45 protein-coding genes and 2 pseudogenes (2 of these 47 cut by a window edge) are annotated in these 57,671 nt (G+C 58.0%); 26 read left to right on the top strand and 21 right to left on the bottom strand.

All coding sequences use genetic code 11. The annotated features are described in order from the left end of the window. Both N7U68_RS00765 and N7U68_RS00760 read left to right on the top strand, forming a co-directional pair. A protein-coding gene (locus N7U68_RS00765) for an acylneuraminate cytidylyltransferase family protein (protein ID WP_263046634.1) crosses the window boundary here: on the top strand, positions 1 to 124 show its 3' end. The gene continues 584 nt to the left of window position 1, outside the view; 124 of the gene's 708 nt are visible here — the last part of the coding sequence; its start codon lies beyond the left edge, outside the window; its stop codon occupies positions 122 to 124. Further along, a complete protein-coding gene (locus tag N7U68_RS00760) occupies positions 121 to 960 on the top strand; it encodes an SDR family oxidoreductase (protein WP_165198335.1) in 840 nt (279 codons plus the stop codon). Before N7U68_RS00765 ends, N7U68_RS00760 begins: the two co-directional genes overlap by 4 nt. Positions 961 to 983: 23 nt before the next feature. Here the strand turns inward: N7U68_RS00760 and N7U68_RS00755 are convergent, their stop codons facing one another. Together N7U68_RS00755 and N7U68_RS00750 are read right to left on the bottom strand one after the other, a co-directional pair. Beyond that, positions 984 to 2,486, bottom strand: a complete 1,503-nt coding sequence (locus N7U68_RS00755; protein WP_165198334.1) for an oligosaccharide flippase family protein — start codon at positions 2,484 to 2,486, stop codon at positions 984 to 986. Positions 2,487 to 2,494: 8 nt separating this feature from the next. Next, positions 2,495 to 10,543 (bottom strand): non-ribosomal peptide synthetase, encoded by an 8,049-nt coding sequence (locus tag N7U68_RS00750; RefSeq protein WP_263046633.1) that lies wholly within the window; start codon positions 10,541 to 10,543, stop codon positions 2,495 to 2,497. Positions 10,544 to 10,805: 262 nt separating this feature from the next. On the opposite strand from N7U68_RS00750, the gene N7U68_RS00745 reads away from it, so the two are divergent. The 7 genes from N7U68_RS00745 (at position 10,806) to N7U68_RS00715 (ending at position 19,515) form a co-directional block, all read left to right on the top strand. Next, entirely contained in the window at positions 10,806 to 11,981 is a 1,176-nt protein-coding gene (locus N7U68_RS00745) for a HupE/UreJ family protein (RefSeq protein WP_263046632.1), read from the top strand. Between the two features lie 25 nt (positions 11,982 to 12,006). After that, positions 12,007 to 12,261, top strand: coding sequence for a phosphopantetheine-binding protein (locus N7U68_RS00740; protein ID WP_165198437.1), 255 nt, complete (start codon positions 12,007 to 12,009; stop codon positions 12,259 to 12,261). Positions 12,262 to 12,286: 25 nt separating this feature from the next. Next, positions 12,287 to 13,441: an acyl-CoA dehydrogenase family protein gene (locus tag N7U68_RS00735; protein ID WP_165198436.1), complete on the top strand. Its 1,155-nt coding sequence runs from the start codon at positions 12,287 to 12,289 to the stop codon at positions 13,439 to 13,441. Positions 13,442 to 13,444: 3 nt separating this feature from the next. Next, on the top strand, positions 13,445 to 14,557 hold the full coding sequence (locus N7U68_RS00730) for a methyltransferase domain-containing protein (protein ID WP_165198435.1): 1,113 nt from the start codon (positions 13,445 to 13,447) through the stop codon (positions 14,555 to 14,557). Between the two features lie 55 nt (positions 14,558 to 14,612). After that, positions 14,613 to 16,184 carry an amino acid adenylation domain-containing protein gene (locus N7U68_RS00725; RefSeq protein ID WP_165198434.1) on the top strand — a complete coding sequence of 524 codons (1,572 nt, stop codon included), beginning with the start codon at positions 14,613 to 14,615 and terminating at the stop codon, positions 16,182 to 16,184. A gap of 509 nt (positions 16,185 to 16,693) precedes the next feature. Continuing rightward, positions 16,694 to 18,814 carry a YjbH domain-containing protein gene (locus N7U68_RS00720; RefSeq protein ID WP_165198433.1) on the top strand — a complete coding sequence of 707 codons (2,121 nt, stop codon included), beginning with the start codon at positions 16,694 to 16,696 and terminating at the stop codon, positions 18,812 to 18,814. Next, entirely contained in the window at positions 18,811 to 19,515 is a 705-nt protein-coding gene (locus N7U68_RS00715; RefSeq protein ID WP_165198432.1) for a YjbF family lipoprotein, read from the top strand. Before N7U68_RS00720 ends, N7U68_RS00715 begins: the two co-directional genes overlap by 4 nt. A 210-nt stretch (positions 19,516 to 19,725) precedes the next feature. On the opposite strand, the gene N7U68_RS00710 is transcribed toward N7U68_RS00715, so the two are convergent. The 6 genes from N7U68_RS00710 to N7U68_RS00685 form a co-directional block, all read right to left on the bottom strand. After that, complete coding sequence (locus N7U68_RS00710) at positions 19,726 to 21,078, bottom strand: polysaccharide biosynthesis/export family protein (RefSeq protein ID WP_373322906.1); 1,353 nt, start codon at positions 21,076 to 21,078, stop codon at positions 19,726 to 19,728. Between the two features lie 325 nt (positions 21,079 to 21,403). Next, positions 21,404 to 22,660, bottom strand: a complete 1,257-nt coding sequence (locus tag N7U68_RS00705) for a UDP-glycosyltransferase (protein ID WP_165198430.1) — start codon at positions 22,658 to 22,660, stop codon at positions 21,404 to 21,406. Then, the gene (gene hisH, locus N7U68_RS00700) at positions 22,657 to 23,301 is read right to left on the bottom strand and encodes an imidazole glycerol phosphate synthase subunit HisH (protein WP_165198429.1); all 645 of its coding nucleotides are present in this window, start codon (positions 23,299 to 23,301) and stop codon (positions 22,657 to 22,659) included. The genes N7U68_RS00705 and hisH overlap by 4 nt, the downstream gene beginning before the upstream one ends. A gap of 20 nt (positions 23,302 to 23,321) precedes the next feature. Further along, positions 23,322 to 23,945: a NeuD/PglB/VioB family sugar acetyltransferase gene (locus N7U68_RS00695; RefSeq protein WP_165198428.1), complete on the bottom strand. Its 624-nt coding sequence runs from the start codon at positions 23,943 to 23,945 to the stop codon at positions 23,322 to 23,324. Between the two features lie 3 nt (positions 23,946 to 23,948). Continuing rightward, the gene (gene hisF / locus N7U68_RS00690; RefSeq protein ID WP_165198427.1) at positions 23,949 to 24,710 is read right to left on the bottom strand and encodes an imidazole glycerol phosphate synthase subunit HisF; all 762 of its coding nucleotides are present in this window, start codon (positions 24,708 to 24,710) and stop codon (positions 23,949 to 23,951) included. An 11-nt stretch (positions 24,711 to 24,721) separates the two neighbouring features. Further along, positions 24,722 to 26,044, bottom strand: a complete 1,323-nt coding sequence (locus N7U68_RS00685) for an N-acetyl sugar amidotransferase (RefSeq protein WP_165198426.1) — start codon at positions 26,042 to 26,044, stop codon at positions 24,722 to 24,724. 681 nt (positions 26,045 to 26,725) lie between these two features. Here N7U68_RS00685 and N7U68_RS00680 point away from each other — a divergent pair. The 4 genes from N7U68_RS00680 to N7U68_RS00665 are packed head-to-tail and all read left to right on the top strand — an operon-like array spanning position 26,726 to position 31,947. Continuing rightward, a complete protein-coding gene (locus N7U68_RS00680; protein WP_277425211.1) occupies positions 26,726 to 28,201 on the top strand; it encodes a DegT/DnrJ/EryC1/StrS family aminotransferase in 1,476 nt (491 codons plus the stop codon). 5 nt (positions 28,202 to 28,206) lie between these two features. Beyond that, positions 28,207 to 30,024, top strand: a complete 1,818-nt coding sequence (asnB, locus tag N7U68_RS00675) for an asparagine synthase (glutamine-hydrolyzing) (protein ID WP_165198425.1) — start codon at positions 28,207 to 28,209, stop codon at positions 30,022 to 30,024. Positions 30,025 to 30,042: 18 nt separating this feature from the next. Continuing rightward, entirely contained in the window at positions 30,043 to 30,864 is an 822-nt protein-coding gene (locus N7U68_RS00670; protein WP_165198424.1) for an aldolase/citrate lyase family protein, read from the top strand. A gap of 27 nt (positions 30,865 to 30,891) precedes the next feature. Next, positions 30,892 to 31,947 carry an N-acetylneuraminate synthase family protein gene (locus tag N7U68_RS00665; protein WP_165198423.1) on the top strand — a complete coding sequence of 352 codons (1,056 nt, stop codon included), beginning with the start codon at positions 30,892 to 30,894 and terminating at the stop codon, positions 31,945 to 31,947. A gap of 38 nt (positions 31,948 to 31,985) precedes the next feature. Here N7U68_RS00665 and N7U68_RS00660 read toward each other — a convergent pair whose 3' ends face one another. Genes N7U68_RS00660 through N7U68_RS00650 form a run of 3 tightly spaced genes read right to left on the bottom strand, consistent with a single transcriptional unit; the run spans position 31,986 to position 35,219 of the window. Continuing rightward, positions 31,986 to 32,648, bottom strand: coding sequence for a sugar transferase (locus N7U68_RS00660; protein WP_165198422.1), 663 nt, complete (start codon positions 32,646 to 32,648; stop codon positions 31,986 to 31,988). Positions 32,649 to 32,685: 37 nt separating this feature from the next. Continuing rightward, complete coding sequence (locus N7U68_RS00655) at positions 32,686 to 33,690, bottom strand: hypothetical protein (protein WP_165198421.1); 1,005 nt, start codon at positions 33,688 to 33,690, stop codon at positions 32,686 to 32,688. Positions 33,691 to 33,722: 32 nt separating this feature from the next. Then, a complete protein-coding gene (locus N7U68_RS00650; RefSeq protein WP_165198420.1) occupies positions 33,723 to 35,219 on the bottom strand; it encodes a lipid II flippase MurJ in 1,497 nt (498 codons plus the stop codon). Between the two features lie 133 nt (positions 35,220 to 35,352). On the opposite strand from N7U68_RS00650, the gene N7U68_RS00645 reads away from it, so the two are divergent. Both N7U68_RS00645 and neuC read left to right on the top strand, forming a co-directional pair. After that, positions 35,353 to 36,003: an acylneuraminate cytidylyltransferase family protein gene (locus N7U68_RS00645; RefSeq protein ID WP_263046631.1), complete on the top strand. Its 651-nt coding sequence runs from the start codon at positions 35,353 to 35,355 to the stop codon at positions 36,001 to 36,003. A 25-nt stretch (positions 36,004 to 36,028) separates the two neighbouring features. After that, positions 36,029 to 37,159 carry a UDP-N-acetylglucosamine 2-epimerase gene (gene neuC / locus N7U68_RS00640; RefSeq protein ID WP_165198418.1) on the top strand — a complete coding sequence of 377 codons (1,131 nt, stop codon included), beginning with the start codon at positions 36,029 to 36,031 and terminating at the stop codon, positions 37,157 to 37,159. Positions 37,160 to 37,284: 125 nt separating this feature from the next. On the opposite strand, the gene N7U68_RS00635 is transcribed toward neuC, so the two are convergent. Further along, positions 37,285 to 37,938, bottom strand: a complete 654-nt coding sequence (locus N7U68_RS00635; RefSeq protein ID WP_263046630.1) for a sugar transferase — start codon at positions 37,936 to 37,938, stop codon at positions 37,285 to 37,287. 493 nt (positions 37,939 to 38,431) lie between these two features. Between N7U68_RS00635 and N7U68_RS00630 the strand changes: the two genes are divergently transcribed. The 6 genes from N7U68_RS00630 (at position 38,432) to N7U68_RS00605 (ending at position 49,124) form a co-directional block, all read left to right on the top strand. Further along, entirely contained in the window at positions 38,432 to 40,555 is a 2,124-nt protein-coding gene (locus N7U68_RS00630) for a GumC family protein (RefSeq protein ID WP_263046629.1), read from the top strand. Positions 40,556 to 40,701: 146 nt separating this feature from the next. After that, entirely contained in the window at positions 40,702 to 42,459 is a 1,758-nt protein-coding gene (locus N7U68_RS00625) for a DUF2793 domain-containing protein (RefSeq protein ID WP_165198415.1), read from the top strand. An 888-nt stretch (positions 42,460 to 43,347) separates the two neighbouring features. Then, positions 43,348 to 44,580, top strand: a complete 1,233-nt coding sequence (locus N7U68_RS00620; RefSeq protein ID WP_165198414.1) for a CDP-glycerol glycerophosphotransferase family protein — start codon at positions 43,348 to 43,350, stop codon at positions 44,578 to 44,580. Positions 44,581 to 44,617: 37 nt separating this feature from the next. Then, positions 44,618 to 47,716, top strand: a complete 3,099-nt coding sequence (locus tag N7U68_RS00615) for a PEP/pyruvate-binding domain-containing protein (RefSeq protein WP_165198413.1) — start codon at positions 44,618 to 44,620, stop codon at positions 47,714 to 47,716. Continuing rightward, positions 47,716 to 48,327 carry a gamma-glutamyl-gamma-aminobutyrate hydrolase family protein gene (locus tag N7U68_RS00610; RefSeq protein ID WP_165198412.1) on the top strand — a complete coding sequence of 204 codons (612 nt, stop codon included), beginning with the start codon at positions 47,716 to 47,718 and terminating at the stop codon, positions 48,325 to 48,327. The genes N7U68_RS00615 and N7U68_RS00610 overlap by 1 nt, the downstream gene beginning before the upstream one ends. Further along, positions 48,324 to 49,124, top strand: coding sequence for a phosphocholine cytidylyltransferase family protein (locus N7U68_RS00605; RefSeq protein WP_263046775.1), 801 nt, complete (start codon positions 48,324 to 48,326; stop codon positions 49,122 to 49,124). Before N7U68_RS00610 ends, N7U68_RS00605 begins: the two co-directional genes overlap by 4 nt. Positions 49,125 to 49,172: 48 nt before the next feature. On the opposite strand, the gene N7U68_RS00600 is transcribed toward N7U68_RS00605, so the two are convergent. The 3 genes from N7U68_RS00600 to N7U68_RS00590 form a co-directional block, all read right to left on the bottom strand. Further along, on the bottom strand, positions 49,173 to 49,349 hold the full coding sequence (locus N7U68_RS00600; protein WP_165198410.1) for a hypothetical protein: 177 nt from the start codon (positions 49,347 to 49,349) through the stop codon (positions 49,173 to 49,175). 113 nt (positions 49,350 to 49,462) lie between these two features. After that, positions 49,463 to 49,639 (bottom strand): NAD(P)-binding domain-containing protein, encoded by a 177-nt coding sequence (locus N7U68_RS00595; protein ID WP_165198409.1) that lies wholly within the window; start codon positions 49,637 to 49,639, stop codon positions 49,463 to 49,465. Next, positions 49,639 to 49,776 (bottom strand): hypothetical protein, encoded by a 138-nt coding sequence (locus N7U68_RS00590; protein ID WP_165198408.1) that lies wholly within the window; start codon positions 49,774 to 49,776, stop codon positions 49,639 to 49,641. Before N7U68_RS00590 ends, N7U68_RS00595 begins: the two co-directional genes overlap by 1 nt. Positions 49,777 to 49,953: 177 nt before the next feature. Between N7U68_RS00590 and N7U68_RS00585 the strand changes: the two genes are divergently transcribed. Both N7U68_RS00585 and N7U68_RS00580 read left to right on the top strand, forming a co-directional pair. Beyond that, positions 49,954 to 50,499, top strand: coding sequence for a DNA-binding domain-containing protein (locus tag N7U68_RS00585; RefSeq protein WP_165198407.1), 546 nt, complete (start codon positions 49,954 to 49,956; stop codon positions 50,497 to 50,499). A 56-nt stretch (positions 50,500 to 50,555) separates the two neighbouring features. Next, positions 50,556 to 51,706: pseudogene (locus tag N7U68_RS00580) on the top strand (IS3 family transposase). Positions 51,707 to 51,744: 38 nt separating this feature from the next. Here the strand turns inward: N7U68_RS00580 and N7U68_RS00575 are convergent. From N7U68_RS00575 to istA, 3 genes and pseudogenes are all read right to left on the bottom strand, one after another. After that, positions 51,745 to 51,987 (bottom strand): annotated as a pseudogene (locus N7U68_RS00575) (IS6 family transposase); the annotation flags it as partial. A gap of 402 nt (positions 51,988 to 52,389) precedes the next feature. Beyond that, positions 52,390 to 53,181, bottom strand: a complete 792-nt coding sequence (gene istB, locus N7U68_RS00570; protein WP_263046774.1) for an IS21-like element helper ATPase IstB — start codon at positions 53,179 to 53,181, stop codon at positions 52,390 to 52,392. After that, positions 53,171 to 54,700, bottom strand: coding sequence for an IS21 family transposase (gene istA / locus N7U68_RS00565; RefSeq protein WP_263046779.1), 1,530 nt, complete (start codon positions 54,698 to 54,700; stop codon positions 53,171 to 53,173). The genes istB and istA overlap by 11 nt, the downstream gene beginning before the upstream one ends. Before the next feature lie 307 nt (positions 54,701 to 55,007). Between istA and N7U68_RS00560 the strand changes: the two genes are divergently transcribed. Further along, positions 55,008 to 55,757 carry a hypothetical protein gene (locus tag N7U68_RS00560; RefSeq protein ID WP_241188310.1) on the top strand — a complete coding sequence of 250 codons (750 nt, stop codon included), beginning with the start codon at positions 55,008 to 55,010 and terminating at the stop codon, positions 55,755 to 55,757. 106 nt (positions 55,758 to 55,863) lie between these two features. Here N7U68_RS00560 and N7U68_RS00555 read toward each other — a convergent pair whose 3' ends face one another. The 3 genes from N7U68_RS00555 to N7U68_RS00545 all read right to left on the bottom strand — a co-directional run bounded on the left by N7U68_RS00555 (position 55,864) and on the right by N7U68_RS00545 (position 56,904). Next, the gene (locus N7U68_RS00555; protein ID WP_165198406.1) at positions 55,864 to 56,103 is read right to left on the bottom strand and encodes a hypothetical protein; all 240 of its coding nucleotides are present in this window, start codon (positions 56,101 to 56,103) and stop codon (positions 55,864 to 55,866) included. Between the two features lie 167 nt (positions 56,104 to 56,270). Beyond that, on the bottom strand, positions 56,271 to 56,528 hold the full coding sequence (locus N7U68_RS00550; RefSeq protein WP_165198405.1) for a helix-turn-helix domain-containing protein: 258 nt from the start codon (positions 56,526 to 56,528) through the stop codon (positions 56,271 to 56,273). Positions 56,529 to 56,652: 124 nt separating this feature from the next. Continuing rightward, positions 56,653 to 56,904: a hypothetical protein gene (locus tag N7U68_RS00545; protein ID WP_165198453.1), complete on the bottom strand. Its 252-nt coding sequence runs from the start codon at positions 56,902 to 56,904 to the stop codon at positions 56,653 to 56,655. A gap of 211 nt (positions 56,905 to 57,115) precedes the next feature. Between N7U68_RS00545 and N7U68_RS00540 the strand changes: the two genes are divergently transcribed. Both N7U68_RS00540 and N7U68_RS00535 read left to right on the top strand, forming a co-directional pair. Continuing rightward, positions 57,116 to 57,469 (top strand): hypothetical protein, encoded by a 354-nt coding sequence (locus tag N7U68_RS00540; protein WP_165198404.1) that lies wholly within the window; start codon positions 57,116 to 57,118, stop codon positions 57,467 to 57,469. Between the two features lie 43 nt (positions 57,470 to 57,512). Beyond that, positions 57,513 to 57,671, top strand: partial view of a lytic transglycosylase domain-containing protein gene (locus tag N7U68_RS00535; RefSeq protein ID WP_263046773.1) — the 5' portion only. 456 nt of this gene lie beyond the right edge of the window; 159 of the gene's 615 nt are visible here — the first part of the coding sequence; it begins with the start codon at positions 57,513 to 57,515; its stop codon lies off the right edge, out of view.

Below are 57,671 nucleotides of genomic sequence, written 5' to 3'. Positions count from 1 at the left end.
GGTGTTCTACGACGACACCCGGTTTTTTGAGATGCCCTCAGCGCGATCCATCGATGTGGATACCGAAGTCGATTTCGAGTTGCTGGAGATTTTGATGCGCCGCCAGCTGGAGGAAAGCACATGACTTGGTCAGCCAACGGAAAGGGTGAGTACCGTCGGCTTTTCGACCTGTCGGATCGTGTCGCGGTGGTGACGGGTGGACTGGGCCTTCTGGGCCGACGGTTCTGCGCCGCGCTGGCGGATCATGGCGCGCATGTCGCGATCGTGGACCAAGACATTACGGATACCAAGAGCTTTGCCGATGAACTGGTGACGACTTATGGTGGGCGCGCTGCCGGTTTCAGCGCCGACATCTCCGACCCCGAGGCAATTGCGCCTCTTGCCAGCCAGATCGAGGCAGCGCTGGGGCCGATTGTAATCTTGCACAACAGCGCCGCCAGCAAGAGTCGGGTACTTGACCGTTTCTTCGATTCGGCGGAGACATTTGAGCCAGAAGTCTGGCGCGAAATCATGGCCACGAACCTTGACGGTGCTTTCTACGTGACCCGTGAGATTGGTGGGCGCATGGCACGCCGCCGTACCGGTTCGATTATCCATACGTCTTCGATCTATGGCGTCGCAGGACCAGACCCGAGGATCTACGAAGGATCGGAATACCGCGGCAGGCCGATCAATACCCCCGCCGCCTACAGTGCATCCAAGGCAGGGGTCATCGGTCTTACACAATATTTCGCGACCTACTGGGGTGACAAGGGCGTGCGCGTGAACACGCTGTCCCCTGGTGGGATTGCGGATGGCCAGAACGAAGTGTTCCAATCTCGTTACAGTGCCCGCGTGCCGATGGGTCGGATGGGAGCGGCGGACGAGGTGACTGGCGCGTTGATTTTTCTGGCCAGCAACGCATCAAGCTATATCACCGGCCAGAATCTGATTGTCGATGGCGGGTTGACTGCCTGGTAACGTCCAGTGCTGCCCCGAGGGCCTTATTTGTGCACCTTGCGGCGCGTGCCTAAAAACCCGAGCCGCGCAGCAATACCACCATCGGCCATGCGCGCTATACAGCGAAGGCTGTAGAGGCCGCACAGGATCGCTGCCAATACGCCCGGCACGATGGCTGCACCGGGCCAGAGCATGGCAAGAATGCGCAGCCCGGCGATGATCGCAAGCATCAGCGCCGCCAGTGTGGCCACCTTGCCCGACCATCGAAATCCGTAGTGTCGTCTGGCAATGACGGTCGCCAGCACAAGCAGGATTGCCGTCATTGCGATTTTGCCGAGCGCCAGTGAAGTCAGCCCGTAGCCTAGCCCGAGAAGCCCGGATACCGCCGCTGCAAAAGCCAGGTTCGCCAGAAACTGGGTCGTGAAATAGGCTTTGCTGTCTTGATGGGCGACCATCAAGAAACCGACGACCCACGCAGGAACCAGCAGCACGTCAGACAGAAGCCACCAGCCCATGAGAGGTGCTGCCGGTGTGAACTCGGCGGAAAAAAGCAGCGGAAGAATCCATTCTGCCGTTCCGGCCAACCCGATCAGCAACGGGCCACTGACCAGCAACCCCAGCCGAGCCTGCGCGTTTACCAGCGCGTTCGTTTCGGCAACGTTGGAGGCGCAATTCATCAACCGGGGGTAATAATCGGTCTGCATCGCGGCGATGAGAAAGCTGGTTGATAACCCCGAAATCGACAGCACCGCCTGCAACCGACCCACATCGGCGGTACCCCGATAGTATCCCGTAACTGCCAGAACAAAGGTCAGCGTTAGCAACGCGACGCTTGTCCCGGCCATGTGCGCGACCGAAACAGACACGGCTTCGCGCCATTGCTGGGGCAGAGCGCGCCAACGCGGCACCATGTCGGTCCCGGCGTTGCGCGCTACCAGAACCAGCCCAATCAGGAAATTGAGCGCAGGCGTCAGCAGAACCAGCGCAATGACCCCTCCAATGCGCCATTCCAACAAGATCACGGTGCCAATGACGGTCGCCAGCGTGATCTCGATTACGCTGAGCCATGCGAGCGGCTTGATGAAGCCGAGCGCCTGAAGCACCGCAGCCTGTGAGCCGGCCATCATCGTCAGCATGGCCCCGATGCCGATCAGCCCGCACTCCCACGCCCGCCCGGAGTCTTGAAATGTCAATTCCGCCAGCCATTCCCGCGCGAAAAATATCACCGGAACGGCGATCAGGCCAAGCAGCAGATTGCCGATGAACAGTGCTTGGCGGGCGCTTGTCAGCCGGGCAGGGTCATCTTTTGCCAGCGCCAATTGGCGCACGCCGCCGAAATTCAGTCCAAGGCCCGCAACCGACGCGATCGAGCCCTGAAGATTGGTGAAAAGCCCAAAGAGCCCGACACCGGTCGGCCCCAGCAGTGCCGCGATGATCTTGAGCCGTAAAATGCCGATCAGAATGCGCAACGCTGACGCACTACCGATGATCGTCAAGGCACGCACGGCCGCGCCCGATGCGCTGCGCGCTGGCGCTTCATTGTGCATCGGAGCGCTCAGCCTGCCGACTCTTGGGTGATGCCGTCCAATGCGGATTTAAAGCAATCGCTCACGCATTTGGCGGTTTTCGCCGTCATGCCGATGTCCCAATGCGTGTCCTCAGCGTAATGGATTGTGTGATCCGGCAGGATCGCCTGCAAGAATTCGGGGTTTCCTTCCAACGTTGCTCTGTGTTCTTCGGAGGCGATGATATCGACGCGGCCAGTGTAGGGTGTCAGGTCGTCATAGGCCCCGGCAGAGATCATCAGGCTACGCGCCCAGTAATCAAGGCTCAGATGTTCCGGCGCGCCGTTGAAGCGTCGCAGATAGCGCATTGATACGTAAATCCCATAGGCCCGCAGCGCCTTGGACCGCCGCCGGTCGCCCTGCAGATACCCATCGCCCAGCAGCAGCCGCGCATTGATTACCCGGTCACAGAGGTCAATCGCACGGCCGGCGAGCGTCTTGGCCCCACCGTTGTATGGCAGGCCCGCTTCCATGTGCATGCGCATGACCTGAAGACGCGGAATGTTCGGATCGAGCAGGGCCAGATGCGCAATCGGGCGACCCTTTGCCGCGAACTGGCGCGCGATTTCGGTGGCCACATAAGCCCCGATACAGAACGCGCCCAGCAGGATCGGCCCGGTCGGCCATCGCTTCTCGATCTGGCCAACGTAGATTTGCGCAAGCTCGGCCAGAGTCCAGATCGGCGGGGTGCCAGGGCGCATGCAGGGATGTTCCAGATACTCTGCCGGCCGATGTGCGGTCAGCGCCAGATGAAACGCGGGCGGAGGTGCCGAATAGCCAACATCGCACGGCACGATAAAAATCGGGGCTGCGTCAGTATCGCCATCGCCGGTCGCCAGATGGGCCGCAAGCGCGACAGGGCTTGGCGCCTCATAAAGCACCGTGGTCGAGAGCCGGACCCCGAACGTCTCTTCGATGGCCAATAGCAGACGGATTGCCGTCAGCGAGTTGCCACCATGATCGAAAAGAGAATCCTGCGGGCCGAAGGACGGGTTGCGCACCTCGTGCTGGAATAGTCCGGTCAGCTTTGCAACGATCGCGTCATTTGGTGCCGCCGCAGGGCGCGGCGGTGGATCGGCCGGTGCCTGTTCGATGATCGGCAGGTCGGCGGCGGCGGCGCGGTCCAGCTTGCCGTTGGGGGTGCGCGGCAGGCTGTCGTGAACGACATAGAGCGCCGGGCGCATGTGTGGTGGTAAATCCCGGGCAGCCGCCGCGCACAGCGCATTTGTATCGAGCGCTCCGCTGTGTTCGACATGCGCGACCAGCCGCAGATCGGGCTGCCCTTCACGTTGCAGGAACTGCGTCAATGCGGCCGTCGGGTCATTGCTTGCACCCGCCTCGCGCATCGCCGCGGCGACCGTTTCAGCAGGCAGCGAGCCAAGCAATTCCGGCAATGGCCGAACATCCGCAGCGGTGACAACCGCTGCCGAGATCATCCGTGTCCGCAGCAGCGTGTTTTCGATATCTCCGGGCTCGACCCGCGCACCGCCGACGTTGATCTGGTCGTCAGCCCTGCCAAGATAATTGAGCTGACGACCCGAGATGACGGCGCGATCTCCGGTTCGGAAATAGCGTGGTCCGGGCAACTCGGCAAAGGCCGGTTGATCCGCGCGGGTGCCAAATCGCTCTGCCGTCGCAGCGGGGTTGTCCGCATACCCATCCGCCACGCCTGCGCCGCCGATGATCAAGTCGCCCGGCATGCCGCTGGGCAGAATTTTGCCATCGGCATCGACTACGGCCACCCACGTCCCTGCGATCGGTTGCCCGGATGACACCAAATTGTCAGTCGGCTTGCATTGATACGCCGTCGCCCAGACGGTGGTCTCTGTCGGGCCGTATTCGTTGATCAGGGCCGATCCGGGCACTTCGTCGAAATGGCGCGTCAGTGTGGAACCGGGGCAGGCCTCTCCTGCGACGATGATATGTGTTGGCCACGCCTCTGCCGGGTCGCGCCGGTCCAGCATCGCGTTATAAAGCGTCGGGACGCAGAGCGTGTGGGTTGCGCCACTCAACAGGTGCGCGAGCGCGTCCACATCCCGCGCTTCCCGCTCGGTTGGAAATACGAGGGTACCACCTGTTGCAAGCGTCCAGAAAAGCCCCGCGACACTGCTGTCGAACGCAATGCTCGACAGCATCGCGAACCGGGTTGGTGGGGCATCATAGAAAATGTCGCGCGCATTGGTGCTGTCCGAAAGCTGCCGGTGGGTGATGCTGACTCCGCGCGGAGCGCCCGTCGATCCAGAGGTAAAGATCAGGTAGGCCGGATCGTCGGCCTTTGGGGCGGGAAAACGGGTCGTCGGGCCATTCCATCCACCACCATCAAGGCCATTTTCGGTGACGCCAAGGCAGGGAATGTCCATGGTCCCTTCTGCCGCCGCCGGGTCGTCGACGATGGCGAGGCGTGCTTTGGCGCCTGAGACAATCATGCGGACACGTTCGGGCGGATAGGTGGGATCAACCGGGACATAGACCCCACCCGCCCGAAGCACGCCCAGCATCGCGGCGATCAGATGCGCGGACCTGTCCTTGCAGACAATCACCCGGTCCCCGGAACCTATGCCCGATGCCCGCAGCCGCGTTGCGATTGCCTCCGACCACTGGCCCAGTTGCGCCCAGTTAATGCTCTGCCCGGCGCAGGTCACTGCGGTCGCATCCGGGTACTGCCGGACGTTCTCGGATATCCGATCCAGAATTAGCCGGGTATCTTTCAGGTCCGGCCCCACCAGCAGGCTCCGGTTTGCCGCCGCATCTCCGACGCGGCTTACAGTGTCGTCCGGCGACCGCACGGCACGGCACAGGGCATCTTCTGCGCGTTTGAGAATCGTATTGGCCACTTCTTGGCCGATTGTCTTGCCGGAATATTCGATACCAATATCGACAGTGTCCCTGCGCAACTCGACAAAAACTGAAAGGTCCGTCACTGCAAAGCCATTGAACGCGACCCTTTGCGTGACGATCCTGCCGTCCAGTTCGGTCGGGATCGCATCGTCGTAGGCGACCAGCACGCGCAGCGGCTCTGCCGCCAGCCCTGCGGCCCGGCGGTCCTGCAAGATTTGCGTGATAGGATAGGATCGGTGCGGCAACGCACGCCCGACAGCATTCCCCGCTTGTTGTGCAAGCTCAGAGAATTTGCTGTCCTGTGCGCAATCGAGCCTGAGTGGCAGCGGATTGAGAAGATATCCGAATAGCGGCTGTGCATCAGGGTGATCACGGGTAGAAGCGACAATGCCGATCTCCAGATCATTGCCTGTCGTGTACAGGCGCAGCGCTGCAGCGGTCGCCGCCAGAGCCAGCGAAACAGGTGTCTCTTTTGCCGCCCGCACCTCGTTCGGTGACAATGCGCTGCGGCAGGTCAGAAATCCGTCGGGCGCGTGCGTTACGGCAGGCGCGCAGAGCAGGGCGGATGGTGGCTCTTGCGATCCGCACTTGAGCCAGAAAGCACGATGCGCCGCCTGCTCTGTTTCAGCCTGCCAGTGACAAAAGGATGCATAATCGGTTTTCAACTCGGGCAGAGGATGACCCGCCAATGCGTCGATCAGCTGTGCCCAGAGGCGATCAAAGCTTTCGTGATCGCCGCTCACATGGTGGATTGCAAATGTGATGATGGTCGACCCGTCCCGTACGGGTTGAACCAGACACCGCAACAGCGGGCCCTGCGACAGGTCAAACGGAGCGGTCTGGAAATCTGAAATGGCGGCCGGGACGGCCTCGGGTGTGACCGGCTCGCGAGAGATCACGACTTTGATGGCGTCGTTTGGTTCGAGCTTGCGGCGCGGCGTTCCATAGCTCCATGACAGCGGTTGATGCTGCGGGACGACGGTCCGCAACGCGGTCTCGAACCGGGGGGCATCGACTGCGCCTGCCACGTGAAAAACCCGCGCGACATTGTACATCAGTGCCTCAGGGCGCGCCCGTTGGTCAAAGAGCAGTGTTTGCTCGCCCACCGATAGCGGCGGGGCTTCATCCGCGGGCAGCTGAGTGATGTCCGGCAGTTGCGCAGTAGGCCGGACCGCCCCCCCGGATGCCAGCAGCCGGTCGATCTCTTCGGCGAGCGCCCGCGGCGTGGTGTGGGTAAAGGCCAGATCCTCGCGGATGCGCGCGCCAAATTCGGCGCTCAGCCGCACGATCATCTCCAGCGCGGCCAGTGAATCGCCGCCAAGCGCAAAGAAACTGTCATCGACCCCGATGGGCTCGATCCGCAACTGCTTCTCCCACGCGGCGATGATCGTTTCCTCGGTGGTATTCGATGGCGCGGCGACCGGCTCCAGCGTATGGCGATGGACCCGTTCCGGCCCCGGCAGTGCCGCCATGTCAAGCTTGCCATTGCGGGTCAGTGAAAACTCCGGAACCGCCACGAACGCGGATGGCATCGCATGTGCTGGCAGGGTTTGCGCCAGAAAGGCGCGAAATTCGGCCGCCGAGGGCGCCTGCGTCACACCTTCGGTCAGTTTGATCCATGCGGTCAGAGTCTGACGTGGCGCGGGATCATAGCCGATCTCTGACAGCATTCGCGCCACATCATCCGCATCCAGATTGTCGTCCAGCTCCGCCATCGCCTCGTCGCGGGTCTTGTGCCCCAGACGCACATCCCAGGCATAGGGAACCGCGTAATTGTGATAGCCCTGCTCGATCTTGTGGGTGTGGATACCGGCGGCGTTGATCAGGCAGTTGGTTGATCGACCGGTATCCTCGGGCCGCAGCCAGGGGGTGCGCTTCGTCAGATAGTCCAGCATCGTCGTGAGATCGACATCAATGTAACGGTAGAAATCCAGATACTCGATCTGCTCGAACATCGCATCCTCCCGAAAGGCGCGGGTATCCAGCAACCGGTTGGCGACATCATCGATCCGGTGATAGCTGCGCCGCGCCCTCAGCACGGCCTGGTCGATGGCATCCGGGTCGAACCGGTCGAGCGCGAACTGTTGCGGGATCAGCCGCGTCTCAAACAGCTGTCCGCGCGACAGACCGGTGACAATCAGCGGGATGCCCAGTTTCAGCGCGCGGTTCGTGGCCAGCGTATAGATGGTCTTGAAACAACCGTTGCAGACGTTGGAATGCGTCGCCAGAGAATCGCGGAAAATGGCGTTCATCGCCGGGGTGGTCGCAAACTCATGGTCAATGCCCAACTCATCCACGATGCGGCGGATATTGTCTTTGGCCTGTTCCGAGATATAGCCGTTGTCGAGGGTCAGGGCATAGGGTGTGAACCCCAGATCGATCAGGCGATAGAGGGCATAGGTGGAATCTTTGCCGCCACTCAGCAGGTGCATGCAGTCATATTTGCCTGTTGCGTGCGCTCGGGCTACCGGCTGCCTGGCGGCCAGATCATCCTCGGTCCTGAACCAGCTACGTGCCACCGGTGCGACGCGGTCGTATTCGCGGCAGGTCTGGCAGATCCGGCCCTCATCGAACGCAACGCCTGGCACATCGTCCGGCAACCCGCAGCGCGCGCAATGCACGCGTATCGGTTTCAGCGATGGTGCCCAGCAGCCCGCTGCGACACTCGAGACCGACGGATGACACCTCAGCGCATGTTCGATTTCGGTCAGGTCGATTCGGATGCCGCCAACCTTGATCTGAGTGTCAAAGCGCCCGAGATATTCCAGTTCGCCATCATTTCGAAGCCGCACGATATCGCCCGACCGGTAGTAGCGTTTACCGTCCAGTCCCACGAACGGATCGTCACCCGTATCGCCCAGATAACCGGCCATCACGCCAGGATGGGAAATCAGCAATTCGCCCGCAACTCCCACAGGCACGCGCTGATCATAGCCGTCGACAACCCGCAGAGTTGTGCCGGGGGCCGGTTTGCCGATCAGCACATCGGTGCCGCTCAACTCCATGCCGAGGCGGTAGATCATGCAGCCGACCACGGCCTCGGTTGGGCCATATTCATTGAATATCTCAATATCGGGATTGGCGGCGCGTAAATCCTCGGCAATGCGCATGCCGAACGCTTCGCCGCCCACCACCAGCGTTTGCAGTGCGTGCCCGGACGGCATCAGCCGGGTCAGGAGCTTCAGGTGCGACGGCGTTGCCTTGCACCATGTGATCACGGGCGTGGCGGCGATCCTCGCCATCGCTTCGGCGCCGCTGCCAGAGCAGACAACCAGCCGCCCCCCGGCAAGGATCGGGGGAAAAACCGTCGTTAATGTCAGATCGAAAGTCAGCGAGCCGAACAGTGCCGCGATAGGTGGTTCCGGCGCGTCGAAAAAGGAGGCGAGCGCAAAGCGGATGTAGCGCGCCAACCCCAGATGGGTAATCGGCACGCCCTTCGGTTCCCCGGCAGAACCGGAGGTAAAGAGCAGGTAGGCTTCGTTATCGTCCTTGAGAGCCGGTAGCGGGGCGGTGGAATGGCCGCGCAGATCGTCGACCTGATCGGCAGAGGTGAACACTTGGGCAAGACCCGCCCGTTTGGCCAGCGTTTTGCGCCGCGCCTCGGGTTGGGACGGGTCGATGGGCACAAAGGACGCCCCGGCCAGCAAAATGCCGTAGATCGCGACCACCGCCTGAACCGACGGACCCAGCGCGACGCCAATACGTGTGCCCGGCCCGGATGCCTGGCCGATCGAGGCGGCCACCCCCCGCGCCCATTGCCACAACTCGTCCCCGGTCAGCGCGATGCCGTCCTGCTCGATCACGACCGCAGGGTTGTCGGCCAGCGCAGCCTTTAGCCGGTCGGGCAACAGCACCGCCGCGCCATCGATATCCGGGGCGCTTTCCCATTCGGCAATCCGCGCGTCATCCGCCGCGCTGCAGATCGACGCCGCACCTATGGGGCTTTCAGGGTCCTCCAGCATCGCATGCAAGATCACTTGCAGATGCTCCACGACCCGGCCGCGATAGTCGTCGCCCGCCGCGCCGTGCCCGATGTCCAGCACAAGGTCGAAACGCTCGGGCGTGCGCCCCTGCGCATCGGCATATCGCACCGAATGCAATCGCAGCGCCTGTCCCGCGTCCATCGCGCCACAATGCAACCACTGCACGCGGGCGGGGATGTCCCCGAACCGGTTTGGGGCGGTTTCGGGCGGCAGGACGTTGACCAGTGCCGCATAGTCTGGTGCCGGGCTGGTTCCGCGGATCGCGAATTTCAGAGTGTCGAGAACGGCCCCTGCGACCCGCCGGTGAATCGCGGCATGCGTGTCGCCTGCCGCAATCTCGATATCCACCGGGAACACCTCGACCAGGGCACCGATACAGCGGCGCGAGGTCGCGTTCGTCCGATGACTGACGGGCAGGCCAATGGAAAACGCGCATTCGCCGCTAACCCGGTGGATCAACAGGGCCAACGCGGTTGTCAACAGTACCGTATGCGACAGGTTGCCGACAGGTATGGCGTATGCGCCCTGCTCGTGCGTCTCGACCAGATTGCGCAGTCCGTCAGACAACGGAACGGCGACCTGCGACGCATAGGGGGTCGGCAGGTCGGAGGCCGGGTAAAAAGCACCGGGGCGCGGTGGCGCAATACGCTCCTTCCAATGTTGCAGCGCGCGTGCCGCCATCGGATCAGGCGCGCGCGGCAGTGCGGCCGCCCAATCATAGTAAGAATTCGGCCCGAGCAGGCTGCCATCGCCGTAGGCAGCGGCGGTCGCTTCGAACACCAGCGCGGAACTGGCCGCGTCGGTCAGTGTGTGATGGATGTTGAGATACCACGATGCGGTCTCGTCCTCGTGCTGCAGCAGGACGCTGTCATAACCACAGACGCCCATGTCGAGCGGTCGCGCAGAGCGCCGCCGCGCCCATTCCGCAACCTCGTCCCGTGCCAGCGTCATTACCTCGGCGGGACGTGGCGGATCAGCCAGAACCACGGCCGCTGCGCGTCCGTCGGACATCATTCGCGAGCGCAAGGCATCGGACGCCTGCACAACCGTACCGAAGGCCCGTACGAACCGGTTGCTGTCGATGGCGCCATTCAGATGCGCAAGCACAGCCATGTTCTGGACAGGCGCGTCCGGATGCCGTGTCTGAGACGCCCAGAGAACTCGCTGCATCGCAGATAGCTGCAACTCGCACTGGTTCGACGGTCCCGTTGCCGTCATGTCCGTCTTCTCAGAGCCATCCAACGAAGTGTTCCCCATATGCATGAATCACGATGTTAGACGACATCCAAGCTTGCGAGAAGGCTCGAATTCCAGCTGCGCGTCACTGAAGCAAATCGTTTCGCGCAGGCAAAAACGCCGGTGATGTCGCGATTGCCTTCGGAAATCGAAGCTTGATTGGAGGGAGTGATTGATTAAACTGATCGTCAGGTCCTCGGATGCATCCCGATGCTGTTTAGAGGTATTTGAAAAGGATTTTTCTATGCGCCTGAGGCCGCTGATTTTATTCGTCTTGGCTATTGTGATTGCCCCGACACTGGCAACGGCCCACAGGAAAGGCGAAAGTTATGTCTACCTGAATGTGGGCGAGGCATCGCTTTCCGGTCGGTTCGAGATTCTGCTCGACGATCTGGGGAACGCCATGGCGCTTGACGACAATGGGGATGGCACGGTTTCCGTGCAGGAATTCGAGGCGCATAGTGCAGACATCTATGCGCGGATGCAGCCGAACCTGACATTCTTCATAGGCGATCAGAGCTACCCCGTCGAAATCACCGGGCACGACTTTGTTCCCGTGGGTTTCGGTATCTTCGCCACGCTGAATTTCACCACCGCGGTCTCTCAGGCCATGCCTGACGCCATCGAAATCGAGCACCGGCCGTATTATGCGGGCGGCGGGCCGGAACAACCGGTGCTGCTGATTATCGAGAGCAACGCGCGCTCGGGTCTTGAGGGGAACGAAGCACGGCACCTGTTGGTCTTTGCATCCGAAACCGAACGCAGAAGCGTAGATCTGACGGCTGCATCCGCACTTGATATGTTCAAGAGCTTTGTCATCTACGGTGCCAAACACATCCTGATCGGTTACGACCACCTGTTTTTTCTGCTCGCTCTGCTCTTCCCTGCGGTTCTGGTCTATCGTGATCGACACTGGGATGCAGTGGAGGGGTTGCGTCCGGCATTGATGAATGTCGTTGCGGTCGTGACGTTGTTCACCATCGCACATTCTATCACCCTCAGCCTTGCCGCACTTGAAATCCTGAGGTTGCCCGAACGCTTGATCGAATCGCTGATCGCAGCGTCCATCGCCATCGCCGCCGCTGCAAACCTGATCGCGGCACCGCGTCGCCAGATATGGATCGTGATCTTTGGGTTTGGGCTGCTGCACGGGATGGGCTTTGCCAACGTTCTGGCCCCCTACGGCGTCGAGCCGACCAATATCGTCGTCACGCTGTTCGCCTTCAACGTCGGGGTGGAATTGGGACAGATCCTGTTCGTCGTGCTATGTGTCCCGCTGCTCTACATGCTGCGAAAGTCGCGGCTTTACGTGCCGGTTGTACTTTACGGCGGCTCATCGTTGTTGATCCTGATCGCGCTCTACTGGTTTGTCGAGCGAGCATTCGGAGTTAACATGTCTGTGTCCAGCCTGCTGCCTTGAGCACTGTCCAAAAAGGGGATGCCATATGACCGAAACCGAGGACGCGTCTGTGCGCGCAGACATCCGTGCGTATCTCGCCGGGTCACCACTCGCCGGGCATGAATTTCAAGACGGGGACGAACTGCTACTCAGCGGGTTGCTGGATTCGCTGTCGGTGATGCGCCTGGTGGCATTTCTGGAAATGGAGTTCGGGATCACCATCCCACCCGAAGACATCACTGTGACCAACTTGGCGAGCGTTGATGCGATGGCGGCATATCTCGCCCGCGAAAGGGTCTGAGCTGATGGTGGGTAGGGGAGAAGGAATGGATTTCGACCCAACCGATGAACAGCGCGCGCTATGTGCATCGGCACAGGAATTTGCGCAAAGCACCCTGAACACCGGACTGGCCGAGCGCGACAGGCGCGGCGCGGGCCAAGAGGACGGCTGGCGCGATTTGTGGCAGAAATGCGCGGACTATGGCCTATTCGGTCTTTGCATCCCGCAGGAATATGGTGGCGCAGGGCACAGCACCCTGACCACGATCATGGCGCTCGAGGCGATTGGCCGGGGTTGTGCCGACAATGGCCTGACCCTTGGGATCAATGGTCAGATCTGGGCGGTTCTGAAACCGATCATCAGTTTCGGAACGGACACGCAAAAGCGGAAATACGTGCCCGGCCTCATCGACGGGCGTCTGGTCGGTGCGCATGGGCTGACCGAGCTTGAAACAGGCTCTGACGCCATGAGCCTGAAAACCACTGCCGAGGCCCGCGATGGCGGGTATGTCCTGAACGGCACCAAGGCGTATATCGGCATGGGGCCGGACTGCGATCTGGCGCTGGTCTTTGCCAGCACGGCGCCGGATCACGGCGCATGGGGTGTTTCCGCCTTTCTGGTCGAAGCGGGCGACGTAGGGTTCGAGCGCGGCCAGCCCGAAGAGAAGATGGGCCTGCGGTCGGTGCCGCTAGGCGGGCTGCGCCTGACTGACTGCTGGGTGCCCGAGGATCGGCGGCTGGGGCCGGTCGGTGCGGGCATGAGCATTTTTCAGCACACGATGGAGTGGGAGCGCAGCTTTATCTTCAGCAGCCACGTGGGCGCGATGGCACGACAGTTGGACGAATGCGTGTCGTATTCCCGAAGCCGCGAAACCTTTGGCGCACCCATCGGTGACAACCAGTCGGTGTCGAACCGTCTGGCCGAGATGCGTCTGCGCCTCGAGACGTCGCGCCTGCTGCTTTATCGCGCCGCGTGGCTGAAGGACGTGGGTCGTCCTTCAGCATTGGAAGCCGCAATGGCCAAGCTGCACATTTCCGAAGCCTTTGCCGCGTCGAGCCTTGATGCGGTTCGGATTTTCGGCGGCCGGGGGTATCTTAGCGCCGACGGTATCGAGCGCGATCTGCGAGATGCGACCGGCGGGCTGATATATTCCGGAACGTCTGACATCCAGCGCCAGATCATCGCCCGGTTGTTAGGCTGACGGATGGCGGATCGGCCTGCGGGACCTTTTGCGCCGCTGTCAAAGGCCGAAGTGCAGGATCACCTGATCAAGGCAATCCATGACCATCGGCTGGAAAAGGAAGTAGAGATGCTGCTGGCCCTGCCGCCAGCCGCCATCGTAGACGATGCTCGGGCCAGTGCTTTGACAGTCGTCGCAACCCTGGCAATGATCGCTTCGGAAACCCAGCAGGCGCAGCAGGCGATTATTAGACACCTTGCCGCAATGGAGGTTTCGGCGCAGCCCGAACAGGCCGGATCTGCGCAATTCCAGATGTTCACCCAGCGGATTCCTGCAGACCGGATCGAAACGGCGCTACAGGCAGCGGCGGCAGAGGGGTATGCCGTTCCGAACGTATTCGGGCCTGCGGCACTTCGGGCGCTGCGATACACGCATGGCGAAATCGCTCTGATGAAACGCGATGCGGTCACGACACGGATGACGCTCCGGTGGGGCAGGGTGCTGCCGCGCGCCATGGCCCGTATCCGGCGCGGCCTGTCGCCGGGGCTTGCGGATTTCGCCGCCGCATCTCCGCCCGCATGGCTCTGGCCCACCTATTTTGCGATAAAACCGGTGCGGGTGGTCCGCGATATTATGCGCGGTGGGGGCAGACAGGCGGCGCGCGGTCGCTATGACCCCGGGATCAACCTGGGGACACCACTCCCCCTCGTCGCGCCACTGCTCAAAGTTGCTGGTGTCACCGAAGCTGACACGCTGTTCGATTTCGGATGTGGAGATGGCCGGATCGTGACCGAGGCCGCACAGAGCCGAAACTGCGCTGCGATCGGCGTTGAGCAGGATTCGAGCCTTGCGGAAATTTCGCGCGCAGCGGTGCAGGCCGCAGGCGTTTCGGATCGCGTCCGCATCATCACCGGCGATGCCGCAGCAGCAGACATCGCCGAGGCCACCGTCGTCTTTCTGTTTCACCCCATGACCGCGTTGAAACCCCTGCTTGACCGAGTGCGCACGGAATTGCGCCCCGGTGCCCGCATTCTGGTCCATGAACAATCGCCGCTGGCACCGGGGTTGCACCCTGATCTTTCTGTGCCAGTCTTTGCCGCAAATGCGCTGACGGTCGCACATATCTGGTACTGTTGACCGATCCACCACGCGGCGCTTTGCCGGGACGGCAAGAACACGGAGGATGAACGCAATGAGAGTGAACTTGCTGCACGAGATGATTGACCGATCGGCAGATCGAGACCCAGAACAGGAAGCATTCCGATTTCTGGGCAATAGCCTGACATATCAGGCGCTGGCGAGCCTCAGTTCCCGGCTTGCAGGTGTGTTGATGAATCACGGCGTGCGGCGGGGGGATCGCGTTGGCATCTACATGAACAAGGCGCTGGAAACACCGGTTGCGATCTTCGGTATCCTCAAGGCCGGCGCCGCCTATGTACCTATTGATCCAGGCGCGCCGGTCGAGAGAGTCGCGACCATGCTCCAGCATTGCGGTGTGCGCCATCTGATCACCGGCAACGACAAACGCACCCAGATACAGACGCTGCTGGACGGCAAGGCAGGGCTCGACTGTGTCATTGGCCTGTCCGACAGTCCCAAGGGAGGCGTGCAGAGCATTAGCTGGGACGCAATCCGGGACGCGCCGCCTGTCGCACCCGCAAAGGTCATCCCCGAAGATATCGCCTATATCATGTACACGTCCGGCTCGACCGGAAGGCCAAAGGGGATCACCCATACCCATTCCAGCGGGCTAAGCTATGCGCGGGCCATCGCCGATCTCTACGCCATCACAGCGTCCGACCGCTTCGGCAACCACTCGCCTCTGCATTTCGATATCTCGCTCTTTGACTATCTGTGTGCCCCGCTCTGCGGAGCAACGACAATTATCATACCCGAACCCTACACCAAACTGCCGGCGAGCCTGTCGGAGCTGATGGAGACAGAGCGCATGACGGTCTGGTTTTCCGCGCCCCACGCGTTGACCCTGCTATTGCTCCGCGGTGTGCTGGACAAGCGCGACCTGACCACCCTGCGATGGGTGATTTTTGGCGGAGAACCGTTTCCGCCGAAATACCTTGGGGCGTTGATGGCGCAATGGCCCCACGCGCGTTTCAGCAATTCCTACGGCCCGGCCGAGGTGAATATGTGCACCTATCATCATGTGGATGAGCCTGTGATCGAAGCCACCGAGACCATCCCCATCGGGCGCGCCTGGGGCATCGCCGAAGCGCTGATCGTGGACGAAAACGATCATCAGGTGGTCCCCGGTGCGCCAGGTGAATTATTGATCCGTTCCCCAACCCGGATGCGAAGCTATTGGCGGGCGCCCGCGCTGAACGCGGCTTGTTTCTATCGCCGCAACGTGACCGATGACATCGAGGACGTGTTCTATCGTACCGGTGATATCGTGGCTGAGGACAGCGTACATGGCATGCTATTTCTTGGGCGCAAGGACCGGCAAATCAAGATCCGCGGCTTTCGGATCGAGCTGGATGAGGTGGAAGCCGTACTCGCCGAACATGACAGTGTCGAAGAGGCCGGCAGCTACACCGCCCGCGACGGAACCGAGATCGAAGCAGCGGTCACGATACACAATCACAGTTCTGTTGCGGCCGATGATCTGCTGCGTCATTGCGCCGACCGGCTACCGCCCTATGCCATCCCACAGGCTGTGCACATCATAGACGCTTTTCCGCGCACGACTTCGCAGAAGATCGACAGGCGCGCGCTTGCGGCGCAGTTCGATGCCGAGGAGACTGATTGAGGAACGTTGCGCGATGCAGAGATGGACGGGACCGCAAGGGGGGTAAGATCAAGAGATGCATGAGAATTTCGATCCTTAAGACCTGCAGGAAACCCCCGAACTCAGTGCTGAGGCGAAAAGGCGAAGTCGAAAACTGCGCACACCAGGCCTTTCTCAAACTCGAAAAGATGCGACTGATTGCAGGTTGGAAACGGGCCAACCTCAAAGTATTTGGTAATGCGCTAATGGCGCGAGCAAAGTAGTCACCGCAGATATGCATTGGGTTTTCATCATGGCAGATCCCATGCTCAAAGGGATGGATCATGCAAGTCTGTGGCATGACAGATAGCATCTCCGTTGATTGCGGAGGATATACGAACTCCTACCGTGATGATCCTGCATCGCTTCGCAGTAAAACCAGTACCGTTAGTGTCGAATGGACCTAGGGTTTTGGATCGTGGTTGTTTATGGTCTGGAAGAATGGGCACCAAACACGAGGGTTCGAAGTGATAGGCAAGCATCCTGTTGTCATGGCTGCAGCAACGGCTCTGCTTGTCAGTGCACCGGTGTTGGGTGGCGCGGATAATCTACAGACGACCCAGACAAATATCTATGGGACACCCGGCGGGCTGATCGATATGCCGACCGCCGAAGTTGCGCCTGAGGGACAGCTTTCCACAACGCTATCGGCTTATGGCGCGGGCAATAATCTGACCACACGCACGACGCTCAGCTTTCAGATTCTGCCGCGATTGAGTGCCAGCTTTCGCTATTCGGGGGTAGGTGGCCTACTACCCGAGCCTGGGCGGCCCACGTTTGACACACTCTATGATCGTAGTTTCGACTTAAGCTATCGGCTAATCAACGAGGGGCGTGTTCGGCCCGCGTTGACCATCGGCCTCCGCGACCTTGCCGGGACTGGCGTGTATAGCGGCGAGTACCTCGTTGCCACAAAATCCATCGCTGACCGGTTTCGGCTTTCCGCTGGGGTGGGCTGGGGACGGCTGGGAACCTACGGCACCTTTAGCAGTACCGGCAATCGTCCCGCGGTGACGCTCGGCAAGGGCGGCATCCCCAGCTATGATCGCTGGTTTCGCGGCGATATGGCGGCTTTCGGGGGCTTATCTTGGCAAGTGACACAGAAGCTGAGCTTTGCAGCTGAATATTCCTCTGACGGATACCAGCGGGAGGTGCGTGCCAATGCCTTGGAACGCAAGATCCCTTGGAATTTTGGCGTAGGCTACAAGGTTAGCGATAGCCTGCGCCTGAATGCCTATTCTCTTTACGGCAGTGAATTCGGTGCCGGGCTGACACTCAGCCTCAATACACGAAAGACTGCGGTCAAGGGCGGGCTGGAAGGGGCGCCGCTGCCGGTGGCGCCACGCGCACCAGGCAGTGCCGCCGATCTGGGCTGGACCACCGACCAGACCCGTCAAGCCCAAGCGATCGGCTCGCTCAAGGGATTGTTGGATCGTGACGGGATCAAGTTGCACGGACTACAGATCGAACCGAGAAGTGCCCATATCCAGATTCGCAACACCCGCTTTGATATGCGCGCTCAGGCGGTGGGGCGCACTGCGCGGGCTATGTCCCGCTCTCTGCCCGCCTCGGTGGAGACTTTCACCATCACCCAGATGATTGAAGGCCAGCCGACCACTTCCGTCACCATGTCGCGAACTGATCTGGAACGGTTAGAGAACGCGCCCGCCACTCAGATACTAGCAGCCAGCAGGTTCCAGGATGGGGCAGTGACCGATAACGGTGTCACGCTGATGCCGGATGCCTATCCGCGTTTTGACTATAGTATTGGGCCTTATCTGCGTTTTTCGGTCTTTGATCCGGAAAACCCACTGCGCTACTCTGCCGGGATCAAGGCCAAGGCTGAATATCACATTGCACCGGGTTGGATTGCTGCGGGCTCGGTCTCGCAGAAGATTATCGGCAATCTCGGCGACATCACGTTGCCAGGGCCCTCGGGACTGCCGCGGGTGCGCTCGAACGTAGCCTTCTACAACCAAAGCGACGAGCCGACGATAGACTATCTGACGCTTGCCAAATACGGCCGCCCAGCCAAGAATTTCTACAGCCGCCTGACAGTGGGATACTTGGAGCGGATGTATGCCGGTGCCTCGGCCGAGTTGCTGTGGAAGCCGGTAGACAGTCGCTTTGCCTTGGGCGTAGAGGTCAACTATGTCCTGCCTCGCGCCTACGACCAGCAGTTTGGCACCCGCACAAGGGCTACCCCCACCGGTGTGATCCCTGAATGGAACGGGCATGTCTCGGCCTATTACGATGTCGGATACGGGTTCCATACGCAGCTCGATGTCGGGCAATATCTGGCCGGTGATTTTGGCGCGACCCTGTCGGTCGATAGGGTTTTTGCCAATGGCTGGAGCGTTGGTGCATACGCCACCAAAACCGATGTCAGCTCGGCCACTTTTGGCGAGGGTTCCTTCGACAAGGGTATCCGAATCGTGATCCCGTTCTCGTGGGGAACTGGCTCGCCGAGCCTCCAGAAATCCGAGACCGTGCTGAAATCGCTGTCGCGTGACGGTGGCGCACGCCTGGAGGTCGATGGCAGGCTCTACGACAAGGTCAAGGACACCCATCGTCCTCAGATGGCCAAGACTTGGGGGAAATTCTGGAGATGAGTCCTAAATCCATCCTGCGCGGCGGCACCCTCTTTGCTCTCGCCTGCCTGAGTCTTGCTGCCTGCAGCAACAGAGAGAGCAGCGACGTGACCGCGACCGATATGCTCAAGGGAACGTTCTCTGCCATCTTCAAACGGGGTGGGCCGAAAGCGCCAGACCCGAATCTGATCGCTCAGACCGCCGCTAAAATTCTTGCCACAACCTCCGGCCAGGTGATCTTCATTGCCATTCCATCCCGTGATGCGATGACCGTGATGCAAGAGATCGAACGCAACGGTCCCTATGTTACCTTTGGCAGTTCCGACCGGCGCAGCATCACCCTCAAGGGCGGTATCGTGACCGCCACGCGTGGCCTCGGCAACGACCTGATGTCATCAGATGTTGACGCAGTCGCAGCGATCATCCGCGCGCGACAGGACGGCGCAGCATCCCGGGTAAACCGCTATCTTGATGGTGAGAACTACACCGTCGCGCTTGATCCTTATTGCCAGATTAAATCCGAGGGCGGCGAGCAGGTGTCACTGGGCGAAGTGCATACATCCACCACCAGAATGCTGGAATCATGCATCGCAGATAAGGACGAGTTCCGCGACACAACGTTCCAGAACAGCTATCAGGTTACGCCCGGCGGGCGGATCGTACAGTCACGCCAGTGGATCAGTCCGTTGAACGGATATATCGTAATCCAGTCGCTGCGCTAACCGCAACAGACACCGTTTCTAATCGCATAGATGAGAGGGTCGCAAACCCGATGGCAGAGATGTGCCGTCAGGCCCGGCTCCGTTTGAGACCGTTACATCCAATAGCTCTCTCCAGAGTGTCCCTATTCTGAACGACCTGTCAGAAACACAAAAGGCCGGGCAATTCTGCCCGGCCTTTGCATCAGATAAGTCGTTCTCTGGCTCTGTTGCCTACTGCACCGCGAGCGCGCCACCCGTAGTGAGGATCGACGGTATGAACTGCTGCAACACGCGGTTCCAGCGGGTGATCGGTTGCTCGGCGATAAAGATCACGTCATTGGGACGCATCTGCATCTTGGTGGCCAACAGGAACTTGCTGGCATCAGAGCCATTGAGATGCCAGGCGGTGACCAAATCCGGCTTGCCCGGTTCCGGTGAGCCGCGCAGCACGTATAGTTGGCTGGGATTGGCTGTTTCATTGCGGAAACCATCGTTGTCGAACAATGCGTCCGCCAGCGATGCGGTCTGACCGAAAGGCAGCACGAACCGGCTGGGCTTGACCACTTCACCAGTCAGATAGACATAATCACGGTCCACCGCATCAAACTCGATTTGGGAGCGGAAGTTGTCACGCGATTCCTGCAATACGGCGCGGCGCAGGCTGACTTCGGAGTTCAACTCGTTCAAAGCCTGAATGCGGGCGGTCTGACGGAATTGGGCCAGTGTGATCTGTTCTCGGAAATAGGCTTGTGCCTTGTCCAGCTCATATTCGGTGTCGACAAAAACGCTGTCGCCATCCACCAGCCGGGCCTTTTGCACAGCCGGGCGGCGCAGATACTCGTTCAGCGGGATTTGATAGAGTGTGCCGTCGCGGTACAGCCGGATCGAGGCATAATCCAGATCCTTGGTATTGATCCCGCCAGCGGCGGCCAGCGCAGCATCAAGCGTGAGTGGCGTCAGTGTCACCGGTGCCACGGTCGGTTTGGCCACGGCCCCACCCAATGAAACGCGCTTGGAGTTGAACTCGGCAATCTCAAGGCTGAACGTCGGGTCGATCTGATTTTCGACAAGGCTCTGGAACAGCTGCGCCTCTGCCTCTTCCAGCGTAAGACCGGCGATCTGAACGCGCCCCACATCCGGGATAGCGATCGCGCCATCATCTTGCACGGTATAGCCTTGGCGGCTGTTCTGGGCTGCAAGAAGGCCGCTCAATTCCTCGACAGTGTTTCCCGGTGTCTTGGTTGCCAGTAACAGCACATCCCCAACACCGATCTCGTAAGGGCCGGGATTGACGTTGGGTGGCAGGCGCATCTCTAACGCGGCAGGCCGGTTCTGACGATCAAGCGACGCAGGTGGCGTTGCCCCTGCTCCACGCAGTCCGCCACCGCCACCGGCATTGGCAAAGAAGACGCTGGGCAATTCCTTGGGTCGGTAGGAAGAGCCGTTGGCGACCCGGACACTGTCGGCAGTCAGAGGTAACACTCGCACCTTGCCATCGGTTTCGGTGACACGCGGCGAGATATAGGCAACACCGCATCCAGTCAGCGTCACAAGACCAACAGCGAGTATAAAGTATCTCAACATCATGTTATCCCTTTGTGCGATCCGCGATTTTCACCGCTCTACCCTCGTTTGCACGAAATCCACTGCAAGCTGCAAGTCAAAGAACCCACCTAACTCTGATAAAAGTCCCCGCTTGTTACAGGAAGGCCGCATTGAGAGGTTTCGTGATGGGTCAGAAGCCATGCGTTTTCGTAAAATGCCTGAAAAATGCAGAATCTTCTCGAAATCATTGATCTGGCCCAAGGATAAATCGATCGCGACATAAGTCTGTGACAGACGATTCTGGACCTGATTTTCGCTTGGCGGTCTGAGCGGTGTTCCGCCCGATTAAGTCGGTGCGGGCAGCTTAATGCAGATAGTGTTCCACTTCGGCAAGAATTCTTGAAACGGCCGTTCTGGGACGTTGGCCCTCGACATCGCGCCTGCCGGTTCTGATTTCCTTCAGCGCCACGGCGATTGCATCAAAATCCTCTACGGCAGTGCTCATGCCGAAGTCGCCGAACGGAGCGTCTTTGCTGAAGACCGAGCATTCCACGCTCAGAACGGGCGTTCCGGCAAGATAGCCTTGCAAGCCAACGGTTGAGCCGATGACAATCACGACATCAGCGGCATGGACCAACGCATTAATATCATCCGACCGAGGACTGGCATAGACACGCTCACCGGTCGCGATGGCCTGATCTTCACTGGGGTGTCGGCGGATGATCAACTCGTATTGCGGATCAGCGTCGATCAATTCGCGCAGGTGATATTCCAAATCACGCGGCAGGGCGGGATTAGCCGGTTCACCGGTAAACGGGTGCTTTTCTGGCTCGGGCGAGCTGGCGTAGAGCAGGCTGATCCTGCCATCCTGACCCCAGCCCCGATCGTCGCGCAGGCGCTGTCCCGCCGCGATCGTGGCGGGATCATACAGGCTGTCGAATGCTGGATTCCCGGTCACGACGATATCCTCGGCAGGCCGTCCATGATTGATGAGCATTTGTCGGACGCTTTCATCGAAGACGAAAAGCTGTCGGCCAAAACCAGGTTTTTTGAGCCAAGCCACTTCTTGTAGTGCGAACATATCCACCAGACACAGCGCCGGTATTCCCACTGTTCCGGCCGCGTCGATGGCAGCCTGTTCCGATCGTGGAGAGTTCGTGGCCATGATCAGTCTGGGCGCCAGATTTTCCAGCACACGGATCATGGTGGGCAGCGGAAAGAAATGCTGCCGCCCGCCGTTTTCCCACGCCTGATCCGTCTCTTCGGGCCCCAGCCTGGCGACCATGTCCAGATAATTTATGCCCAGATAGGCTTGGGTTTCGGCGGCGGGAAGGACGTTGTTTGCAGGCATCTGTGCTGCCAGGCGTTGACCGGTGGCGATGACCGCCTGCTCGCGCGCTTGTGGTAGATCCGCATAGGTGAAATAGGGCAGGCCGGATTTCTCGACGACGGCGGCGGCAGTTGTCAGCGCGAAAATGCAGATATTTTTTCCCGCGTCATGCAAGGCCTGCGCTACGGGCAGAATTGCCTGAATATGCCCGCCCCCATAGCTAACGAAGAGAACATCCAGACTGCCAGACTGCGGGTAGCCGCGCGCTGTACTCGGTGTGGGTGATATCATAACGCCAGAAAACCGGCCAGAAAGGCTTGTCCGCCATTTGCAGAGCGTTCGGGATGGAACTGAACGCCTGTGATATTATCGCGCTGTATGGCGGCAGTCACATGGCCGGTACCCACGGGTACTGTCGCGGCGACATCGGCAGGATCAGAGGCATCCACTGAATAGCTGTGTACGAAATAATAATCCGTTTGCGGAGGCGTGGAGGCAAACGGCGTACCCTGCCAGCGGTCCTCTGTAGTGGGAACCGGCGTATTCCAACCAATCAGCGGCACGCGCAGTTTTTCGCCCGTCTCGTCGGCCAGATCAATACGCGTCACCTCACCCTTAAAGAACCCCAGTCCTTCATGTGTACCATATTCCTGCCCGCGCTCCATCAACACCTGCATGCCGACGCAGATCCCCAGAAAGGGGCGTTCCGTCGCGATGAATTCGCGCACGATGTTGTCGAGACCCATATCGCGCAGCGTATCCACCGCTTTGCCGAAGGCACCCACGCCGGGCAGGATGACCCGGTCGGCCGCCAGAATGATATCCCGGTCGGCACTTAGTTCCACGTTCGTTCCGAGCTGGCGCAGGGCCTGCATGACGGAAAAGACGTTTCCGATCCCATAATCGATCACAACACAAGAAGGCGATTGCATCAAAATGTCCTTTTGCTTTTCTATTCCACCTTGCGGGCCGGCAGACCGATATATGTGCCAGGCGCGCTTATATCACGGGTGACCACAGCGCCAGCGCCCACAGTCGTGCCATCGGCAATCGTGATCCCCTGCAACACGGTCGCATTGGCGCCGATCCAAACATCAGCCCCGACATGTGCGTCCCCGGCCACGACAGCGCCCGGCGCGATATGGCTGAAATCACCAATGTAACAGCCATGTTCCACGATCGCACCATTGTTGATGATCACGCCTTCTCCTATCCGGGTTTCGGCATTGACCACCGCCCCGCTGAGAACGACGGTGCCAAGCCCTGGTGGCGGTGAGAAATATTGCCCCGGATCAGCGATGAACGTGGTTAACCGACAGCCAAGTGCACAAGCCTCAACCTGATATTTGCGCCGCACATCTGCCGCCCCGATTGTGATCAGCAAATCATGCGCCGCGACATCGCGCAGATCAGTGAAATGCACATGAGCTTCGCCAATCATGGTCCCAACCGGCAGGCTGCCATCGGCAAAGACGGGCATCACACCGGTGATTTGCGCAATCTGCGCCGCGATCCCGCGCCCATGGCCGCCGGCACCGAATAAGCAGATAGCAAGAGAATCCGGGCTGCCTGTCATCGGTCAGGTCAGGCGGCGGACAAAGCAGTCATTGGCGTTCAGCGTGTCGCGCAGATCAGACATATTCAGCTTCTTCCAATGCAGCGCCTGCGCGACAGACGCCGCCGAAGCCTGAGTTTTGTCGATCAGATCGGACAGATGGTCGGTGGTTCCCAGACCGCCACCACTAACGATCGGAATTCTCACTTGTTCGGTCACCAGTCGGATCAGGTCCAGATCGTAACCGTGCCCCAAGCCCTCACGGTCAATGGAGGTGATGATCAATTCGCCCGCGCCGCGCTCTTCGGCTTCCTTGGCCCACTCGATGACGTTGCGCCCAGTGTGGTTACGCCCGTTATCTGTCATTGCCAGCCAGCTACCCTTGTCGCGGATCGCTTCTATCGAGACAACAGTAGCCTGTGCCCCAAAGCGGTTGGCGACATCGGTGATCAATTCGGGATTGCGCGTGGCCGCAGTGTTCAGCGCGACCTTGTCAGCCCCACAGGCCAGCATGGCGCTGACATCCTCAACTGTGCGGATGCCGCCGCCGACCGTCATCGGCACGAAGACTACTGAGGCGACCTTACTTACGATGTCATGCAAGCTGTTGCGCTCGTACAGGCTCGCAACGACGTCCATGAACAACAGTTCGTCAGCGCCGGCATCGGCATAGGCTTTGGCGTATTCCGCCGGGTCGCCGACCTTTCGCCAACCTTCCATCTGGACGCCCTTGATGAGCCATTCCATCTTGACGTCGAGCCGCGGAATGAGACGCAAATTACGCATGATTCCGCGCCTCAGATCTGTTCGATGCGGTGACGCAGCGACCAGTCGGTGCCGTCATGCTGCCACAGGTGAGGGGACCGGAACTTATTGGTAAGGGCTTCGAAATAGGCACGGTCCATGATGGGATGTTCGAACATCTTATGCGCTTCGGGGAAGCTTTTCTCGTCGATGCTCAGGTATTCGAATATTTCCTCGGCCCAGCGTTCGGGGAATTCGCCATCATATCGGCGGATCAGGGCCACGGCTTCTTCGCGGGCGATATCGCCAGAGCGGACTTCTTGGCTGGCGTCATAGGTGGCGCGGCCGATTCCGAATTTGATGTAAGTTGTATAGTAATGGAAATCGTCGATCTTATCGTCGATTGAATTGTATTTGGAATAGGTGCCAGCCGTCCGTTCCGGCGATGCTTTGAAGCCACCGTTCTCAACTGCAAAGTAATAGGCCGCTTGCGGGTGCCATTTTAGGTAGTATCCCAGATAATGTACCTCAGCGCCCAACTTGCGCAGCGGCTCAACATCCGAGGGCAGATAGGGGGTAAGGTCGGCCTGGCTCATCCCAAAATCGGCCTTTAAGCTGGCGACGCTTTCGCCGCCCAGGAACATATTCTCCTCGCCTGAGGAGGCGAAGTAGTCGTAGGACCGCTGTGCTTCGGCATTGTCGTCGATCGGATTGCCATACTCGGCCTCGTTCTCACCGTAGAAGACCAGCGGAATCTGGAACATCAGGGCCATCTTTGGCGCAAAGCATTTCTGACCAATGATGAACGGCTGGAACGCGTGAAATATGTTCTCAACCGCGAGTCGCGTGAGCAGACGCTTGGAGCGTCCGGAGGCCGTCATCAGGTAGTTGTCCATGCCTGAATGAATCCAGGCATCAAAATTATGCCGCCCCCAGTCTGTATAGATGTTAGGAGCCCAGGTCACGGTCAGCGGGTTCATGCCGTATTTGTATTTCAGCATCCACGACTGGTAAAAGCTGTCCTTGCCGCCGGACCCCGGCACCAGGCAGTCGTAAGACCCATTGCGGCTCCGGAAACGATCACAGAGTGCGACCAGCTTCGCCTCGCGTTCATCCCAGTCGATTTCGGCGGTTTTGCGCTCGGCCGTACGGCAGGCATCACAAACGCCGCTATCGTCGAAATTGATGGTCTTCTTTTCAGATTTCTCGGTGTGCTGAAACTCGACAGCCGAGTTCGGGCGTTGATTGGACACCCCGCATTTGTTGCAGAACTGCACCCGCTCGGGCAGGCCATATTTGCGCGGCAGATTCGATGCTCCCGGCTCAAACAGGGACATATTCAGGTTAATATCGAGCGCGTTAGGTTTGCGGGCCATTCGCAATAGTCCTTTCCGTGGGTCAATTATTCCCGGCATCAATAGGGCCGTTCTCTAAAGGAGATTATATATCTATCACGCGGCAACTTTTCAGGGAGATCGAATCTTTGAAATAGAGAAACCGAACATAAATGCGATACATCCAGCCCGCAAAATGCTGCCGGATAACGCACTGATATGGAAGGAAAACCTCTCTGATACCTATATGATTGAATTCGGCCAACCGCTTTGGCCACCGGGGACCCTATTAATCAGATGTATAGTCGGAATCAAGTCTGCTTTCCCATTGCTGCGCGCGAAGTAAGTTGATGATAGAATACGGTATAATTATCAATCAGTTGACCAAACAGAAAGGACGTAGCGCTGCGCGGAGCCTAACAGGCGCTGCCGTTTCTGACCCTAATCGTCCGTGCCAGAAGGTGTGGGGGCCTATGCCTGTCGCCAAGAAATGTTCCCGGCACAGGAAATTCTGACATTGATCTGGCACTGATAAAGCGTCAAACGAATAGCGATGGACAAAATCGGCGCACAAGGGCACAAATTCGACTCTGGTGACTCGCCTTTCGGGGCGGTCTGGGGGAGCGGTGGGCCATACCGATCTACACCCATAGACATGCAGGGCAGCCTAGACTATGAAAACGCAATCTATAGATATCCATAGATAATTTGAGAAATAATAGCGTGATTTTCGAGAACCATACCATTTCATCCCGGACGACAATTCGCTCCGCGATGGAGACGCTGGACAGCTGCCAGATCAAGTTATGCATTATTCTGGACGCCGACGGTCATGCCGTGCGGACCGTGAGCGATGGCGATATCCGGCGCGCCCTTCTGGAAGGGGCGGATCTACAAACGCCGATGTCCTATTTCGGCGCAAAACGTCCCGTCATGCTGCCTGAAGATGCCAGCAGACAAGCGATTCTCGAAACGATGCATGCCCATGCGATTCAGGTGGTCGTCCTGTGCGACGCCAAGGAACACCCTGTGGGGCTTGTTGACCGGACCTCTCTGGAAGGCATGATCCTGCTGTCACCGCCACATATCGGCATGGCCGAGATGGATTACATCCACGAAGCTTTCGCCGACAATTGGGTCGCTCCTGCGGGCCCCAACCTAGAGGCCTTCGAGCACAGACTGGCCGAGGTCAGTGGCCGTAAGTCAGCGCTGGCCTTGTCGTCGGGTACGGCAGCGCTGCATCTGGCATTGCGGGTTCTCGACACAGTGCCGGGTGACCGTGTCTATGTATCTGACCTGACCTTCGTGGCCTCGTTGCAACCGATCCTCTACGAACATGCGGTTCCGGTGCTGATCGATGCCGAGCCGGTCAGCTGGAATATGTCGCCGCTGGCGCTGGAGCGTCAACTGGTTCTCGATGCGCAGGCAGGCAACCTGCCCAAGGCCATTGTTGTCGTGCATCTTTATGGCCAATCGGCGGATATGGCAGCCATCCTGCAACTGGCCAACCGTTACGGTGTGCCCGTTATCGAGGATGCGGCAGAAAGTCTGGGTGCTACCTACCAAAACCGCCCCAGTGGATCGCACGGCCTGCTCAGTGCGTTTTCCTTCAATGGCAACAAGATCATTACCACATCGGGCGGTGGTGCCTTGGTATCTGACCGAAACGATCTGATCGACCGGGCGCGCATTCTTGCTACGCAGGGACGCGACCAGGCGGATCATTACCAACATTCACAGATTGCCTATAACTACCGGATGTCCAACGTTCTGGCGGGGATAGGGCGCGGGCAGCTTGACCTGCTGCCAGACCGGGTCGCTGCCCGGCAGGGGGTTTTCCGACGCTATCGCGATGGACTGGCGGACATCCCCGGCATTGGATTTCAGAGTGACCCAGAGAATTCGATTGGCAGCCGCTGGCTGACGGTGATCGATCTCAATCCAGATCTGATCGATCTGCACCCTTATCAATTCATGCGTTCCCTGCGCGCACAGGGAATCGAAACCCGCCCCGCGTGGAAGCCGATGCATATGCAACCCCTGTGCCAAGGCATGCGCTTTGTTCCTCATACAGGCAGCGACGCGGTTGCGCCGGGGCTGTTTCTGCGCTCGCTTTGCCTACCATCGGGTAGCGCTATGAGCACCGCAGCCCAGGACCGTATCATCGACGCTGTGCGTCTTATCGCGCAGGAAGGCTGACGCTAATGTGTGGAATTTTTGGATCATTCAGTTTTCAGCGTACGCCGCTTGCCGATGACATAATCGCTGCGATGTCGCACAGCATTGTACATCGTGGGCCGGATGCGCAGGGGTATTTTAGCGACGATCTGGCCGTGGTCGGCAATCGCCGCCTGTCGATCCTTGATCTAAGCGAAGCCAGCGATCAGCCGCTCTATTCGGAGGATGGGCAGGTCGTCGTGGTTCAGAACGGCGAGATATTCAATTTCATTGAACTGCGCGCAGAACTACAAGCGCTTGGCGCTGTGTTTAATAGCACTGGCGACACTGAGGTGTTGCTGCATGCCTACCTGCATTGGGGCCCCGATTTTGTGACCCGCCTGAACGGTATGTTCGCCATCGCGGTCTACGATATTGGCCAGCGGACCCTGCTGATCTATCGGGATCGTCTGGGGGTAAAGCCACTCTATATCGCTGGCACACCCGAGGACGGGTGGCTTTGGTTCGGATCGGAGATCAAGGCGATCCTGGCGAACGGACAAAGCTACAAGACCGACATGACGGCAATCGCGCAGTATCTGGCGCTGAACTACATTCCCCAGCCCAGTACCGTCTTTGAAGGTATTCGGCATCTGCCGCCGGGCCATATGGCCCGGATCAGCTGTGCGGACGGGATTGAGATTTCGCGTTATTGGGATCTGCTGGATGTCGTGCCCGAGCCTGAGATGACAGAGGCGGAAGGCAAGGCCGGATTGCTGAGTCTGCTGGATGACGCCACACGCATCCGTATGCGTGCGGATGCGCCCTTTGGCGCGTTCCTGTCCGGAGGGTTGGACAGTTCTTCGGTGGTCGGTTTCATGAGCCTTTACCAGACCGAGCCTGTGCACACTTTTTCGATCGGGTTTGACGATCCACGTTTCGATGAGACCAGTTATGCCAAGATGGCCGCGCGGCGATTCGGAACACAGCACGAGATGCACGTGATGGATCACGATACCACCGCCTTCTGGCCGCGATTCATTTGGCATTGCGACCAACCGCATGGCGATGTGTCCTTTATTCCGACCGATCAGGTGGCCGGATTGGCAGCGCGCGACGTCAAGATGGTGTTGACCGGCGATGGCGGTGACGAGTTGTTTGCCGGGTACGAGAAATATCTGGCACTGTTCCCCGACGGTAAAACCGATCACCTGCAACCGGGTTGGGAGGACGCGTTCGTCCGGACGTCTGGTCTGCTTCAAAACGATGAGCCGGATCGCCTGCTGACGGGCGATCTGCACGCTGCCTTTCACGACACGAACCCTTATCAGGCGCTGTCGGACGAAATCCGCCGCGCGCCGCATCAAGACCCAATCAACCGGGTACTCTTTGCCGAAACCAACACGCTGTTGCCCGGCAACAATCTGGTCAAGCCCGACCGCATGGCGATGGCCAACTCTTTGGAGGTACGCTCACCCTTCCTCGATTATCGGATGGCTGAATTCGCGTTCCGTATGCCCGGCCACCTCAAGCTGAGTGACGGCCAGACAAAGTGGATTTACAAGAAGGCGGTCGAGCCGCTGCTGGGTGCGGCACTGACCTGGCGCAAGAAACAGATGTTCACCGTGCCGGTCGGAGAATGGTTCCGTCAGGCGCTGGCAGGCTATTGCCGCGACGTGCTGTTGGACGGGCGTCTTGAGGGCCGCAAAATCGTGAACACCGCCATGGTCGAGCAGATGATCAGCGACCACATCGCTGGCACTGCTAACTATACCCGGCAACTGCGCGCGCTGATTTCGCTGGAAATCTGGTTCCGGCTTTTCGTGGACAACGACGACGCTTGGATCGCCAAGACTGCTGCCTGATTGCCCAAAGGACACAGCATGCTTTTCTATATGATCGCCGACGATCCGGCTATCGCACAATTCGCTAGCGCCAATGGCGTGGACCGGATTTTTGTTGATCTGGAATATATGGGCAAGGACGAGCGTCAAAAGGGATTGGATACCTGGAAAAGCCGCCAGGGCCCGGATGATGTCACCAAGCTTCGGGAGGCTGTTCCCGGCGGGCATATACTGGTGCGGGTCAATCCGCTGCATGATGGCTCGGCCCGCGAAATCGACGATGTGGTCGCGCGAGGCGCAGACAGTGTCATGCTACCGATGTTCCGCGGTGCCGATGATCTGGCGCGCTTCATGGACATGCTGAACGGGCGCGCCGAGGCGCTGCCGCTGGTCGAAACCAAGGCAGCACTGGACGCACTACCTGAGATCGCCACGCGCATTCCGCTGAACAGGCTGCATATCGGCCTCAACGATCTGCATCTGGACATGGGGTTGAAATTCATGTTCCAGATAATCGCCGATGGCACGCTGGAAGATGGTTGCGCCGCCCTGCGCGCGGCCGGTATCGCCTTTGGCATCGGTGGCCTGGCACGCGCGCATGAAGGGATCGTGAATCCTGCGGTCCTGTTGGGTGAGCATGTTCGGCTCGGGTCTACTGCCGCGATATTATCGCGCACGTTCCATCGCGGTGCCGAAAGTCTCGCTGCATTGCGCGAGGAAATGGACTTTGCCGCCGAGGTCGCTACTCTGCGCGGCATCTACCGCGAGTTTCAGGCGATGAGCCCAGATGCGCTGGAACAAAACCGCCGACTGGCTGCGGACCGGATCAATGATGTGGTCCACTTGCTGTCCAAGCGGTAGTCAGTATTTGCAAAGCACGAGGACCCGATGACATCTGAACCTTCCATCCAGCTGGGAAATCGTACTGTTGCGGCAGACCGTCCCTGTTACGTGATTGCCGAAGTCGGAGTGAACCATAACGGTGATATCGATCTGGCCCACAAGATGATCGATGCCGCCGCCGCGGCCGGTGTCGACGCGGTCAAGTTCCAGACCTACCGCACCGACGATCTTGTTCTGTCCTCCGCACCCAAGGCTTCCTACCAGCAGGACAAAACCGGCGGCGGCAGTCAGAGCGACATGCTGCGTGCACTCGAATTGACCGGGGATGATTTTCACGCCCTGCGCCGTCATTGTGCCGATGCTGGGATTGATTTCATGTCGACTGCCTTCGATCCGCACAGCCTTGAAACGGTGATCGGGCTTGACCCGATCTGCCTCAAATGGCCATCGGGCGAGCTGAATAATACCGGTCTCTTGCGGCAGGCGGCCAGGTCCGGCTTGCCGATCCTGCTGTCCACCGGCATGGGGAGTCTGACCGAGATCGCCGCGGCGCTCGATCTGCTAACAACTGAGGGCTGCGACGATGTTGTGGTCTTGCAATGCGTCAGCAATTATCCCGCGCGCATTGAGGATCAGAACCTGCGCTGCATGCCCGCCATGTCGCGAGTTTTCGGCCGCCCTGTCGGGTTTTCGGATCACACTGTCGGCCCCTATGCCGCGGTTGCGGCGCGTGCCCTCGGCATGGCCGTTCTGGAAAAGCACTTTACACTGGATCGCACCATGGAAGGCCCCGATCACTCAGCCTCAAGCGAGCCTGCTGATTTCGCCCATCTCGTGCAAATCCTGCGTGCGATCGAAACCGGGCTGGGTGATGGCGTCAAGCGCCCGAATGCCGCCGAGGCGAACGTGCAGGCAGTGGCGCGCAAAAGCCTGGTTTTTCGGCGGAATCTAAAGGCAGGCCATGTTCTGGATGAAGCCGACCTGACCGCGAAGCGACCCGGCACGGGTATCGCGCCGAACCGGATCGATCTGTTTCTTGGATCACCCCTGACCTGTGATGTGGCGGTAGACGACATGCTGTCGATGGATCACATCCGCTAGTCTGCGTTGGGACCCTGCAATAAGGCCTGCGTATACAGTCAAAGGCTGTTGCGCTTTACCACCTTCTTGACCGTGCCCAGCAGGATGCGCAGATACATCCCATAGCTACGGTTCTGCACCCATTCTAGATCCTGCGCGGTCCGCGCGGCCATGCTATCGACACTGGGGTCGATTTGGGCCAGCCCGGTGATACCGGGGCGGAGCATATGGCGCAAAATCCATTCCTCCTGCGTATAATCGGCCTGCATGACCGGCACATCGGGTCGTACACCGACCAACGACATGTCTCCCTTCAGCACATTCAGCACCTGCGGCAGTTCATCCAGATGCAAGGGCCGTAGAACGCGGCCTATACGGGTGATCCGGGTATCCCCCGGAACGGTCGTCTGGAACTGTGCGCGATCCTCGGCGCTGATGTTTTCACCACCAGTACCGCCGATGAACCGGGACGTATCATGGGTCATCGTGCGAAACTTTGCGATGCTGAACCGTGCACGGTTTCGTCCAACACGGGGCTGGCGAAACAGGATCGGGCCGCGATCCTCAACGCGGATCAAAATAGCGATCACAAGCATCGGAATGGCTGTGACAGCAAATAAACCCAAAGCCAGGATCAGATCTGTTATCCGCATCAACGTATCGGCAGGGCGATAGGTCGCGATGTCGGAAGGCAGTGGATTGGTGGTTTCACGTAAGGGCATGGAAGGCTCTGATTATGATGGTGCCGGATAGTCCGCTTTATGTGCGATGCAATGCAGAAGGCGCAATGGTCCGCGACGGGGACACTCCTGTCTTGGAAACATAAAGCGTAACAAGAACCAGGCCGGGGACGGCGGCAATGGACAAGGTAGAAAAGCCGAACGCGCCACAGGCGCAAGCAAACAGAAAAATAGCCGTAAGATGTGGATAGCGGACCAGTTTCAGCAGGCGTATGCCAAGCAGGATAATGGCTATCAGAACCGTTACAAAAAGCCAGCTAGGGACACCTTGGATAACATTCAGGAGGATGCGTCCGTACCCGTGATGCAGCATTTCTGCAATGCCACCATAGAAGGTAAGGTTCTTGATCATTCCGATCACCACTGAATTGCCTATGGTATAGATCAGCAGGGTGGTGACCAGCAGAAGAATGATGTTCGTTCGGGTTAGCTGCATCCGGGCGACAACCGGCGCAATATTGATCCCCAGGGTCATCAGAAAAACACCGACGGCTGACACCAGCACCCCACTGCTGACCCCGCACAAGATTACACCGCATAACATCATCATCCCGGACTTCAGGCTAATGCGCGCGCTCCGGCGCGATTCAAGCAGGGCACGCAACAAAAGCGAATATCCCAGAAAGGCAACGGATATGCGTCCGTTCATCAGAAAAAAGAGACCGACCAACCCGCCAAAGACGATCAGACTGGACATGACGTTCTGACGGAAACCCGGCCGACAAAGTCGGATCGCTTCGATGCAGTTGCGGCCGGTGAAATAGACGATCACCAAGATCACATAGGAAAACACCTTGTCAGCCGATATTCCTGTGTATTCGGATGACCACATGATCGGATACATCAAGGCGTATCTCAGGCCATGAGCCCCGAATTCCTGAAACCCGGTCAGCAAAGGTAGTCGTGATTGCCACATATAGGTGATTTGAGGCCAGATATCATAGGTCTTCAGGCCCGAAATAACCGCCAGAATCAGAGGCAGCACAATCAGAAAGCCGACAAAGCTGTGTTTTGAGATCTTCATGAATCCCTCTGTACGTGGTTTTGCTGCGCGGGTCAGGTCGTATCTATACGCATATGATGCAGGACACGGAAAGCACTTAGATTGACAGCACTCAGGCACAGACCACACAAAATGAGCAGACCAATATCCAGCCAGAAGGACGACAGTTCCGGAAACCAGATCCTGTAAAGGACAAAGGGCGTCGCTGCGATACCCGTCTTTATGACCCCCCAGAATATCCCGTGCCAAGTTCCCCAGATCAGACAGCGCTTGCCCAGGATCACTCCGATATTCAGGATCCCCGCAAAGATGTGAAACGCCACGAACCCGACTGGTGCGCTAAGTGTGTTGAACGTAAGCTGCAGGAAGAAAGTCACTGCGAAGCTGAGACCTAAAGCAATCAGCGTATTTGTCAGCACCGTGCCGACACGGCCCTGAGCACTGAGGGCAATCGCCCCAAGATGCATCATCGCGTAGAATGGCAATGCAAGGAAGAATAGCTGTGCCAGAAGGGTGATATGTGCTGTACCTGCCGGGGTCATCGCCCCATGCAAGTAAATCAGATCGGCGATCATCGGCATGAAGATCAGCCCGCTGATTGCAATGATGCCGACAAAGGCCAGCCCCGCGGTAAGGGCTTGCTGCACATGGTCTTTTACATCACCATCATCTGCATTCACCATGGCCGCCAGCTTGGGCAGTAGAATGGTAACCAGCGGTGCCACCATCAGTGCGGTAGGAAGGTCGAACAACTTCTTCGCAAAGCTGAAAACTGCAAGATATCCTTCGCCGCCCGTGGCATAGATTGAGCGAAATATGATCGGAGCTCCGACGATCACGCCATAGCTGATGACTCCAAAGATGAATTTCTTCAGCAGATCGAATGTCACAAGGTTGCCCGGACTGGAGACCTCCTGAGGCAGGCGCCTCAATGTCTCGGGAGCAAAGATCATCTGCGACCCCAAGCGCGTCAACGTGGCGATAACCAGAATGAGCGCAAGCCCCATCAGCCCACCCGTGGCGGACACAAAAAACGCCAGATAAAAACAGATAATCAGATTGAAGATCAGAACACTGATATTAGGCAGCACAAAGCGCCCGACCGTGTTCAGATAGCTGGTTTGCGCACCGACATAGGCGACCACCGGCAGCGCCAGCAGGCTTACCCGGAACGCGTCTGCAAATCCGGGAATGGGATTGCTGATCAATGCCGGCGCCATGAGGGCGATGATCGTGTCCGCCGTGAGCGCCATGCCGACGGCCAGCAAGGAAAACAGCAACACCGTCAACATCGCGATGCGCCGAAACAACCTGATGCGCGCGGTGCCGACGCTTTTCTTCAGGGCCGGTACGATGGCAGCGCTGAGTCCCCCGGCCAACAGGAATCCAACCATGAAATCCGGGAAGGTCAGCATCAAAACAGCCGCATCAGATGTCTTCCCGACACCCAGCTGGGATGCGAGCAGTAGTTCACGCAGGAATCCTGTGAGACGGCTGAGCAGCAAGACAAGGCCAATTAGCGCAGATGTCACCAGAACAGAACGGGCCAAAATCGATCCCCAACTACAGAGTGGCCATGTGTCTGGCCCAAGCGTTTTCATCCAAGGCTGATATTGCCTCTAGGAACCCGCTCTATGCATCAGTTATACGAGAATAGAAACGGATTATTAGGCACGAAGTGAAATGGATTTAGTTGCTGTAATTCCAGCGCGCGGGGGCTCCAAACGGTTACCGGGCAAGAATATACGGCCTCTGGGGGGGCTTCCGCTGATCGCTTGGACGATCCGGGCCGCCATTGAAGCCTCGATCTTTGACGAGATTGTCGTCACAACCGACGATTCCGGGATCTCGGCCTGCGCGCAGGATGCGGGCGCGCGCGTCATCGATCGCCCGGCAGTTCTTGCCAGCGACACCGCCTGCTCTGCAGATGTGGTGCGCCATGCCATTGACCTGCTGAAGCTGCCCGATGCGGCCTCTTTCATGCTGATGCAGCCAACATCGCCCTTCCGCACCGCAGAGCATATGCGCGAAGCGTTGGCACTGCGGGGTCACGGATGCTCTTCTGTGATGGGCATCGTTGCGGGAAAGCCGCTTGGCTGGGCTCTGAACATGGATAGCGACGGCATGCTGCATCCAGCCCTGTCCGCGCAGGCCGTGTTGCATGACGATAGCCCCCCTACCGCCCGAACGGAGCGATTTACCTGCAGAACTGCGGGCTGTTCCGACAACACGCCCAATTTCACGACACGGCGACGCGGGGATATGTCATGCGTTTCACCGACAGCATCGATATCGACGAGCTGGATGAGTTCGAACTGGCCGAGGCCCTCGTAAGCGCCGGCATCAAGAAGAGACCCGCATGAAAATACATTATGTCACCGGAAGCCGCGCCGATTTTGGGCTGATGGAAAAGACTCTGCAACTTCTCCACCAGACAGAGGGGTTTGAAGTCGGGATCATTGCGACCGGCCAGCACCTTGTGGCGCGCTACGGACAGACTCTGTCTGATATTGAGGCCAGCGGTCTGCCGGTTGTTCACGAAATCCCTGTCTCGCTGAGCGGCGTGAGCGGTGCCGAGATGGCACAGGCGCTGTCAACGGAGCTCAGCGGGCTGGTGTCCTTCTGGCAGCAAAACCGCCCCGACATAGCACTGGTGCTCGGGGACCGTGGCGAAATGCTGGCCGCAGCCCTTGCTGCTGTGCATCTGGGCATTTTCGTCGGCCATCTGCATGGTGGCGAAGTGTCCGGAACGCTTGACGAGAGTTTCCGCCACGCGATCTCAAAGCTCTGCCATTTCCACTTTCCAGCCACGGATGAATCCCAGGACCGCCTTGTGCGTATGGGCGAGCATCCAGACCATATCTGGACCGTCGGCGCGCCCGGGCTGGTCGGGCTGACGCAGGATCGTCACCATGTACCCGGCTGGTTCGATGACCGCTTTGGGCTGGCACCTGCGGCGCACCGGATGATGATGGTGTTCCACCCGGTGGTCCAGGAGGCAGATCAGGCGGCCGCGCAAGTCGCGACCGTCATCGCGGCGCTGACTGAACAGGATTGTGGCGGCATCATCCTGCGACCGAACTCCGATGCCGGCGGCGCGGCAATTGATATGGTGCTCGACCAGTTGCCCGACGATGGCCGGTTTACCGTCAGGGATCACCTGGAGCGTGATACCTATCTGGAATGTATGGCCAACCTGGACCTTTTGATCGGCAACAGTTCCTCGGGGATCATTGAAACGGCCAGCTTTAATCTGCCCTGCCTCAACATCGGATCCCGCCAGAATGGCCGCCAACGCAACGCGAATGTCGTCGATTGCCCCGATATCACAGCACAAAGTGTTTCCGATGCCCTGCAACAGGCTCTGACTCTGGGGCGTGGTCCATATGTCAATCTCTATGGCGACGGACACACGGCGACCCGCTTGCGAGACATCCTGAAAGGTCTGACTTTGAACCCCGCCACCTTGTCAAAAACCAATGCCTACTGAGGCATTTGGGCTGTTTTCAGTGGTGGGGGTAATCGGATGTTTTTCGGTATTCAGAAGGCCGTCAGAACCCATAGCTGATCTTTGGTATCGAGGGTTCCTTTAACCAAAATCAAGTGGCGGAAATCTCAGCAGCCGGTCCCACACAGCACACTACCGACGGTGCGCAAGATGATCACAAGATCAAGTCCCAGACTGTGATTGCGGACATAGTAACAGTCAAGTTCAACCCGCTGCGCATAGGGCAACCGGTTGCGCCCCGAAACTTGCCACAACCCCGAAAGACCCGGACGGCAGGACAGGTAACCAGGCATTGCTGTGCCATAATGCGCATACAATTCGTCCCATGGGACAGGACGAGGGCCAACAAGGCTCATCTCGCCGATCAGGACATTCCAGAGCTGCGGCAATTCATCCAGGCTATAGCGACGCAAGAGTCGACCCAAGGATGTGACACGCGGATCGTCAGGGAGTTTGCGGTGACGGCGCCATAGATGTGCCATTCGGCCATTCTCGGCCAGAAAAACAGGCAAGGCAGCCTCGGCTCCGGGGTGCATCGTGCGGAATTTCCACAGACGAAACATCCGGCCGTGCCGCCCGACTCGCCATTGCGCATGCAAAACCGGCGCCCCTTGCAGGGCCAAAACCCCCGCCACCCCTAGCCCCAGTGGCAGCAACAGCGGCGCTAACACCAGCAGCAACAAAATATCCGTACACCGCTTGGGGTCGAACCATACAGTTCGAGGCGGGCAATCGACAGTATGCTGGCATGATGTCGGCATGAGGGACCAAGGCTGAAAGCGCAGCGTGATCCTATAGAGTCAGTAATTAAGCCTCGGTAAAAGCTACCAGAGAAATCACAGGAACCGGCAAGTTCCCGCCCCGAGGCATATTATCAACAGGAAAAGTGCCAACACATCGTGAATCTGGCTCAGCAGAGTGAGCGCGCCATAGAGTAAGGTAAAGCGCCATATAGAGACTGAGGGGAATCAAAAAAGGTATCGACTGCCAGAAAAAACAGCGTGCTTAGTTGGGCAAGAGCGCATGAAAGTTGGGGAAATTCATCTCTCCGAATCTCTTCTATTTGGCAAAATAGACACCTCGGTTAGTATCTCTTCTAGCCGCCTCTGCAAAGTTTCGATATGCCTATGGGCGGGAACGAGTTGATGTCCGCCGCCAGAATGGCGAAACATCTTGCCAGAAAAATGTGTCATTGCCATCAGACCACGGTTATGTGAAAGCGACGCAATATCCAGAACAACAGCGGATGGTATGATGAAAGATAGCACGTTGTCAGCCCCGGCACACCAGATCACTGCCCCGCAGGATAGCGCCGAGATTGATCTGACAGAACTTATACGCACGCTATGGCGCGGGAAATTCTGGATTGCACTTTGTGTCTTTATTGCCATCGTTTTGGGCGGGTACTACGCTTTTTTCAAAGCCGTGCCAGTCTATACCTCCAGTGCCGTGGTCATGCTGGAAAGTCGCCAGGAACAAGTGGTCGACCTGGAAAGTGTGATGACCGGCCTGTCCGGCGATCAGGCCACGATCAACACTGAAGTCGAGGTGATTCGTTCACGCGGGTTGATCGAAAAATTGGTCAATAAACTCAATTTGATGGAAGATCCGGAATTTAACCCCGCACTGCGACCTCCCCGGGTATTCTCTCCGGGCCGGATCATCAACCAAGTACGCGAGATGATAAGCGGCGAGCCCACCGCCGTCCGCCAGCCTCACGAGCGTGAAAGTCTGGATGCCGTGATCGACAGCGTAATCAATACGATCTCGATTATAAATCTTCGGCAAAGCTATGTTTTCGAGATTACAGCGGCCACCAAAGACCGTGAAAAATCTGCAGCCATCGCCAACACATTGGCCTCACTTTACATCTTGGAACAGATTGAGGTGAAATTTGCCGCCACCGAGCAGGCAACAGAATGGCTTAGCGAACGCGTGGGCCAGCTGCAGGTCGAATTGGAAACCGCCGTCGCCAAAGTCAAGGAATTCAACTCTGGTACAGCGCTGATAAGCCCTGAAGCATTAGTCGGGTTGAACCGACAGCTGAAAGAGACTCGCGACCGGCTGCGTGAAGCGCAGCAATCCAAAGCCACAGCCACGGCCCGGATGGCGGAACTGGAAGCGGTTCAGGCGACCGGCACGCCCGAAGAGATAGCAGAAGTCGCGAACGATACCACGCTCACCCGCATCCTGCGAGTGATGGAAGACGGCAACCGCAAAGCCTTCGACACACGCTTCAGTCAGGTGCTGGAGCGTGCACAACTGGACGTTACCCGTGCCGACAGCCAGATCACAGCATTGGAATCCTCGATCAAAACGCAAGATGCACAGATCGAACGGCAATCTGCAGATCTGGTAAGGTTGCAACAGCTCGAGCGCGAAGCAGAGGCCAGCCGTCTGATCTACGAATACTTTCTCAACCGGCTGAAAGAGACCAGCATCCAGCAGGGCATTCAACAGGCCGACAGCCGTGTTCTGTCGCAAGCTGTTGTCCCTTTGCGCCCTTCATCGCCGCGCAAGCCTCTCATTCTGGCCCTGTCGATGGTGCTGGGTCTCTTAATCGGGGCTGCCATCGTGCTGATCCGCGAGTTTGCACAGAACACATACCGCGTGGCCGAAGATCTGGAAGCAAAGACCGGCTATTCAGTCCTAGGCCAAATCCCTGCCATTCCCGCCCGCAAACGCAAGAACGTCCTAAAGTATCTCTCGGATAAGCCCACCTCAGCCGCCGCCGAGGCGATCCGCAATCTGCGGACGTCAGTGTTGTTGTCGAATCTCGACCAACCACCAAAAATCATCATGTCCACCTCGTCAATCCCGGGCGAAGGCAAGACAACCCAATCCATAGCACTCACCCAAAACTTGGCCAGAATGGACAAGAAGGTGTTGCTGATTGAGGGCGACATGCGTCGTCGCATCTTTGCCGAGTATTTCGATATCAAGGACCGCAAGGGGCTGATATCCGTCCTGTCGGGCGATGTGGAATTCTCCAATGCGGTCATCCGCGAACCGGCATTACAAGCTGATCTGCTGATCGCCGAAAAGACCACGACCAATCCGGCGGATGTATTCTCCACAGAGCGTTTCCGATCCTTCCTGGACAATATGCGCGAGAAATATGACTACATCATAATTGACACGCCGCCTGTTCTGGCGGTGCCGGATGCGCGCGTCATCGGGCAATGTGTGGATGCCATCATCTACACCGTAAAATGGGACAGCACGTCACAGCGTCAGGTGCTCGAAGGGCTCAGAGCTTTTGAGAGCGTGAATGTCCGCGTGGCCGGGCTGGTTTTGGCCCAAATCAGCGCGAGCGGTATGAAACGCTATGGCTATGGTGACAGCTATGGCGCCTACAGCTCCTATTATGACAGCTAAGGCGTTTCAGGCTCAAGCCGGGCAGCCCTGAAGGCGGAATGCTGCCCTGCCGACAAACAGACCAACGTGCGCAGAAGTAGGGATTTTCTCAGTTATTGAGAGAATGATCAGATGTGTTATTCCACGCCTGATCAGGGGGTCTTTTCATGCCCGGCTTTTCCGACTTCTCCACACACCTTGCGCTGCCCTATATCCAACCAGCCCAAGCCCAAAAACACATCACCCATAACGAGGGAATGCGGCGGCTGGATGCCCTCGTACACCTGTCCGCCACTTCGATGAGTATAGCCACACCGCCCTCCGCTCCGAACTCAGGCACGCGTTTTATCCTACCCACCGGCGCATCAGGTGCTTGGGCCGGGCAACCCGCAAGCATTCTGGCGGTATTTGAAGACACGACATGGATCTTTTACGCGCCGCAGCCCGGCTGGACCGCATGGATCAAGGATATCGCCCGCCATCAAGTCTTTGACGGTAGCGACTGGCAGAACCTGACCAACACGCCCGACTATCAAAACCTGCCGCAGCTCGGCGTGCAAACCACAGCCGATTCCATCAATCGGCTGGCCGTCGCAGGCACGGCGACATTGCTGACCCATGCTGGGGCCGGTCATCAAGTGAAAATCAACAAGGCCGCTACGGCCGACACGGCCAGCCTGCTGTTTCAGACCGGTTGGTCGGGTCGAGCAGAGATGGGCATCGCTGGATCAGACAATTTTGAGGTCAAGGTCAGCCCCGACGGCACCACCTTTCACAGGGCCCTGATTGCCGATGCTGCCACGGGGCGGGTTCGCTTTCCGCAGGGCGCGGATGGCCTTGCGCCCGAAGGGTTCGGTACCGGGCCGGTCCTGACGACGGATTATGCCGCCGCACGCGGCACCGATCTGGTAACTAATGGCACCGGCCTGCTGGGCAACACTTACAACTACCCGCCAGAATTCAGCTATGATGCGACGACCGCGCCGAACCTGCCCGCCAGCTTTTCGTTTGCCGGGTATTACAACAACCGGGTGCAGATGCTGGAGCCGCTTCCCATCGATCCGAACCGCGTCTACCGACTGGAATCCTATCTGCGTCAAGAGCGGTTACCAGGGGATTGGTCCGCATATGCCAATGGTGAGCGGCACAGCCAGTATATGGGCCTGATCTGCCTCGATCTGGACGACGAGATCATCATGGCACATCATCACATGCGCTATCGCAAGGGTGGCGTCGACAGCCTGACCACGCTGACGGCACCACTGGCCCCAGGTGATACGGTGATCCACCTGAACGACACATCGGGCTGGAACGATACCTTTACGGCCTCTTATTACCGGGGTCTGATCATGTTCGGGTACCGGAACTCTTTGGGCTTTACCTATGACCGTTACAGTCGACTGGTGGAAATGGATATGTTCGACATAGGCGATGTCGACAAAACCACCCATACCGTGACACTCAACAAACCCCTGCCCGTCAGCCTGGCGAACCCGGACGACCCGTCAGGCATCTGGCCCATAGGCGCGGAAATCGCCAACGCCTCCAGTGGCAGCACCTATAAATATGCCTTCTATAACGGACTTATCCTGTCCGAAACCGACCGTTGGTACCGCACCGAAAGCTATATGGGTGGCATCGACCGGTCGGGCGGCAATGTCTTGGGGAACTTCCCGCCCGGAACGGCCCGGGCCCGGGTCTTTTGGATGCCCAACCACACCAACCGTTCAGGCGGATTTTCCAGCCATCCCGATACCGGTCCGGCGCATCGTGTGTGGTTTTCCGGGGTCTCGGTCACGCCCGAAACGCTAGCGTTGACACAGGCGACCGCATCTGGTGCCCAGTCGATCAAGGTGCCGCAGGGTGATTTCGCCGCAGGCACGCTGGCGCTGGCTCCCGCCTCATCTGTGGTCGAGCCCATTTAAAAGCACATAACACATCCGCGTTGACATACCCTCCGCCAGTCATATGATATCAAGCCATCCGATTATTTTTGGGTGGTGTATCCTACCTTTTCACAAGCCCTGTTCTTCGGGCTTTGCTCAATTTCTGCTTGCCTATCTAAATATTTTGAACCTGTTACGAGAATTTAAATGCCACAGTTTCGACCATTTCGATGCCGTTCCTGTCAGCACCGATTGCGTTTCGGCGCAGGCCAGTGCGGTCGCTGCCATGATGACACTCCTTTTTACAACCGGTCGACCGCCTTGCTGCTGGGAGCCATCCTGATCCTGCTACTGCTGGCTGTTCTCATGTTTCCTGCTTGATACGAGTCCGCATCAACCCAAAAAGCGCCGCCGATAGAGCCAGTCCAACAACGCCATCGAGACACTGATCATCCGCCTGCCCCTTGTGTGGCGCTCGATTTTCCAGCCCTCCATCAGGCTATCACCGCAGCCTGCGCAGTCGCGGGTGCAATGATCTGCAAGGCAGGACGACACCTGACTGGCTGAGGCCTTACCGGTGCGGTCGCGACCCGCCTGAGCGCCGCGCTGAAGGTGCATTTGTTTCGCACGCGAAACAATTCCGGGATGCGTTTGTGGCGCGGCACAAAATGCCATGACAATAGGGGCATTGCTGGGCGGAGGATTGGGGCAGCACTGAAGTGCGCCCGTTGATCAGCATGTTCAAATACTGTAGGGCATCAGGGTTGATTGATACAGGGCGATATCAAGCCGTTCAAACTACATTTGTAACAGAGAGATTTTACACAGATGAGCCTCAAAAAACGCCTGTTGAAGCTTGAGCAAGCGTATCCGAAGGTTTTCGCGACTTTCAACATACGGACTATCTTTTATGTTATTCGAGACATCGTGATCCTAAGCAAGTTCCTGCGCGTGCTGCTGCTGGCGCCAGTTGCGTTTCTGGTCGCCCGCTTGCGGCCCGCAGGTGATCCCTTTGTCATGATTGCAACGCGCGACGCGCATATCGGTCCTTGCTCACTGCAACTGATCCAGATGGTTTGCGCCGATCCAGACCGTCAACTGGTCCTTAGCGTGCGCAACCGCGCGGCATTTGACGAGATCAATCAAAGCCTGATCACAACCGGCGGGTTTAAAATCATGGATATCGTAGAGCAGGATAGTTTTAAGTCTCTGTGTCGCGTCTTTCAGGCCAATGTGCATATAGCGTTCGAAAATGTTTTCGAGACATTCATCTTTGCCAACCGTCTGGGCGTTTGGTCAGGCAAGCGGCCAAAGCCTGTTCTGGTACCTGACGGGATCGTCACCAAGACCAACGGAAGTCTTTTGTCGTCAGACAAAATCGTCGGCACAGGGCTGAAGGTGTGGCTGGTTGGCCGGGCGGCTAAGCGCATCACGTATGTGTCGCAGTCGGGTGCCGATAATTATCGCACATGCCTTAACACGGGCATTCGTTCGCCCAGTCTGATGCGTCCGCGGGGCCTGCCGCGGTTCATGCGCGCGGCGGCGCTGAAATCGGAAAATACCCAACCTCTGTTGACGCCCCATTTTCGGGAAATGCTGGCCGAAGATACTGCCCGGTTCCGCATCATGGTCGCCTTGACCAAGAACAAGGAAGCCTCGGATCTGGTTTATCTGCTGAAGCAGATGAACATGACCCTGCTCGACCTGAACACCCTTCTGGCCGAGGCCGACACCAGCCTGTGGATCAAGTCCCACCAGTCGACCCTCCCATTGGACGATGCGGATACTACGGTGGGAAATCAGGGACCCAAACGGATCTTCGCCGTCGGCACGCCTGACGGACTTTCATCAGTTGATCTGTTCCCGTCATTTGATGGTTTGCTCACCGACATTTCGTCAATCTACGTTGACTTTCTGCCCTTCGAAGGACACATCGGTTTTGTCAGCTACGACACATGGAAAGCGGAGGGCCGGTTCTGTTACCCGGATAGCCCATTCTACCCCGGAGCGAAGCTCAATACCGTCGACGACCTGCGCGCATTCCTGGAGGGCTTGTCAAAGCAGGACCCGATAATGCAGCAAGAGCGTGACTATGCCCGTCGGGTTCTGTTGGGAGACGGTACAGACTCCGATTACTGGGCCGCACTTCTGGCATCCTGACACGCGCAACCCGCAAGATAGCAAAAGAAACACTTACATGACGCATTCTTCCTCTGAATTTACCGACGGCAGCCAAACGTCGCGATTGATCATTCTGAACGCCGGAACGCCCCATCAGAGTAGCGCAGATGCCGAGGCGGCACTATCGCGTGCATTGCCCATGCATGGGAAACGGACATTGGACTGGATCATCACCACGTCCGGTCTGAAAACGGAATCTATCACGATCGTCTCTGGCTATCAGACAGAAGAGACACGTACGCAGTTCAGCGAAATCAATGTGGTCGAGAACCGAAGCTGGCGTGAAACCGGCAGCGCAGGATCGCTGTTTTGCGTTGATCTGGATGGGCTTACCGAGTTGCTGGTTTGCTACGGCGATATCTTGTTCCGGGACAAGATCCTTCGGCAGTTACGGGCGAGCGATAGCGATTTGACGGTCGCATGGGACAGCCAGTTCCGGACCCGGTACACCGACCGTCAGGACGAGGATCTGGAGCGTTGCGAGAAGGTCGTTGCGCGTGGTGACACCCTCGCAAGCCTAGGGGACGACCTGCCAACCGATTGGGCATCGGGCGAATTCATCGGCTTGGTGCGGTTCTCGGGCGAGGCCTTGCGACAGCTCGCAGCCCTGACCGACAACCAAAAAGAGATGTTATCAACGCTCAGTCTGGCGCGGCTGGTCGAATGGTTCCGCATTCATGGCCACAGCGTGCGCGGCTGCGACGTAGGCGGTGACTGGGCAGAGTTGAAGGAATCACATGATATTGCGCGCTTTGTGTTGGGAACCAAGGCCGAATCTCTGGCGCGGCTCAGCACAGTGGTTAAGCAATCCGTCATTCAACCCCAAATCTCATTTGACGTCGCCGCATGGGAACGTGAGCCCGACCAGATTATTGACCGCATCCGCGCGGCCTTTGAGGCGCAACAGATCATCGTGCGCTCTAGTGCGAAAAGCGAGGATTCATTTCTGCACTCCAATGCGGGCGCCTATACCAGTCTGCTGAATATTGATCCGCAGAGCGATCTGCATGGCCCGATCGACGAAGTCTGCGATTCCTATGAGAACAAGCAGATCGACGATCAGGTTCTGGTTCAGCCGATGGTGCCGGATGTCGTGATGAGCGGGGTCGCTTTTACACGCACGCTTGATTTCGGCGCGCCCTATTATGTCATTAATTACGCGGAAAGTACTGAAACCGACGCCATTACCGCAGGCAAGGATAGCGACAGTGTTACCTATGTTGTACGGCGCGATATCAAGGACGGCGCGATACCCTCGCCACATCTGAAAAAACTGCTGTGCGCCATCCGCGAGATTGAATGGCTGCTGAGCTATGATGCGCTGGATATCGAGTTTGCCATTGATGCAGACACGCAAATCCACATTCTTCAGGTTCGCCCCATCACAGTGAAAAAATCGGGCGGTGGCGTGACCAAAGCTTGCCTGTCGATGGCAAGGCGTGCCGAGAAAAAATGGAAGGCGCACCAACAGCCCAGGCTACGCGTCAAGGGTGATCTGCCGATTTACGGGGTCATGCCAGACTGGAACCCCGCCGAGATCATCGGTACCAATGCGGGCAATCTGGCTGCGAGCCTTTATCGCTACCTCATCACTGACGATATCTGGGCCACCCAGCGCGCTGAATACGGCTACAAGGATGTGCGGCCCCAGCCCTTGCTGGTCAATTTCTGCGGCAAGAACTACGTCGATGTCCGCGCCAGCTTTAACTCGTTCATTCCGGCGAACGTGAGCGATGCGTTGCAGGAAAAACTGGCGAATGTCTATCTGCGGCGTCTGCGGGACAAGCCACAGTCGCATGACAAGGTCGAGTTTGACATCCTGCCCACCTGCATGAGCCTTGGGACGGTCCACTGGCGCGATACGCTGGCCGGCGAAGGGATCAGCGACAAGGCCGATCTGAATGCGCTTGAGGACGGTCTCAGGCAGATAACACAGAACGGCATCACACGAACCCCGCTGGATTTGGCCGAGGCCGAAGCGCTGGCCGACCAGCTCGACAACTTTAAAAACACATTCGAACATGCCGGTTTGGCCCGCGCCCGCTACCTGCTGGAGGAATGCCGCCTGCGCGGGACGCTGCCGTTTGCACATCTGGCACGCAGCGGATTCGTGGCAGTCACCCTGCTGCGCGATGCCGTGGCCGAAGGTGTGTTAAGTCAGGCAGCCAGCGAGGCATTCCTCGCGTCGATCCGCACGGTTTCGCATGAGATTGTCCTTGATGCTGCGCGGGTGGCTGATGGGGCACTAGATTGGGACAGCTTTGTTGGCACCTACGGGCATCTGCGCCCCGGGACATACGACATTCAGTCACCAGCCTATGCCGAAGCACCCGAGCATTACCTGCGCCCGATGGTCATACAATCGGGACAAGCCCCGTCGCACGACCATGATATCAGTCTCTGGGACGGGCAAAAGCAGGCGTTCTTTGACGCTGTGTCGGCGCTTGGCATTGCGGCTTCCGGCGACCAGATCGAGACATTCCTGCGGCAGGCTATCGAAGGGCGCGAGAAAAGTAAGTTCATCTTCACCCGCTATCTGTCGGCCGCGCTGGATGATATCCTGCTCTGGGGCAAGGAGAACGGCCTTGGACGCGAGACACTGTCACATCTTCATCTGAGCGAATTGATGGATCTGGCGGATGGCCCGGTATCGGCACAGAGAAAGACCAAGGCGCTGGCAAAGGCTGCCAAGCGTGCGGCTAAATCCGCCCGTGTCTCGGCTGCTTGTCAACTACCGGAACTGATCACCAGCAAGACCGATTTCAGCATCTTCCGCCTGCGCGACGGGCAACCGAACTTTATCGGTACGAACGAGGTTCGCGCGTCAAATGTCGCCTTGGGTACGGGGGACGCAGAAGTGGCTGGTCCAGTTTCGCTGGAGGGCTGCATCGTGATGATCCCGATGGCCGATCCCGGCTATGATTGGCTGTTCGGTCAGAATATCGCTGGACTGATCACCATGTATGGCGGGGCGAACTCGCACATGGCGATCCGGGCGGCAGAGTTTGCGCTGCCTGCGGCGATCGGAGTCGGTGAGAAGATATATAATTCGCTGGTAGACGCCCACATGCTGGAGCTGAGCCCGCGGAACAAGACGATACGCGTGATCAGCTAATGCGACGTATCGGCATCTCTCAGCGGATCGATGCGTATCCCGACCGCGATGAGCGGCGCGATGCGCTGGATCAACGTTGGGCCGAGCTGCTGTGGCAATGCGACATCCTCGCGATGCCGCTCAACTCGCTTTGCCCGGATAATACGGCCTATCTCGATCTTCTGGCGCTCGACGGCTATATCCTGAGCGGCGGCAACGATATCGGACAAGCTCCGGAACGTGACGCGCTCGAGGCGGCGGTTCTCGATCATGCGGTCCAAAACGGCCTGCCTGTGCTGGGCGTTTGCCGCGGTATGCAATTCATGAACCATCATGCCGGGGGCCAGTTGCGGCCTGTTCGCGGGCATGTGGCACAGATGCACCCGATTACCGGCCCCTTCGCCGACGATTACGGGCTAAGCACCGTGAACAGCTATCACGGGCTGGGCATGGTCGATGCCGATATGGGCACCGGGCTGAATGCCACGGCACATAGTGCCGACGGTATTGTCGAGGCTTTTGCGCATCACAACCTTCCGTGGCTCGGGATTATGTGGCACCCCGAGCGTAACACACCTTACGACCCCCAAGATGCCCGCATTATCCAATCCCATTTCAGAGTGAACTCATGAAAACCATCATCCTGGCCGCAGGGCAGGGCAGCCGCCTGCGCCCGCTCACCGACGACCGTCCGAAATCCATGGTAGCCCTCGGCGGCAAGCCTCTGCTGGTTTATCAGCTTGAGGCGATGCAGGCCGCCGGGATCGCGAAATCAGACATCGCTATTGTGACCGGATATCGCAAAGAGCATCAGGAGGCGCTTGGTTACAAGACTTTCGTCAACCCGGAATACATGACAACCAACATGGTCTATTCGCTGTTTTGTGCCGATGAATGGATGGATGAGACGCAGGACCTTCTGATCGCCTACGGTGACATCGTTTATGACAAAGGCGTGCTAGAGACACTGTTTTCGGTGCCCGGCGATGTGGTTCTGACTGCGGATACCTCATGGCAAAAGCTGTGGGCGGCCCGCGCCGAGGATTTTCTGGCCGACGCCGAAACGTTTCGTATTTCCGAAGACGGGCTGGTGACCGAAGTGGGCCAGCGCCCGCAATCGCTGGCTGATATCGATGCGCAATATATGGGACTGATCAAGATCAGCGCCGACAAGATCGCCGAAATCAAGACTGTCTTTGCTGCCGCCAACGCCGCCGCGGAAAAAACCGGGGCGGACGTGGATAACATGTACATGACTGATTTTCTCAATGACCTGATTGAGGCCGGCTGGCGCGTCAGACCTGCGCTGATTTCAGGCCATTGGATCGAGGTGGATACCGTGGGCGATCTGGAATTGTATCAAGGTATGCTCGATCCCGCGCGACCCGGCGACCTGTCGCCTCTGTTTCACGCGATTCTGGCATCGTAGGGCATTCCGCGTTAGTCGTCTGACACTGGCGGTTCGATGAATTATGTATCAGAATTCTGAATATCTGCCGGGCAGGCCATCATGGGCCATGTTCATGGTATCGGTGGCAAACAGACGATCGACTGGTGCCGCATCACCCTGCACGATAATCGCGGACCCGCCCTGCGCGATCGTGGGAAACGGTATCGTGGCACACAGCCAGAGCAGGCGAAACGAGGTTGCCAATCTTGTCGAGGGGCAGATCGGCCATCAGCGATATCACCTGCTGTTCAGGTCGAAACTCAAGCGTCTTTAAAACGCCGGAGGCGACGTCTGGCAGAAGCCCCAGAAAGATCAGATCACTTTGCGCGAGAACCTCTCTGGTTGCTGGCCACCGTTACATTGCCAAAGGTTCGCGACAACGCGGATGCGTTGGCGATGCTGCGTTCGGAAACGACGATCTGGTGCCCGTCATTCACGAGGCCGCGCACGACTGACGACGCAATGGTTCCGAGGCCGGTAATCCCGATACGCATCAGATATCCTTAACCAGTCGCAGCGCATCATAGATCGCCGCATGGGTGTTGCGGGCACTGACGGCATCTCCGATGCGATACAGACGGAACGCACCAGCCGGGTTGCGCAGGACCTCTTGTGGACGACTTTCGATCAAGGCGTCGTAATCAACCTCGCCATGGTTGATCGCCAGCTGTCATTGTGCTGTTAATTCCCGGACGTTGGCTTTAAAAAATTGAGCTAAATCAGATGGCGGTTGTGCCTTTTATTTCTGGGCTGTGCCTTTATTTCCCGGACGGTTCGTTCTGTGGATAAGTAATTTGGGTGGCGGCGCTTGGCGAAGGAAACGGAGAATCCTGGAGATATTGAACTCGCAATCGAGAGAGCCAGAATTTTGCGCCCGATTTTAGAGTTGGATCGAGCTGGCAACGATGTGGGTCCGCGGTTGTTGGCTGCGGCGGAAGAGATGGGTGTTTCCCGCAGCTCTGTATGGGAATTTTATCGACGGTTGAAACAAAACGATGGACGGTCGAGCGCCTTGCTGCCCAAGCGCCGTGGTCCAAAGCGTGGATCACAGCGCTTAGGTCGGGAGGTTGAAGCCATCATTGAGCGTGTTTTACGCTGGCATTATTTGGTGCCTGAGCCGCCTAGTTTTCTCCGGATTGTGGGAGAGATCCAGACCGAGTGCGGAGCCCGAGGTTTTCGCCGTCCAACCCGCCGAACGATCAAGGCCCGTCTTGACGCGATGGACCAGCGCGAGGTGTTGCGGAAGCGGAAAGGAGCGAAGGCGGCCAGGCAAGTATTCGAGGCAAGGGCAGGGGCCTTGGATGTGGAACGTCCGCTGCAGGTCGTTCAGATCGATCACACCTTGGCGGATTGAGGTGCCCCTAGATTTGTAGACGCTTTGCCCGCTAACTTTGAGGCGAGGAGGCCGACATGGGGACAAGCAATTACAGCGACGATTTCAAGCGCGATGCGGTGCATCAGATCACGGTGCGGGGGTAGCCGGTTCGGGAGGTGTCCCGGCGATTGGGCGTCAGCACGCATTCTCTTTACAAGTGGATGAAGCTGTTCGGGGAACCGGCATCCAAAGCGAACATCATCGACCACGAAGCAGAGAACAGGCGACTGAAGCGCGAGCTGGCCAGGGTCACTGAGGAGCGCGACATTCTAAAAAAGGCAACGGTGTACTTCGCGCGCGAGTCCCAATGAAGTACGCCTTCATCCGGGCGCATCGCGGAGAGTTTGGCATCCGCGCCATGTGCCGGGTGCTGCGGGTTCATTTCAGCGGCTTCTACGCATGGCTTAAGGAACCGTTAAGCCACCGTGCGCGGGAAGATGTGCGCCAGACAGACCTGATCCGGCTGGCCTGGACGGACAGCGGCAAGGTCTATGGCTATCGCAAGCTGACGGACGATCTGCGCGATCAGGGCGAACAGGTTTCCGAGAACCGGGTGGCGCGCCTGGCGTCTCTGGCCGGGATCGCTGCACAGATCGGTTACAGACGCCGTCCGGGTCGCTACGGCGGCAAGCCAGCAATCGTTGCCGAGAACAGGCTGGAGCAGCAGTTCCAGGTTTCTGCCCCCGATCAGGTCTGGGTGACCGACATCACGTACATCAAGACCCATGAAGGCTGGCTGTATCTGTGCGTCGTCATCGACCTGTTCTCGCGCCGGGTTGTCGGCTGGTCCGCCCAGTCCCGCATGACCACAGACTTGGCCTTGCAGGCATTGCTGATGGCCGTCTGGCGCCGAAAGCCAGAAGGGAAGGTCATGGTGCATTCCGATCAAGGCTCGCAGTTCACCAGCCGCGAATGGCAGACGTTCCTCCACCAGCACAATCCGGAACCGAGCATGAGCAGGCGCGGGAACTGCCACGACAACGCCGTCGCCGAGAGCTTCTTTCAGCTGCTGAAGCGGGAGCGCATCAGACGGCGGACATATCCAACCCGCGAAGACGCAAGGCGGGCTGTGTTCGACTACATCGAGATGTTCTACAACCCAAAACGCAAGCACACGAACAACGGAATGCTGTCGCCTGTTGACTTCGAAATCCGACAGCACAAACTGAACAAGGCAGGTGTCTAAGAATTTAGGGGCACCTCAAAGGTCTCCAGTTGGCAATGCCTCACATAAGTTTCGCCCACCCGCCACGAACAAACCTTTGAGCGCTTCCGACGATGCGCTTTAGCAGCAATAGTATCCGTATACTTCTCGACCCAGCGGTTGAGCGTTGCATGATCCAAATCGACGCCGCGTTCTGCCATGATTTCTTCGAGGTCGCGATACGAAATGGGACAACGAACGTATAAATACACGGCACACAGGATCACGGATTTCGGGTACTGCGCGTTTTCGAAACTGATCAACTCTTCAATTCTGACTGAGTCTCGGGAAAGTGTGCGGGCTGTCTCGGCGTGCCTGACAACGCAACTGAAATCCGAAACATTGCGACACTACCATATGGCGACACCAGACATAGGCGGGGTCGCCAAGAAAGTCGGAAATGCCCGCGACATGATCCTTGACCACCTCTACCTCGCTGCAGTTCGTGTGAATGGTCGGCCTTTCCGCTGCACTGCGACAACGTGATTTACGATGCCACAGATATTTTCTGTGCCGCGAGTCCACGCAGCGAGAAAATAAAATTCACAGACTGGGCTCTTACCCCAACCTTTGCTGCGCTTTGCACCAATGTATGTTGATTGTCACTGAGAACTGACCCGGTATTTTCACCGAGATTTGACCCACCCTCAGTTATGCGTCGTGGTCTATGATGCGGTCAATGTTTTGGCCTCCTTTGCAGTTTTCTTTGCTGCCTCAGAACTGACCTTGAAGCGGTAGCTGTCGTTTCCGGTTTCGAGGATGTGGCAGCGGTGGGTAAGCCGATCCAAGAGAGCGGTGGTCATCTTTGCATCCCCGAAGACCTGCGCCCATTCTGAGAAGCTAAGGTTGGTGGTGATGATCACACTGGTGCGCTCATAGAGCTTACTGAGTAGGTGGAAGAGCAATGCCCCACCAGATGAACTGAACGGCAGGTAGCCAAGCTCGTCTAAGATAACCAAATCGACCTTGGTCAGCATCTCAGCCAGTTTCCCAGCCTTTCCAAGCGCTTTCTCTTGCTCCAGTGCATTAACCAATTCCACGGTCGAGAAGAAGCGGACCTTTCGCCTGTGATGCTCAATCGCCTGCACACCAATTGCTGTAGCAGTATGGCTTTTGCCGGTTCCGGGGCCGCCGATCAGCACGACATTTTCAGTCGCTTCAATGAACTCGCACCGATGCAACTGTCGGACTGTTGCCTCGTTGATCTCACTGGACGCAAAGTCAAAGCCGGTGAGGTCTTTATATGCGGGGAAGCGGGCGACCTTCGTGTGGTAGGCGATAGACCGTACCTCGCGCTCGGCGATCTCGGCCTTGAGCAGCTGTGACAGCATTGGTGTGGCAGCTTCGAACGCTGGCGCGCCCTGGGCGACCAAGTCTTCAATCGCATTTGCCATGCCGTACAGCTTGAGACTGCGTAGCATGATCACGATAGAAGCTCCTGCTGGGTCATGACGCATGGCGCTTCTCCTTAGTCTGTCGCAACCCGTCATAGCGATCGACGTTGGCCTCTGGCGTTGACTGCAATGCCAGTGCGTCCGGCGGATCGACCTCGGGGTGATCTGTCGGTCTGCGGTCGATCAATCGATGCAACAGGTTCAGGATGTGCGTCTTGGTGGGGACGCCCGCTTCAAGTGCCAGCTCCACTGCGCACAAAACGTCATCTTCGTTGTGCTGAAGGACCAGAGACAGAATGTCGACCATCTCTCGGTCACCGCCTTCTTTACGCAGCATGTGATCCTGAAGTTGCCGGAAGGCATCCGGCATCTCCGTGAACGGCGCACCATTGCGTAAGGCACCTGGTTTGCGTTGGATGACAGCGAGATAGTGACGCCAGTCATAGATGACCTTGCCGGGCTTGCGATGAGACCGCTCGATGATCCGCGCATGCTCGCAAACCGTTTGCCCTTCAGCGACCATGACCAGCCGTTCGGGATAGACATGCAAACTGACACGTCGGTTCGCAAAGCTGGCGGGAACGCTGTAGCGATTGCGTTCGAACGTGATCAGGCATGTGGGTGACACACGCTTACTATGTTCGATAAAGCCATCGAATGCCGGCGGCAGTGCCATCAGCGTGGGCTTCTCGGCCTCCCACACGTCAGCGATGGACCCCGGCAAAGCCTTGTGCGGTGTCTCTGCCCAAAGGGCGATACAGCGATCTTCAAGCCATTGGTTCAGCTCTGCCTGATCGGCAAAGACTGGCATGACCTGCCACATGCGGTTGCGCGCATCCTGCACGTTCTTCTCAACCTGGCCTTTCTCCCAACCTGCGGCTGGATTGCAGAACTCGGGCTCAAACACGTAGTGGCTGGCCATAGCCTTGAAGCGTGCATTGACGTCCCGCTGCTTGCCTTTGCCCACACGATCAACGGCGGTCTTCATATTGTCATAGATCCCGCGACCAGGCACGCCGCCGAAGACGCGGAATGCATGCCAGTGGGCGTCAAACAGCATCTCGTGCGTTTGCAGCGGGTAGGCCCGCACCAAGAAAGCCCGGCTGTGTGACAGTTTGATATGCGCGACCTGAAGTTTGACGCGCTCACCACCGATGTTGGCCCTGTCCTCGCTCCAATCGAATTGGAAGGCTTCGCCGGGCGCGAACACCAAAGGCACATAGGTGCCGCGCCCCGTCGTCTGTTCCGCTCGATGCCGATCTTCACGCCATGCCCGGGCGAAAGCTGCCACGCGTTCATAGGAACCATTATATCCCAGCTTCACCAGATCAGCATGCATTTGCTTCACTGTCCGCCGCTCTTTGCGTGACTTCCGCGTCTGGATTAAAAGCCAGGCTGACAGCCGATCCGCGTAGGGGTCCAGCTTGCTTGGACGCTTGGGCGTCTTGAACCTCGGCTCCACCGCACCTTCACGCAGATACTTCTTGATCGTGTTCCGAGACAAACCCGTCCGCCGGGCAATCTCCCTGATTGGCATTTTGTCACGCAATGCCCAGCGTCGAATGACACTCAAAAATCCCATGTCGATCACTCCAAATCCCCCCAACCAAAACCGTCGGGGAAGTGTGTTCACATGGGTCAGTTCTCAGTGACAATTTATGGGGCTACCGGGTCAGTTCTCAGTGACAATCAACACCAATGTACGCTCGGATCGTTCGAGTACCGCCCTAATGATTCTCGACCATTTTTACCCATGAACAAAGGAAGAATTGTATGACGATCAATGATGAAATGTTATTACATAAGATTGGCATGCAATAGATATACTATGAGTTGCGGTCGTATAGTTTTGTATGTATACTGGAGTCCCCTTGCCAAGGACTAAGAGTATGTTTCGACCGTTCAAGAACCTAGTGGGCACGTCGCTGGCTGCTCTGACTCTGACTTCGCTGCCTCCAAGCTCAGAAGCGCAGAGCTATCCTATCGACTGCGCAATCCTCCTCTGTCTGTCCGGTGACTGGCCGCCCTCTGTACACTGCTCACGTGCCCGCGCCGAATTCATCCGGCGGATCACGCCCTGGCCAGTGGAACCGCCGCTGCAGATCTGGCGCTGTCCAATGGGGGCGTCCTCCGAGATCGAACGTCGGCCGAGCGAAAAAGACCGGATCTTCGACGCCCAGTTCCAAACTGATGAATTTCGACCAAGCCAGTCCTTTCCCGTAAACCATCACGAACCTGACGCAATGACAGAACCGGCCGTTTGGAACTTTGACGAAACCTCAGATCAGCTCGTCTTAGAGGATTTTGCCCTTCGCTTCGTCCAAGACCGCGCGGACATCGACATCAGTGGTCCGGAGTTCAATTTTGTGCGGTCCATCCGGGTTTTTGATGTTCGCTTCGCCTCACAGCGAGAAGCCGGAGAAAACGATGAGTGCAGGCGTTATGCGCTAGTCTACCTCGGCACCTACGGTACGCAAGGCGCATTTTCATGGACATTGACTGCACCGACGGCTCTACCCCATGCGCATGTCGGGCTCGAAGGTTGGGGATCGCACTGCCCAAGTATCAATAATCGCTCGGTGTTCGTGGACTGGCGCGACTACGAAGGCAACTATGGGTTTGAGCAGGTCAATTACTGACCCGTTGGGGCTGCCCCTCAACCGTCATTCGCCGCAGACACTCTCAGAGTCAACTCTGCCCAGAGTACCGCTTTATGAAAAGATACCCTCGATTGGCTTCGACCTGTTATAACTGATCTTGCCAGCTGTCGAGCGTCGGAATTTGGGTCAATCCACCGAAGTCGATTTCTCGCTTTTCAGCGTCACTGAGGTCAGGTCGGCACTCTAAAACCCGCTGCGGGCCGTCAATATCCCACCGCACCGCCAAAGCCCCCGTATTCCAACGATACACCCAGCCGACAATACTGCGCTCATCCGTCCCAATCAGATTTGCGATCGCGACGCCTTCGATCTTATCTTCACTCACTTTTTACTGACTTCCTGCAATTTGGCATTGCGGATGGCAGCTCAAATCCCAAAGCGTTTGCTGCAACCGTATGCCGGGCCTCGTTACTATCGGTTACTGTTCTTCCTCGCGGTAACGAATTCACACTGGGAGAAGTCAGCTCCCGTGGTCTCGATTGATGAAATGGCTCAAATCCTGTGGTCGGGCTCCGTGGCGGCTTCGACGATCGCCAGAGCCTCGAACGGGTCAAAGCCGATGGCGCGAGCCAGAACGACCAATTCGACGACGTCGACCCGGCGCTGGCCGCTCTCAACACGGGCAATAAGAGACTGATGGCATCTGAGCCTGTCCGCCAAGTCTTTCTGACCGAGGCCCGCCTTGTTTCGGGCGTCGACCAAAACCTGGCAGAGTGCCACATGTCCCGTGCTTCTGATTGTTTTTGCCACGCGTCACATACCTTTTGTGACGTCGCTAGCTGATGATATCTGTTATCTAAAAAGTAGATACTCGAGGATGTTATCGGCGTCGGGTTTCCATGGTCTGCAAGTTTGATGCTCCCAAAGTTGCCCATCAATCCCCTACCAATTGCAGAAACCAGCCATAGTCTTCACTGACTTCGCGCGCTTCCTCGAAGGCACGGGCACGCTCCTGCTCGAGGCAGCGGAAGTAGCTCTGCATATCCTGGATGTAATCTTCGAAATCGCCACGGATGATGCCCGAATAGTCCCGCGCCGCCTGCGAATCGCTTGGCAGGAAGGGACGGGGCGGCGCGAAGCAGGATTCCGCCAAACCCGGCTCGGGAACACAGACCAGAAGGGCCATAGATTGTAGTGGGAGCAGACCTATCAACCTTGGGTTTCTCAAACCTGTTATCTCCTTGATCGTGGGCACTGGCCATGACTAATGTTTGAGTAACTAAACTACAGCTAAACCGTGATATTACATCTTGCGGTTGATATTATACTATCGTAACTCTGGGCTTCAAGTGAGAATGCCCGGGCGTTGCGTCTTTGGAGAAAGCGTGAGCCGGGCCATGAACGGGGACATCGAAGCACCAAATGTGGTTACGGAAGCACGTTTCCGCGAACTCGTGGAAAGCGGCTATAGCGCTGAAATCCTGTGCCAGGAGTCGGCACACAAGAAGGGCCCGAGTTATTACGGGGTCTGGATCATGCGCGTCGTCTCTGACGTTGGCGTGGAAAAGTTGCTGGTCACTGCCCGCACCCGGACGACCTATAACGACATCAAGATCCGCGAATTCAAGACCATCACGGGCGTGGTTTCCTTCCTCATCGGTATCGGCTTCTCCCATGCCGATGTCCCGCTCGAAGAAGGCCAGCGGACGACACACAAACTGGCTGCGACCGACAAGGGCGGCAGCAAGTAGCCTTCTCCTTGCTTGGTTCCTTACGGGCTCTGCCTCTGCCCAGATGGTGCTGGTCATGGAGAGCGATGGCTCTCTGACGCCTTCCCAATCCCAAAATAGCTTTGCGCGCAACTACAATGACGGCATCGGCCAGGGGTCCGCTGCTGATGAGTTGGCGATCCTCGGCGAGACTGACCTTGGGCCAGACGAAATCCAATTGGCA

Source organism: Roseovarius pelagicus (genome assembly GCF_025639885.1).
In the GTDB taxonomy this organism is placed as follows: domain Bacteria; phylum Pseudomonadota; class Alphaproteobacteria; order Rhodobacterales; family Rhodobacteraceae; genus Roseovarius; species Roseovarius pelagicus.
This window is presented reverse-complemented; position numbering and strand designations above follow the sequence as displayed.

Excerpts from the sequence above, each read along its gene's own strand:
- hisF (WP_165198427.1), bottom strand. The coding sequence starts at position 24,710 with ATGCGTAATTTGCGTCTCATTCCGCGGCTCGACGTCAAGATGGAATGG.
- N7U68_RS00630 (WP_263046629.1), top strand. The coding sequence starts at position 38,432 with ATGAAAGATAGCACGTTGTCAGCCCCGGCACACCAGATCACTGCCCCG.
- asnB (WP_165198425.1), top strand. The coding sequence starts at position 28,207 with ATGTGTGGAATTTTTGGATCATTCAGTTTTCAGCGTACGCCGCTTGCC.
- N7U68_RS00755 (WP_165198334.1), bottom strand. The coding sequence starts at position 2,486 with ATGCACAATGAAGCGCCAGCGCGCAGCGCATCGGGCGCGGCCGTGCGT.
- N7U68_RS00645 (WP_263046631.1), top strand. The coding sequence starts at position 35,353 with ATGGATTTAGTTGCTGTAATTCCAGCGCGCGGGGGCTCCAAACGGTTA.
- N7U68_RS00670 (WP_165198424.1), top strand. The coding sequence starts at position 30,043 with ATGCTTTTCTATATGATCGCCGACGATCCGGCTATCGCACAATTCGCT.
- N7U68_RS00545 (WP_165198453.1), bottom strand. The coding sequence starts at position 56,904 with ATGGCCCTTCTGGTCTGTGTTCCCGAGCCGGGTTTGGCGGAATCCTGC.
- N7U68_RS00665 (WP_165198423.1), top strand. The coding sequence starts at position 30,892 with ATGACATCTGAACCTTCCATCCAGCTGGGAAATCGTACTGTTGCGGCA.
- N7U68_RS00605 (WP_263046775.1), top strand. The coding sequence starts at position 48,324 with ATGAAAACCATCATCCTGGCCGCAGGGCAGGGCAGCCGCCTGCGCCCG.
- N7U68_RS00705 (WP_165198430.1), bottom strand. The coding sequence starts at position 22,660 with ATGATATCACCCACACCGAGTACAGCGCGCGGCTACCCGCAGTCTGGC.
- N7U68_RS00695 (WP_165198428.1), bottom strand. The coding sequence starts at position 23,945 with ATGACAGGCAGCCCGGATTCTCTTGCTATCTGCTTATTCGGTGCCGGC.
- N7U68_RS00760 (WP_165198335.1), top strand. The coding sequence starts at position 121 with ATGACTTGGTCAGCCAACGGAAAGGGTGAGTACCGTCGGCTTTTCGAC.
- neuC (WP_165198418.1), top strand. The coding sequence starts at position 36,029 with ATGAAAATACATTATGTCACCGGAAGCCGCGCCGATTTTGGGCTGATG.
- N7U68_RS00595 (WP_165198409.1), bottom strand. The coding sequence starts at position 49,639 with ATGCGTATCGGGATTACCGGCCTCGGAACCATTGCGTCGTCAGTCGTG.
- istA (WP_263046779.1), bottom strand. The coding sequence starts at position 54,700 with ATGGGATTTTTGAGTGTCATTCGACGCTGGGCATTGCGTGACAAAATG.
- N7U68_RS00685 (WP_165198426.1), bottom strand. The coding sequence starts at position 26,044 with ATGGCCCGCAAACCTAACGCGCTCGATATTAACCTGAATATGTCCCTG.
- N7U68_RS00750 (WP_263046633.1), bottom strand. The coding sequence starts at position 10,543 with ATGACGGCAACGGGACCGTCGAACCAGTGCGAGTTGCAGCTATCTGCG.
- N7U68_RS00660 (WP_165198422.1), bottom strand. The coding sequence starts at position 32,648 with ATGCCCTTACGTGAAACCACCAATCCACTGCCTTCCGACATCGCGACC.
- N7U68_RS00730 (WP_165198435.1), top strand. The coding sequence starts at position 13,445 with ATGGCGGATCGGCCTGCGGGACCTTTTGCGCCGCTGTCAAAGGCCGAA.
- N7U68_RS00740 (WP_165198437.1), top strand. The coding sequence starts at position 12,007 with ATGACCGAAACCGAGGACGCGTCTGTGCGCGCAGACATCCGTGCGTAT.
- N7U68_RS00625 (WP_165198415.1), top strand. The coding sequence starts at position 40,702 with ATGCCCGGCTTTTCCGACTTCTCCACACACCTTGCGCTGCCCTATATC.
- N7U68_RS00610 (WP_165198412.1), top strand. The coding sequence starts at position 47,716 with ATGCGACGTATCGGCATCTCTCAGCGGATCGATGCGTATCCCGACCGC.
- N7U68_RS00540 (WP_165198404.1), top strand. The coding sequence starts at position 57,116 with ATGAACGGGGACATCGAAGCACCAAATGTGGTTACGGAAGCACGTTTC.
- N7U68_RS00735 (WP_165198436.1), top strand. The coding sequence starts at position 12,287 with ATGGATTTCGACCCAACCGATGAACAGCGCGCGCTATGTGCATCGGCA.
- istB (WP_263046774.1), bottom strand. The coding sequence starts at position 53,181 with ATGCGTCATGACCCAGCAGGAGCTTCTATCGTGATCATGCTACGCAGT.
- N7U68_RS00715 (WP_165198432.1), top strand. The coding sequence starts at position 18,811 with ATGAGTCCTAAATCCATCCTGCGCGGCGGCACCCTCTTTGCTCTCGCC.
- N7U68_RS00655 (WP_165198421.1), bottom strand. The coding sequence starts at position 33,690 with ATGAAGATCTCAAAACACAGCTTTGTCGGCTTTCTGATTGTGCTGCCT.
- N7U68_RS00615 (WP_165198413.1), top strand. The coding sequence starts at position 44,618 with ATGACGCATTCTTCCTCTGAATTTACCGACGGCAGCCAAACGTCGCGA.
- N7U68_RS00710 (WP_373322906.1), bottom strand. The coding sequence starts at position 21,078 with ATGTTGAGATACTTTATACTCGCTGTTGGTCTTGTGACGCTGACTGGA.
- N7U68_RS00635 (WP_263046630.1), bottom strand. The coding sequence starts at position 37,938 with ATGCCGACATCATGCCAGCATACTGTCGATTGCCCGCCTCGAACTGTA.
- N7U68_RS00560 (WP_241188310.1), top strand. The coding sequence starts at position 55,008 with ATGTTTCGACCGTTCAAGAACCTAGTGGGCACGTCGCTGGCTGCTCTG.
- hisH (WP_165198429.1), bottom strand. The coding sequence starts at position 23,301 with ATGCAATCGCCTTCTTGTGTTGTGATCGATTATGGGATCGGAAACGTC.
- N7U68_RS00725 (WP_165198434.1), top strand. The coding sequence starts at position 14,613 with ATGAGAGTGAACTTGCTGCACGAGATGATTGACCGATCGGCAGATCGA.
- N7U68_RS00720 (WP_165198433.1), top strand. The coding sequence starts at position 16,694 with ATGGCTGCAGCAACGGCTCTGCTTGTCAGTGCACCGGTGTTGGGTGGC.
- N7U68_RS00745 (WP_263046632.1), top strand. The coding sequence starts at position 10,806 with ATGCGCCTGAGGCCGCTGATTTTATTCGTCTTGGCTATTGTGATTGCC.